Source organism: Pontibacter ummariensis (assembly GCF_900188175.1).
In the GTDB taxonomy this organism is placed as follows: Bacteria; Bacteroidota; Bacteroidia; order Cytophagales; family Hymenobacteraceae; genus Pontibacter; species Pontibacter ummariensis.
The window spans coordinates 115,344-172,586 of the sequence record NZ_FZOQ01000010.1 but is presented as its reverse complement, the minus strand read 5'-3'; the positions used below and the strand labels follow the sequence as shown (position 1 = coordinate 172,586).

Sequence of the window (57,243 nt, the reverse complement as noted above, 5' to 3'; positions counted from 1 at the left end):
GGAGTATGCGGGAGTATAGCGGCCTATAAAGCTGCTATACTTGTTCGCCTACTCATAAAAGCAGAAGCAGAAGTGCAGGTTATCCTGACTACTTCTGCTTCTGAGTTTATAACCCCTCTTACACTCGCCACCCTCTCTAAACGGCCGGTACTTAGCCAGTTTGTAAAAGACGAGACAGGTACCTGGAACAACCACGTGGACCTGGGTCTGTGGGCCGATGCCTTGGTCGTGGCGCCCGCCACCGCTAACACAGTTGCCAAATTTGCTAACGGCCTCTGCGATAACCTGCTCAGCGCTACCTACCTTTCGGCACGCTGCCCGGTTTTTGTTGCCCCGGCCATGGACCTGGACATGTACCAGCACCCGGCCGTTCAGCATAACTTCAGGAGGCTGCAGGGATTCGGGAACCGCATTATTGAAGCTGGCTACGGTGAGCTGGCAAGTGGCCTGGTAGGGCAGGGGCGTATGGCAGAGCCAGAGGAGATCGTACAGGTGCTTCAGAATTTCTTTGAAGGTGACAGAAAAATCGTTTAAAGGCAAAACAGTACTGCTGACGGCAGGGCCTACACACGAACCAATCGACCCGGTGCGCTTTATCGGGAACCACTCTACCGGTAAAATGGGTTACGCATTGGCAGAGTGTTTTGCCGCGCATGGGGCCACTGTGCAGCTGGTGTCCGGGCCGACTAACCTGAGTGCACAGCATGCCAACATTATCGTAACGCCTGTTACGTCGGCAGATGAAATGTATGCCGCTGTGTCACAAAAGGCGGATGCTGCGGATATTCTGGTGTTTGCCGCTGCTGTGGCTGATTATAAGCCTAAAGTGGTGGCCGAAAAAAAGATAAAAAAAGCAGGCGACGAGCTGACGATAGAGCTGGTAAAAAACGTTGACATTGCAGCGGCCTTGGGCAAACAAAAGAAGGCAGGGCAGTTTTCGGTGGGCTTTGCCCTGGAGACGCATGACGAGAGCGCCAATGCCCGGGAAAAGCTCCGCAAGAAAAACTTAGACATGATCGTGCTGAACTCCCTGAATGACCCGGGGGCAGGTTTCAGGCACGACACGAATAAAATTACGGTTATTGAGCAGGACGCCACCACAGCCTTTGAGCTAAAGCCAAAGACGGAGGTGGCGCAGGACATCGTCAACCTAATCTGGGAACGAATACAATGAAAAAGAGAGTACTTGTTTGGCTAATGTTGTTTGCTGTAGCCTGGGCCGCGCAGGCGCAGGAGTTGCAGTGTGAGGTAGTAGTAAACAGCCAACAGGTACAGTACACAGACCGGCAGTTGTTTGCAGACATGCAGAACCGCATTTCGGAGTTTATGAACAACCGCCGCTGGACAGACCAAGCCTACCGGCCTGAGGAGCGCGTGCAGTGCCGCCTGCTCATTAACCTGACGGAGATGCCCGAGATTGGTACGTTTAAAGCCAATGTGCAGGTCGTATCGGTACGGCCCGCTTATGGCACGGGCTACTCTTCCACGCTTTTCTCTTTCATAGACAAGGACTGGACCTTTCAGTTTAACAGTGCCCAGCAACTCGATTATTCCGATAACAACTACTCCTCCAATTTGTCCTCCATGCTGGCCTTTTACGCCTATATGATCATTGGCATGGACAATGACAGCTATGGCCGCTTAGGAGGTGCTCCGGCTTTTGACAAGGCAAGAGCCGTGTTAAATCTGGCTGCTTCGCAAGGGGCCGGCTACCCGGGCTGGAAAGCCTTTGATGGCAACCGCAACCGCTACTGGATGATTGACAACCTGCAGGACCCCCAGTTCCTGCCTTACCGGGAGGCTATATATAACATGCACCGCCAAGGCCTGGATGTAATGGCAGAAAACCCGGAAAAAGCACGGGAGACAGTGCTGGGCGTGTTGCAGAGCATTCAGGCGCTACAGCAACAAAAGCCAAGCGCAGCCATTATCCTGTCTTTCTTCGACGCTAAGTCCGTTGAACTGGTGAACATGTTCAAAACAGCTGCTCCGGCTCAAAAGCAGCAGGCCTACTCCATTCTGTCGCAGACGGACCCTACCAACAACAGCAAATATGAGGTTTTGCTAAAACGCTAAAATTTTTAGAATCTCAGAGAAAGAGTGTAACTTCACGGTGGCATAAATCGCTGTTGTGTGTATACTCTTAGCCGCATGGGAAAGCGCCAGATCCGCATTTTCAGAAAAGACCTTTTACAGCATAACCTCGAGCTGTTGCAGCGGCCAACCGTGCAGGTGGTCTTACGCAACAGAGTGGTGCTAACCGGTGTGCTTAGAGCAGTAGACCCGGCTGGCCTACAGTTGCAGGACCAGCGCTTCCATCGCCATACCATGCCCATGGAAGAGGTAGAGGAGGTGATCTACGACATAGAGGCGGCTTATTAAAGTGGGAAGGGAAGGCGTTTAGCTAAACTTTGCCGCTACATTTTCTGTAAATTTCATACTTCAAAATAGAGCTCAATTAACGAACTTTAGCATAGGCAAAAGTCTTTTCCTTATGGCTTTCGCCTTGTATTGTATATATGCTGATAGATCTTAAAATAAAGAATTATGCCCTGATCGAGAAGCTGGAGATGAATCCGTCTCCGGTACTCAATATCATCACGGGTGAGACAGGGGCCGGTAAGTCCATTATGCTGGGGGCTATTGGTTTGCTGTTAGGCAACCGCGCTGACTCTAAGCTCTTGTTTGACCAGGAGCAGAAGTGCGTGATCGAGGGGGTTTTTGATATTTCCTCTTACAACCTGAAGGAGCTTTTCGCTTCGGAGGACCTGGACTATGACAAGCAGTGCATTCTGCGCCGGGAAATTAGCCCGAGTGGGAAGTCGCGCGCCTTCGTAAATGATACGCCCGTTACCCTGGATGTGATCCGAAAGGTGGGCGAGAACCTGATGGATATTCACTCGCAGCACGACACGCTGCAGTTGGGGGACACGAGTTATCAGCTGAACATCCTGGACGTGTACGCCGGTAATACCTCGCTGGACATCTATGCCGGAAACCTGTCGTACCTGAAAGCTTATCACGACACGTACCGGAAGTATAAAAAGCTGGAGAGCGATTATAGGAAGCTGACGGACCAGTTAGCTCAGGCCCAGAAAGAACTGGACTACAATACCTTTTTGCTAAACGAGCTGGAAGAAGCGAACCTGCAGGCAGGCGAGCAGGAAGAGCAGGAAGAGGAGCTAAAGCAACTGGAGAATGCCGAGGATATCAAGCTAAAGCTCACGCAGGCGGTACAGTCCCTCACAGAATCGGAGTTCAACATTATTTCCGCCCTGAAAGATACGGCACATCTGATCGGGCAGCTGGCCTCTTTCTCCAGTAAGTACGAGGACCTGCGCAACCGCACGGAGAGCTGTATGATTGAACTGGGGGATATTGCCGGCGAACTGGAAGATGCAGAACGTAAAACAGAGGCAGACCCGCAGCGCACGCTGGAAGTACAGGAGCGCCTGAACATGATCTATACCCTGCAGCGCAAACACCAGGTACAATCGGTGGAGGAATTGCTGACACTGCAGGAAGAGCTGGAAGGAAAGGTTGGTAGTGTATTGAACCTGGATACAGCGATCGCCAACACCGAGAAAGCGATGAAAGCAGCGGAAAAAGAGGTGCTGGAGAAAGCGACAGTATTGTCGGAACGAAGGAGGAGCTCCTTTGGTAAATTCGAGTCTGAGCTTTATACCTTGTTAGCGGAGTTGGGAATGCCGAATGCGCGCATTGTGATTCAGCACAACGAAACCGCACCATCTGCCACGGGTACAGACGAGATTAACATTCTATTCAGTGCCAATAAGGGAGCACAGCCGCAAACCCTGATCAAAGCAGCCTCAGGGGGGGAATTCTCGCGCCTGATGCTCTGCGTGAAGTACATGTTGGCGGATAAGACCGCTTTGCCAACTATCGTGTTCGACGAGATTGACACAGGTATATCCGGTGAGGTGGCCGTGAAAGTGGGTAAGATGATGCAGCAGATGGCCCAGAAGCACCAGATCATCGTGATCTCACACCTGCCGCAAATGGCTGCGCAGGGCGATACGCATTACTTTGTGTATAAGGAGGATACGCCGGAACGTACCATCAGCCGCGTGCGCAAGTTAAGCGAACAGGAGCGCGTGAATGAGATTGCCCATATGATTGCAGGGGCAAACCCGAGTGCGAGTGCCTATGAAAGTGCCAAGGAGTTGCTTTCACTGTAAATTGTAATTGCTATATTGCTGCCATTTTCCGGGCTACCGGAAAAGACCTGGTATTGCAACAAACAAATAACAAATAAAGACATGTCTTACAATTTGCTAAAAGGAAAGAAAGGTATCATTTTCGGAGCGCTCGATGAGAAATCCATCGCCTGGAAAGTGGCAAAACGTGCCCACGAAGAAGGTGCTGAGTTCGTACTGACCAATGCGCCGCTTGCCATGCGTATGGGAGAGATCAAAAGGCTGGCAGAAGAGTGTAATGCAGAAATTATCCCTGCTGATGCTACCTCTGTGGAGGACCTGGAGAACCTGTTCACCAAGTCACAGGAAATCCTGGGCGGCAAAATAGACTTCGTGCTGCACTCTATTGGTATGAGCCCGAATATCCGCAAAGGCAAGTCTTACGGTGATTTGAACTACGAATGGTTCCTGAAGACTTTGGACATCTCTGCCTTGTCTTTCCATAAAGTAATGCACGTGGCCGAGAAACAGGATGCCCTGAATGAGTGGGGTTCTGTCGTGGCCCTGTCTTATATCGCCGCGCAGCGTGTGTTCCCGGACTATACGGACATGTCGCAGGCAAAAGCGGTGCTGGAGTCTATTGCCCGTAACTATGGCTATCGCTTAGGAAAGCTGAAGAAGGTGCGCGTAAACACCATCTCCCAGTCTCCAACTAAAACAACAGCCGGTACAGGCGTAGGCGGCTTCGATGCCTTCTATGACTATGCAGATAAAATGTCGCCTTTAGGCAACGCTTCTGCCGAGGCCTGTGCTGACTATACCATTTCCCTGTTCTCTGACCTGACGAAGATGGTGACGATGCAGAACCTGATGCACGATGGCGGCTTCAGCAGCATGGGTATCTCCGAGGATATTGTGGACATGATAAGCAAGTAAGAATTTGAAAATTTGGGGTGAGAAGATTTGAAAGTAAACTCTCGCATCTTCTTAGAGCATAAACAGAAAGGCCTTTGCTGTTAAGTTCAGCAAAGGCCTTTCTGTTTATTGAGGGTAATTTCCACATCTCTAAATCCTCAAATCTCCAAATTCTAATCCTCCTCCCGGTGCGCGGTGTTAATATCAAAGGCTGGGATACACACAGACCAATATTCAGTTTCTTCGTCATAAGGATTAGAGTAGCGGATACGCGCACCTGCCTTGATCAGGATTGTCTCGCCGGTGCCTACTTCCACTTCTTCCCCATCTATCTCTATGAGTTTGCGGCCACGGGTTACGATCGTGATTTCATCGAACTCCGGGTTCTGGTGCGGTTCGCTCCATTGCGGCGGGGCAATCATGTGCGCCACGCTAAAGGCACCCGTTTGCGTGGAAGCATGCCCGAAGTGCTCCTCGATCAGCTTGCCGTCGGTAGTGGGCACCCGGAAAGGCTTGGTCTGTTTAACGTATTTCTTCTCGCTCATTTTATTGCCTGTTAACTGGTTTACATCACATGCTTACTGGGCTTCGCTACAGGAGCCCAAGGTATAGGAGGTAACTCCTGCCTTCTCGGCCATGCAGGCGTTGCTATAGGTTTCCCCGTTACAACCGCACACGGGTTCATACTGCATGCTACATACTGCCTCTACATTTATTTTAGCAAAGTCGATGCAGGTAGTCTTGTTTGCGTCTTTTCGTGCACAGGAACCTGCCCCTAAAAGCAGGAGGACAAAGATGCCTAACGTAGTTTTGTTCATGGTTTTAGTTCGTGTAAATGGGCTTTATGGTACACCAGGCTGCATAAGGTGCTAGCCTTGCTAACTTAGCACATCTACAGCCGTATGTATTTTAGAAACGTAAAACTATATATATAAGGACAGAAACAGGCTACAAATTACTGTGCTGTTTTTATAAAAAGTACCTGAATACGACAATAGTAAAACTATGAAGAAAATGGACAGCTTTAAAACAGATAACTTTAACTTACAACTAGGCAGTTTTAACAAGGATAACGGCAAGATCTTGCTGGCCACACTGGCCGGTATAAGTGCCGGAGTGGTAGCAGGGATACTCATGGCACCCAGCAGCGGTAGAGCCACCCGCGATAGCCTGACGCGGAGCCTCTCCAAAGCCGGAGACGAGCTGAACGGAACAGTAAAGCGCTGGACCGAAAGCCTGAAATTGGGCGGAGGGCAGCGCAGTGATGACGAACTCGTGCTGCATGGCTCCTGGGAGGATGTGAAAAGCCAGCTCAGAAGAAACTATGACGACCTAACGGATGAGGACCTGGATTACCAGCAGGGAAAGGAGCATGAACTCTATGATCGCCTGCAGCGGCGCCTGGGTAAGACAAAGGACGAGATCGTGCGCCTGATCTCCGAGCTGTAGGTCTCGTGTAGCAGGCTGGCATTAAAAGCTTAGCTAAGACTGCTTGCTAAGCTTTTTTTGTACGTTTAACCCTGCTATAATAGAAATCCGTTGTATAGAGATAACTTAATGCACGCCTTGATCGTTACTTTAAAATCAGTAACTTGTAAGAAATCAAAACATAATAAATTTATAACCGACAAAGACTATGAAAGACAATAGCGGAAAAGTTTTGCTAGCCCTTTTGGCTGGTGCTAGTGCAGGTGTTGTGGCAGGTTTGCTAATGGCACCAGACACTGGTGAGACTACGCGCGGTAGTGTTAAGAAGTGGGCCAATAAAATGAGCAAAGACCTGGAGAAGAACCTGCAGGCTGGCTTAGAGGAAATTAAAAAAATGAGCAATAAGGGCGGTCAAGGCAACAGTGGTGGCGAAGGCTCTGGAGCAAGCGCATCACAAGGCTCAACCGGTGGCGCTGCAACCACAGGCGGCGGCTCTACGACTGCAAGTAGCGGAGCAACAGGCGGCAACAACACAGGCGGTACTACCCCTGGCGGCAACGTTTAATACCGAAAGAAGATACAATAGATGATAGACCAGGCAAGTAGCCCTTGATGCAGGGCTTTGCCTTTGTCTCTGTACCTGCAGATGCGCCTGTCCCTCACCGGATTGGCGCATTTCTGTGCTTTAGGGAGGATAGTTAACCTAAACTTTCCTCTTTCGTTAACTAATTTGTAACGCCCCCTTAGTGGCTTACTGGTATATTTTACTCAAAAAGGAAAAGAGAAACTATGAAAACACGAATGGAAAGCAGAACGCTGGGAGAAAGCAAGTCAACCTTTAGCAACATTGCTACTATCCGCCAAACAAAGCAACACGGAGAGTATTCGAAAGACCAAAAAAGCACTAGTGGAGGAGGAGCAGTAACTATGAGCTTGCTGGTTGGCGCTGGCGCTGGTATTCTGGCAGGTCTGCTTCTGGCACCCGAAAAAGGACAGGATATGCGAAAGCGAGTGACCGACTCAGCCACTAAGCTCGGGGATCAGGCGAATAAAGGCCTTGCAGCTGCTAAAGTGAAAATAAGCAGTTTAACGAAGAAGTCTGGTGGCGAGCAGTCTGATCAGTCGGATGGCAGCATGAGCGGCACAACTCCTCCTGCGCCTGCTATGGGAGAAGCGCCAGGCACTGTGCATAAAAGCCCGTACACAGACCCGAATAAGCACAGCGACAGTGAGGTAAAAAGCATGATCAACGACCCAAAAACACCCGGTGCTACAAACGGTCCAAGCATCCCTCCCAAGGTATAAGAGAGGATAAGCTTATGAACGCAAAAGCGCCTGCTATGTATAGCAGGCGCTCTCTTTTTATAGGTAAGACGACTACCTTATTTCTCCTCGTCTTTATTTTCCTGCTTCTCCGGCTTCATCTGCGGGAAGAACAACACGTCCTGTATAGAGTGTGAGTTGGTCATGATCATGCTCAGGCGGTCGATGCCGATGCCCAGGCCAGCTGTTGGCGGCATGCCGTACTCCAGGGCTCGCAGGAAGTCCTCATCCAGCACCATGGCCTCGGTATCGCCTCGCTTACCCAGCTCCAGCTGCTCTTCAAAGCGGGCGCGCTGGTCGATCGGGTCGTTTAGCTCCGAGAAGGCGTTACAGATCTCCTTGCCGTTGCAGATTGCCTCAAAACGCTCTACCAGGCCTGGCTTGCTGCGGTGCTTCTTGGCCAGCGGGCTCATCTCTACCGGATAGTCCGTAATGAAGGTCGGCTGGATCAGGTAAGGCTCACAGGTCTCACCGAAGATCTCATCAATGATCTTGCCTTTGCCTAGTGCCGGATCAATTTTAATACCAAGTTTCTCGGCTGTCTGACGCAGCTCCGGCTCTTCCATCTCAGAGATGTCGATCTTGGTGAAGTGCTCAATGGCCTCGAACATCGTAAAGCGCTTCCAAGGTCGCTGGAAGTTGATCACGTTATCGCCTACTTTCACTTCTGTGGTGCCGTGCAGGTCCATGGCTACTTTCTCCACCATTTCCTCTACCAGGTCCATCATCCAGTTGTAGTCTTTGTAGGCAACATAAAGCTCTACCTGTGTAAACTCCGGGTTGTGGAAACGGCTCATGCCCTCGTTACGGAAGTCTTTCGCAAATTCGAACACTCCGTCAAAGCCACCTACGATCAGGCGCTTCAGGTACAATTCATTGGCAATACGCAGGTACAGCGTCATGTCCAGCGTGTTGTGGTGCGTTTTAAACGGACGGGCCGCCGCACCACCGTACAGAGGCTGCAGGATAGGAGTCTCTACTTCCAGATAGCCTTGGTTTGTCAGGTACTGGCGCATAGAGTTCACCAACTGCGTACGCTTTCTGAAGGTCTCGCGTACGTGCGGGTTTACCACCAGGTCCACGTATCGCTGACGGTAACGTAACTCCGGATCGTTGAAGGCATCGTACACATGCTCTACGCCGTTCTCATCCACTTCGCGTTTTACGATAGGCAGCGGCTTCAGCGATTTAGTTAGCAGTTTCAGCTCTGTTACGTGCACCGAGATCTCGCCTACCTGCGTTACGAAAGCATAGCCTTTGATACCGATAAAGTCACCGATGTCCAGCATTTTCTTGAACACGGTGTTATACATGGTCTTGTCTTCGTCAGGGGCGATGTCGTCGCGCGACACATAAATCTGGATGCGGCCTGTGCTGTCCATCAGTTCAGCAAAGGAGGCCTTACCCATCACGCGGCGGCTCATCATACGGCCGGCCAGGCTTACTTCCTGATAGTTATTTTTTTCCTTATCGAAGTTTTCCTTTATCTCTTTGGCAGTAGCAGTAACTTCAAATAGCTCGGATGGATAAGGGTTGATCCCCATTTTCTCCAACTCTTCGCGCTCATGACGTCTGCGTAGTTCCTGTTCGCTCAGTTGCATGCGATATCTTTACTATAAGTGTATGTTATATAACAAACTGCAAAATTCGGAAATAATCAGCAGCTTTTAAAAGGTTAATTGCGATTTAACGTTGAACGGCTTCAGTGTTTGTTTGCTGACTCCGCTAGTGGCGTTATGCGCTGAGCACTATGCTTATAGGGCTCTCCATCTTAAAGTAGAAAGGCTCCTGGCGGGTATACCGCAGGAGCCTGGCATGTTATAACAGAGAAGCAAGCCTGCCTTAGGCGGCAGTACCAAGCCGGTAGTCCTCCTCTCCAAAGAGCGGTTTCACCTTCTCTTTTAAGCGGGCAGCCACAAAAGAGTTTTTCAGGTACTCCGGTAGCTCTTTCACAAAAGACTCGTACTGCTGTACGCCCATGGCCTGGGCCACGTAGCACTCATGCACGCCGTTCAGGTAACTCACGATCTGGAGCAGCGACTCATGGAACAGCTTAAAGTCGATCTCCGCCTGTACAAAGCGCTCAATCTCCCGGTGAGAGGAAGAGATGCGCAAACGGGACATCAGGTCGAAGATGGTGGTGTACCCGATCCGCCAGGTCAGTTGTTGCCAGTGCTGGGCGCTGAACTTTTGCAGTACCTCTCCGCTACGGGCACTTCGGATAGCTGTGGCGGAGTTTGCCTGTACCTGCTGGCGGATGGCTTTTGCCTTCTGCCGGCGGGTAGTGCGCAGGAACTGCCCGATCTGGGCCTGTGCCTCCAGTTCTTTGCCGGCAATCTGTAAGCCGGGTTTATAGTGCGCCAAGGGCAAACGACGAATGTTGAAGTCATCATAATGTCCGGCGGCGTAAAAACTGATCGCTTGCGGGTAAGCATTCTTTACCACCAGTCGTCCTGCCTCGCGCAGTATCCAGGCTTCGTTGTTGGTCTTTATTCCGCGGGTATGCAGAAAAGCCTGAAGTCCCGCAAAAATAGCGTAGTAAGCCTGCGGAAAGGTCCAGTGCAGGGCATTGCGCATATACGTCTCATCACCCAGTTGGGCCGTGGAGCGCAAGGCGTACTCCGTGCTCCAGCTGTTCAGTAACAGGCGCTTTACTTCTTCCACCTCCTGTTCGTTCAGCTCGGGCTTAGCTTCCTTAAAGAAAGCCAAGTTCTCAATCCCGTCTGTAGGGAAGTGCTGGATATGGTAACTGATGGCAAAGAAGTAGTTTAGAAACACCTGTCCTGCAATAGACTTTTGCCAGTCCTTGTCGTCCTGTTGCTGCTCTTCAGGGTGTATGGAAAACACGTTTTCTTCTTCTTTCTCTTTCATATATAGAGAACAATCCAGCGGCTACATCAGTTGCAAAAAGCTCGCTTATTTACAGTGTTTTAGTGTTTTTAATTATTTGATAAACAAGTAGTTGTGATTTAAATGGTAAAATAATTAGTAGTGTAATAATGATGTGCTAAAAAGTTTAGGTTTTGTTGTCTGGTGCCTTGAGAAAGGACATGTTAAAAGAAAGGAAAACATAACAGCAATCCTTTTGAAAGAGTAAAAGAGGAGCGTAAACAAGTCGCTGAAAAATGGAGCTGTCTTATATCATCAACGAACTAGGGGAGGAGCGTGAGCACTACTTTAATGCTGTGGCGCCGCCCGTTATTCAGTCAAGTAACTTTGCCCTGCGTACAGTGGCGGAGTTCAGGCGCAAGATGCAGCGCGAAACCGAGGAGTATCTTTATTCCCGTGGCAATAATCCTACTGTAACAATATTGGAAAAGAAGATGGCGGCCCTGGAGGGGGCAGAGCACGCGCTAGCCTTTAGCAGTGGCATCGCGGCCATTGCAGCCGCGGTTCTATCGCAGGTAAACGCTGGTGATCATGTCGTATCTGTCCGGCATCCCTATCATTGGGCTGACTCCCTCATGCGCAAGTTCCTGCCCCGCTTTGGAGTAGAGGTAAGCATGGTAGACGGTACCGATATCGCTAGCTATAGGGAAGCGATCAAGCCCAACACCAAACTCCTGTACCTGGAAAGCCCCAACTCCTTCACCTTTGAGCTACAGGACTTAGGGGCTGTAGCAGTACTAGCCAAAGAACATAATTGCACCACCATCATCGATAACAGCTTTGCCAGTCCCCTGCACCAGCACCCACTTAAGTTAGGCATTGACCTGGTGGTGCATTCCTGCACCAAATACATTGGTGGGCATTCAGATGTCATGGGAGGGGTGGTCTGTGGGGCACGCGAGATGATCAATAAGATCTTTATGCGGGAATATATGACCTTGGGAGCTGTGCTCTCCCCGCATGATGCCTGGCTCTTCATCCGGGGACTGCGTACCCTGCCTGTACGCATGGAGCGGGTAGCCGCCTCTGCGCGCCAGGTGATCGCTTATTTGGAGCAGCATCCAAAGGTAGAGAGGGTTCTGTTCCCCTTCCTGGCCTCGCACCCGCAGCACGATCTTGCCCTGCAGCAGATGTCGAACAACTCAGGCCAGTTCTCCATACTGTTAAAGGCAAAGAGCTTAGAGGAGGTAGAGCGCTTCTGCGATAGCCTACAGCACTTTTTGATGGCAGCTTCCTGGGGAGGACATGAGTCCCTGATCTTTCCGGTGGCAGCTACCTATGCCTCAGAGGAACACATATCCACATTGCCCTTTAACTTGGTTCGCTTTTATGTGGGCTTAGAGGATCCCGACTACCTGATCAAGGACCTGGAGCAAGCGCTTAGTAAGATCTAGAGTACCGTACTAGGTAGTACTTAACCAATTATATGTTGTATTACGTATATAATATAATGAGGTAGCTTGTTTCTTGATCTGTTCGTAACATATCCTATCCTATATATGGCTAAATTTGCGGCATGTATCAGGTGCTTACATGCCGGCAATCTGCCTTGCTCCTACCTCGGGGAGCGCCTGGTTCCTACTGCAATCAACCCAAATACTCTCTAATCCAACATTCTTTTCATGGTAAAACATTTACAAAAGCTACGTGCTCTTGTACTGGTCGGGCTGTGCCTTTTCGTCAGCAATAAGGTAAGCGGGCAGGCACAAGCGGTAACTTACCCTTACGTACAAAATTTTAATAACTGTACAGATGGCAGCAGCACTGTCGCCGGTGCCTGGACGCGGGTAAGCACAACCGGCGACGCCACCTGGAAATGCACCAGCTATGGGCTGAATAGCACAGGGGCTGTGGAAATGAACGGCTACGACAGCAATGCACGTGGAAGCGTGCCAAACGAAGACTGGCTCATATCCCCGGCATTTGACTTGACTGATTTGCCCAAGCCGCAGTTCTCCTTCTGGAGCGCCTCACGCTACCAGGGGCCGGCACTCAAACTGATGGTGTCCACGGCCTATACTGGGGATGGTATAATTGATCCTGCCAACTGGACAGAGTTAGCTGCAGATTTTCCTGCTGTTAATTCAGACGCTTGGGAGCAGACGAAGGTACTTTTAAGCGAGTACCAGGAGGAGGCAACTGTTCACCTGGCATTCGTTTATACATCCGGTAGCGGGTCGAATGCTGCCTCGCGCTGGATAGTGGACGATGTGGCTGTAACAGATGTAAGTCGGCTTCTGACAACACATAACACCGACCTTGACTTTGGAGACATTGCTGTGGGGGCTGCCTCTGCCTCTAGGGAGTTCACTTTTACAGCCGAAGGCTATGCACAGGAGGTGGTACTAACAGCACCAGAAGGATTTGAACTGTCTAAAGACAACGCGACCTTTTCCCGAACGCTTACCTACACTGCTGCGGAGGCAGCCGCTGCGAACACGGTATATGCACGCTTCGCCCCGGACACAGAGGCGGTGGCTGTAACAGGGCCGGTTACCTTTACAAGCGGTACAGTACTGAACGAGCAGCGTGGCATGCTGCGCGGGTCTTCCATCTTACGCGAGAATACCCTGGACATCGCCACGTGGAACATGGAGTGGTTCGGCTCCACGGGTAACGGCCCTTCGGACGAGGCACTGCAGTACGCTAACGCCAAAAAGGTAATTGCAGATTTAAAGGCAGACATTATCGGCGTGCAGGAGGTGTCGGACGACGCAACGCTACGTAGGCTGGCAGAGGAGTTAGGCTATGCAGTGGAACATATGCCTATGCCCTGGCAGTCGTACGATAACTACCAGCAGGTGTACTTCCTGTACAGGCCAGAGGTGGTTACGGTGAAGAAAGAGAAGGTGCTGCTTGCCAAGCTGTACGAAGACATAAAAGCGGGCAGAATTACCTTAACAGACTACCCAAACAACAACAGTGCTACTTTCTGGGCCAGTGGCAGGCTACCTTACCTGGTGCAGTTTGAGGCAAGCATCAACGGTGTGAAGCAAACACTGAACGTGGTGAACATTCACGCCAAAGCGAACAGTGGCGAGGATATAGAGCAGTACAACAGGCGCAAGTACGACCTGCAGGTGCTCAAAGACTCGCTGGATGCCTACTATGGAAACACCAACTTAGTGCTGTTAGGGGATTACAACGACGATATCGACATGTCAGTAGTGGGTACCGATAATCCATCTAGCTATGAGGCCTTTGTGTCCAGTGAGGCGTACAAGGCCCTGACGTATGAGCTTAGCGTGGCAGATGCCTTTAGCTATGCGTCTGGCTCGCTCAGAAGCTTCCTGGATCACATCATTATCACAGAGCCGCTGGTGGATAACTACCTGGAGGGCTCTGTGCAGGTAGAGGCACAGTTTGTGAACAGCATCGAGGATTACAGAAACACCACTTCAGACCACGTACCCGTTTCCGCCCGCTTCCGGTTACAGGCTAGTCCTACGGTTACTTTTGCAGAGGCAACGGCCACAAAAGGAGAAGCTGCCGGGGAATTTGACGTAATGCTGACACTTTCGGGGGCGCAGGAAGCAGCGCAGTCCATAAAGGTTGGTCTTGTGAGCGGTGCCACGGCCACAGCGGCAGATTATACAATTGCGGGTATGGAGGATGGGCACGTAACCCTCATGATTCCGGCAGGAGAAACAGAAGCAAGCTTCAGGGTAACTGTTCTGGACGATGCGGAGGTAGAGAGTTTTGAGGACGTAACGTTCCGGATCAGCAGTACAAGTGCTGCCCTGGAGGCAGGAGCGCAGCCAACTTACCGCCTGGTGATCGAGGATAATGACAATACAACAACCGGCATTGCAGATGCCACCAAGGGGCAGTTCCGGGTGTATCCTAACCCGGCAGAAAGTTACGTGCAGCTGTTATTGCCGGAACGGGTGGGCAAGCAGCAAAGCCTAAGCCTGGTGACGTACGCCACAGACGGTAAAAAGCTGCTGGAACTGGATGGCCCGCAGGAGCACGTACAGGAGGTGCTGAACAGCGAGGTTAAGCGCTTTAAAACAGGCCTTTACCTGCTTAAGGTAGTGGCAGGGAAGGAAGTCTTCCTGACACGGCTTGTGAAGCGGTAAAGAAACTGGCTTATAAACGCAAAGCGCCCCGCTATTTCTGTAGCGGGGCGCTTTGCGTTTATATAGCCTACATTTTGAGGAAAGGTAAAACCTGTAGGAGGCTCCTTTTGTAAAGGACTATAAAAAAAGAACAGAGATGAACATCGTAGACAGACCAGATATTGCCAACAATGCACACGCCAGCACATTGATTGGGGCAGGGCTTACCAGCTACTTCCTGAATGAAAGCAGACCGAAAACAGCGCTTATCCCACCTGTGGCCGGGGGAGCGCTCTTGCTGATGAGCCCCAGCCTGAAGAAAGGGGACAAAACGATTGCCCACGTGGCGGTGGGGGTAACCACCTTACTTGCCGTGATGACGGGTACTTTGCTTTCCAAAACCCTTGCAGACGCTAAGAAAGAGCAGCCTAAGTTTACGCCAGAAAAGCGCCAGCGCAGGGCTTCTGTATTTGGCCTGATGACACTGACAGGCATCGCAGCGATAAGCGTGTATGTGACAGGCTTTGTGGAAAAGCGGAAGCAGCAGGAGGGCTAGTTAAAAGCCTGCCGCTGCATCATCACCCCGCGGGTCGGCTCCAGCCTCCAACTCCCCCCCAGGAAGCACTAATATAGCGTCTACACGGCCATAAGGAGAGCGCTCCTGTAACTTATACCCTTTTTGCAACAGAGCGGCTCTAACGGCCGGAGAAAGCGCCTTAGGCTCTTGCTGTATCTCGTCTGGCAACCATTGGTGATGGAAACGCGGGGCAGCCACAGCCTCCTGCATCGTCATGTCGTGCTCCAGTACATTAAGGATTGCCTGGTACACCGAGGTGATGATCGTAGAGCCGCCGGGCGTTCCAACGACCATGAACAGTTTTCCGTCCTTTTCCAGAATGGTGGGGGTCATGGAACTGAGCATGCGTTTACCCGGTGCGATCGCATTTGCCTTGCCGCCCACCAGTCCAAACATGTTTGGTACCCCTGGCTTGGCGCTGAAATCATCCATCTCGTTGTTGAGCAGGTAGCCCGCTCCCTCTACTACTACTTTGGAACCATAGGCACCATTCAAGGTTGTGGTGACTGATACCGCGTTGCCGGCAGGGTCAACAACGCTAAAATGAGTTGTTTGGTCTGATTCGTACACGGGCAATGTACCTGCTTTAATAGCAGAGGAAGGAGTTGCCTGTGCTAAACTCATGCTGCTCATGCGCTCTCTGAGGTACTCCTCGTCCAGCAGTTCCTGTACCGGTACTGCTACAAAACCAGGATCACCCAGGTACTCGGCGCGATCGGCGTACACGCGGCGCTCTGCCTCTGTCATCACCTGCACGGTTTCAGTGCTCTGCCAGCCATTTTTGCTCAAGTTATAGGGCTCTACCATTTGTAACAATTGTAGCAAGGCGATACCGCCGCTGGAGGGGGGTGCCATCGAGATAACCTTGTAGCCTTTGTACTCGCCGGTTACAGGTTGCCGCCACACCGCTTTGTAGTTCTCCAGGTCCTGGTGCGAGATAATGCCTCCGCCACGGTTCATTTCTTCTACCAGCAGGTCGGCTGTTTCCCCGGCATAAAAGCCTGCCCGGCCCTTGTCGCGGATGCGCTCCAGGGTGCGGGCAAGGTCTGGGTGGCGTAAGGTGTCGCCGGTTTGCCACGCTTTATCGCGCACGAGGTAAGGTATATGTTTGTTGTTTTTAAGAAAGGCCGCTTGGGCTCTGTTTAGGCCATCTGCTTCTTTTTCCGTTAGCACTACACCATTTCTGGCCAGGTCGATGGCGGGTTGTAGCAGTTCCTCCCAAGGCAGAGAGCCAAGTTTATTATGCACCTGTACCATGCCGTCTACCGCACCGGGTACCCCTACAGCCAAATGCCCGTCAGTGCTCAGGCCGTCCACTACATTACCCACGCTATCCTGGTACATTGTTTCTACAGCAGCTCCAGGGGCTGTTTCTCTGAAATCAAGGGTACCTGTTTCCCCAGCGGCAGTGCGGTACACCATAAAGCCGCCTCCGCCGATGTTACCAGCTATCGGAAAGGCCACTGCCAGGGCAAATTGGGTCGCGATTGCCGCATCATACGCATTGCCCCCTTTACGCATGATCTCCATGCCGATGCGGGAGGCGTCGGGGTGCGCGGACACCACCAGGGCGCTGTCGGCTATCAAGCCCCTTTCGGAGGCGGTGACGTCGGCTTCTGTTGGCGCGGTAGTGCAACTGCTAAGCAGGGCAGGCAGTAAGGCAAACAGCAGCATACCTGCTCGTAAGGCCTGTAAAAAAGGGGCGCGGAGGGTGAACAACGGACGCTTTCGCATAGGGAGGGGGCTTTAACAAAGGGGTAATATAAAAAAGGCTGGCTATGTTTCATAGCCAGCCTTTTACTGATGCTTATTTAACTTTATTTTTTGAGGTCTTTGATAATGGAAACAGCTTCCTCTACATAGATGTCCTTTTTCAGGCTCTTTGTGAACTCTTTGCTGCGAGCTACCTTGGCTGTGTCTCCGTTCAGGGCATTTAAGTCTTGTTGGAGACGGGCTACATCCAGCACAGGCACTTCTTCCTGAGCCTCTTCAAAGCGCTTCGCTTCGGCCTCTGCCTTGCGCTCTTCGGCCAAGTATTTCTCCAGTTGCAGGGAGCGAACAGTATTGTCAGACTGCTTTTTCAGGCGCTGAGCGCTTTCCTCTACCAGCTGGAAGCTCTTATTGTTAGCGATTCTGTTCTTGCTGCTGGCCTGTACCTGTGCAATGTTCAGGTACTCTTGTGACAAAGGCTTATATTTGGCAGGAGCTATCTCATCAAAAGGAAGCGGGTATTCCTGCTCTTTTTCACCAAACTCCATATAGCTATAAGCATCCGGAAGGATGATGTCCGGGGTTACGCCTCGCAACTGGGTAGTACCCCCATTGATGCGGTAGAACTTCTGCGTTGTCAGCTTTAGAGCGCCAAAGGGCTTGTAGGTGTTGAACTGAGCCGGTAAAGCCTGATCCAGTTCGAAGAACTGCTGTACAGTACCCTTGCCGTATGTGGGGGTACCCACAATTACCGCACGGTTATAATCTTGCAGGGCAGCTGCCAGAATCTCGGAGGCAGAGGCACTGTTTGAGTTAACCAAAACCACAAGCGGGCCTTCATACTGTACCTGTGGGTCACGGTCTTCCAGCACTACTGCTTTGCCAGACGCTGTTTTTACCTGCACCACCGGGCCTTTGTCGATAAACAGACCCGCCATTTCGATCGCATCAGACAGAGAGCCACCACCGTTATTACGCAGGTCCAGCACCAGACCTTCCACACCGGCAGCTTTCAGCTTCTCTATCTCCTTTTTCACGTCAGCACCGCTGAAACGGCCATCTTTGTTCTCAAAGTCGGCATAGAAGCCTGGTAGCTTAATGTAGCCTATCTTCTGCTCATCGTTGATGATGGCTGACTGAGCATAAGTGTCTGCAAGCTCGATCACATCACGAACAATTGGAATTACTTCGCTGGTACCGTCTGGCTTCTTAACCGTCAGGCGTACCTCTGTTCCTTTCTTACCACGGATTAGCTGGATGGCATCATCTAAGCGCATGCCCTCCACTAAAACCGGCTCCTCAGTTCCCTGAGCTACTTTCTTGATCACATCGCCAGGCTTCAGGTCACCCTGCTTATAAGACGGGCTGCCTGGTACGATCTCCATTACCTTTATCTGGCCGTCCTTTTCCTGTAAAGAGGCTCCAATGCCTTCTAAGCGGCCAGTAAACTGGATGTCGAAGTTTTCCTTGTCCTTTGGAGGGAAATAGCTTGTATGCGGATCATACACATTGGTGATCGCATTGATGAAAGTGGCGCGACGGTCTTCACGGGTTGTTTCTGAAAGTCGGCGGTAAAGGTCATCGTAAGTTTTCATTAGCTTTTCGCGCGCTTCCTGTTCCATCTGCTCAAAAGACTTCTTCTCTACGTCCTCGCCGTTGGCAATCGCTTTCTCCTGCTCTTTCTGCATATCGGCCAGGCGAGACAAGGTCTGATACTTCAGCTGCTTGCGCCATGCCTCTTTCAGGGCCGCCTTGTCTTTGGCAAAGGTCAGCTTCTCCCCGTCCAGCTCAATCTCCTCATTTTTGGTGAAGTCGAAAGGCTTGGCCAAGATTTCCTTATAAAAGGCTTCGGACTCTTTAACACGCTGCTCAATCAGGTCGGCAGATACGTCAAAGAATTCCAGAGAACCTTGGCGCAGCTGGTCGTCCAGGGCTGTCTGGTATTTATTTAGCTTCGCCACGTCAGAGGCTAGCAGGAATTTCTTGTTAAAGTCAAGACGCTCCAGGTAAAGGTCATACACCTTTCTGGAAAAGGAGTCGTCTATTTTCTCTGGCTGATAATGTCCGGTACTCAGGCCTTGCATCAGGGCCTTGAGCAGGATCTGATTTTTCCCTTCTGGCGTGTCATTAACGCCATACAGGATAAAGGAACCTGTCAGCAGCACAACTGCCAGTACAGACATCAGTATTTTTATTCGGGTTGTCAATGATAGCATCTATTTAATAAGTTGAACTATGAATTAGTACGCAAAAGTAATGCCGCAGATAGGCAGCCTCCGAAAAACTTGTGCACCAAGACCGTAATGTAATATAAAAGTTTCTCAATTCATACCTTCTCTTAGCAGAGGGGCAGTCTTGTGCAGCGCCAGTGCTTTTCCCCAGCGTATAACTGCTAACATCTGTATTTATTACAACTCCAATCTGCTTCCTTTCGTTTCGGATATTAGAAACAAACGATAAAAAGCTATGCAAAACAACAATGAAAGAACAGTAGACGTGTTACAGGAACTGAACCAGTTCGTGAACGACAGGATAGAAGGGTACAAGCATGCCGCCAAGGTAACAAAGGACCCTGCGCACCAGTCATACTACAAAGACCTGGTAAACCAGAGCACCAAGTTCTCTAACGAGATTAACAGCACGATTAGTAGTTTTGGTGGCAGCCCACAGGGCAGCACCACCGCCAAAGGAAAAATCTTCCGCGGCTGGATGGATGTGAAGTCCGCCGTGACCGGAAGCGACGAAGAATCGGTGATCGAGTCTAACATTCGGGGTGAGGAGTGGGCCCAAAAAGCCTACAACGATGCCCTGGACCACAAAGCAGAGCTTCCGCAGAACGTAGTACAGATAGTGGAAAAGCAAAAGCAGGCGTCGCTGGCTACGTGCGAGCGCTTACGCCAGATGAAGGAATCTGTAGACTAAGTAGTGCTGTCTTGTACTAAAATTCAGGAAGGGTTGCCCGCAGCGGGCAACCCTTTTGCTTTGTAGTGGTACTTAAGGCAGTAGTATTTTAGCTAAGGAGCGTTAAAAGAGAAAGATGAAGCATATTCTGTTTTTCGGGAACAGTTTGACGGCGGGGTACGGTTTGCCCGCAGCGCAGGCGTATCCCAGCCTGATACAGGCAAAGTTAAAGGAGGAAGGGTTTGACTATAAGGTGTGGAACGCGGGTTTGAGTGGCGATACAACGGCAGGAGGTGTGCACCGTATCGAGCGCTGGCTGGACCAGCCCATGGATATTTTTGTGCTGGCCCTGGGAGCCAACGATGGCTTAAGGGGCATTCCTGCCCGGGAAACGAGCCAGAACCTGCAGGAAATCATTGATAAGGTGCGGTATAAGTACCCGGAGGTAAAGATTGTTTTATCCGGTATGGAGATACCTGATATTGTGCCGGGGCGGTATGCTGCAGAGTTCCGGAAGCTTTTCCGGGAGTTAGCCCTAAAGAACAATACCCTGTTTATCCCCTTTTTACTGGAGGGGGTTGTCGGGAACAGGCATTTGAACTTGCCAGATGGGGTACACCCGAATGCGGAAGGGCAAAAGCTGTTGGCCCAACACACGTGGAACGTTTTAAAAGGTATTCTCTCTTAAGCACAGGAAAGGGTTGCCCTCGATAGGGCAACCCTTTCCTGTGCTTAGGGCTTTTATGTTATTAGATACTATTCGAGATGCCAGCCTCGCCTCTGTTCTCAAGTTCCAGTTCAAAAGCTTCTGCTTGAATAAGCTGTGCATGTAGCTCTTTTAAGGTGTTGCGCGCCCACAAACTAAAGGCGGAGGCATTGGCTTCGTCCACGTCATTCAGGCTGTCTTCGTACTCGTCTATGGCGTCTTTCTGGGCGGCAATTACACTGTCCCAGTATTCGTCATCAAACTCGCTCTCCTCTATGCCCCGGATTTCCTCTATATGTTGCAACTGCGCTTGTTCCAACTCCTGCGGGAGGGCTACATCATACTGCGCTGCCAGCTCCTGTAGTTCCACTTGTTTGGAAGTGTACCAATCGATGAGCTGTTGACCAAAAACTCTGACATTTTCAGTGACGCCCCGCTCCACGGCTATTTCGCCAAGTTCGATTTGTAGCATGTTGTTGCGGGCCGCAAACACGAGCAGCTCTTGTTTTTCTGCTGGCAGGGTTTCATCCAGTCCTGCTACCGTTGCAGTGTCAATGGCATCAATGTCTTCCTGCTGTTCTTCTGTGCCTGAGTTGCAGGAGGCAAAAGTTAACATTCCTAAAAGGCATATCAAAGCTGTTGTTAAGTTCTTCATAGCGTATATGTGCGTAAGTATAAATTAGTATAAACAATGTTTACTTAACGCTTACGAAGAAACCGAACCGAATTGTTTTACAGGCTATTAAATACCCTGCATTTCCAATATGTTGAAAAGGGCGGGGAGGGAGAGGGGTTTCTTGACAAAGCCTACCACCACATCGTACTTGTTGGCCCTGCTCAGGTGCTCCTGCTCTTCAGAAGAGGTGAACATGGAGATAAAGGTTTTATGGCGCTTGTTGTAGCCCAACGAGTAGTAGCGGTCCAGGAAATCAAATCCGTCCAGGCTAGGCATGCTGATGTCTAGGAGGATAAGGTCCGGGAAGGCTGTTTCTTGACTTCCTTCCAGTGCCTGCAGAAACTCCAGCGCCTCTGACACGCTTTGGCACATCGAGACAAGGCGACTCACGCTGGCGTCTTCCAGTATGATCTGAGAGAACAGATTGTTTATCTGGTCATCATCAACAATCAAGATGTGATTCAGTTTATACATGCGTATTTGATTTCCTGTCAAGGCTTATTCCCCCAGGCTCACATAGGCCAGCACACAAATAGTGCCAGCAGTGGCAGTTTAGAGGAAGCCGGATAAACAGGGAGCGTAAAATTAGCTACAATGCCGTCTGTTAGGTGAACCAGGGCCTACAGCGCACCAATGATAGTTAAAAAAAGCGGAAAGACAATGCGGCGTTAAGGGCTTATGAGAGCTTTGGGAGTAGGCAAGCCAAGAGTGGAGAAGCCGCTTTCGTATGAAGGGAGATAAAAGGGGGTAAAAATAGGAAAGCCTGGCCTGTCTACTGACAGACCAGGCTCCTGTTAAGAAGTTACATTAGTAGTAAATGTGCTCACCTCTTACCTCCTGGAAGTGCGTCTCAAAGTAACGCGCATCCTCAGGGGTATGTGGCTTAAAGCCAATCACGATGTTGCCTTCTTTCACTCCTGTCTCGTACACTTTGGCACGCTCCTCCGGAATACCGGCACCTACCAGGGCTCCTATCAGGCCACCTGTAATACCACCGGCACCGGCACCTGCCAGACCTGCAGCCAGCGGACCTGCCACTACCAGGCCAAGGCCAGGTATTGCCACAGACGTACCAATGGCAGCCACAGCACCTACAATAGCACCCAGCGTACCACCGATTGCTGAACCAGCACCCGTACCTTCCAGCGACTTGTTGCCAAGCTCTGTTGTGTCGTCTTCAGTGTCATCTCCGAAGTGGCGCTCGCGTGCCTTATCAGACATTACCACATTTATCTCATCTTTATCGTAGCCACGTGCTCGCAGTTCATTGTATGCACGTTCTGCACTTTCTCTGTCTCTAAACATCGCGGTCATCATTCCCGCATTATCTGTTCTATCCATCATAGCTTTTTTGTTATGGTTAGGTTTAAAAGTTCATATAGGGCACAGCGGGTTTTTAGGTCTGCTGTGCCTGTATTGTTTAACGGCTACTGTCCTATATAGTTACGGGGAGCCTTTTGGGTAAAATTATCTACTGTTATTTTGGGGTGGGATAAGGACTTTGTCCACTACATGCAGCACGCCGTTTGAGGCCTGCACGTCCGGCTGAACAACCCGGGCGCCTCCCACCCTTATGTCCTGCCCGTCCCTGCTGACAATTACTTCCTCGCCCTGGGCAGTCTTGAGTGGCATGTTGTTTTGCATTTCTGCAGAGGTGATTCTGTTAGGCAGCACGTGCGCCTGTATGATCCGCGTTAGCTCCAGTTCGTTCCCCTCTTGCTTTAATGCTGCCACGGTTCCGTCAGGGAGGGCAGCAAAGGCTGCGTTGGTAGGGGCAAACACGGTATAGGGGGCGGGGCTCTCCAGCACCGTTACCATGTTAGCCGCCTGTATCAGTTCCAGAAAAGTAGAAAGGTTGGGATTTTGCTGCACAAGCGCTACGATGTTCATTGCGCGGCCAATCGGATTACTGGCCGAGACGTTGTTGTCTCCCGGGTTCTCGGAACTCATTTCTGTGTCTCTGTCCATAGGCCCCTGCGGGCTTGGCTCGCTTACTATCGTCTCTGCTTGTGTGGCACCGCTACCTGTTACGGCCACGGCGCCTGCGTCACGGTCTGAACTGGCACAACCCCAGCATAAGAGGACGGGGAGGGCTACAAACACTAAATATTTTTGCTTTCTTTTCATAACTGCGGTTGTTGTGATCGGTTTATTTAACTGGTTTGAGGAGGAAAATGTTAGCCTTGGCCCTCCTCAGGGGAGGATCCGGGAGGAATAAGAAAAGCCCTTCCGACCGGAAGGGCTTTTCTGTTAATCACATTTGATTTTATTCATCTGGTCTTATTCATCGTCCCATACCTGGGCAGATTCCGGTACAATCACATCGTCTACCACGTGAATCAACCCGTTGGAGGCTTTTACGTTAGGCCATACAATGGTGGCTCCTCCCACAGATACGATATCCAGGTCGGGGTTCACGTTCACGTCTACATACTCTCCTTCAGTTGTTTCTAGTCGCTGCGTGGTGTTAAACTGGTACTTCTCCACTTCGGAAGGCAGTATGTGCGCCTTTACGACCTTCATCAGGGCCACCCGGTTCTGAGGGTCCATCAGGTAGTCAAACTGCTCCCTGTCCATGTTCTCAAACGCCTCGTTCGTAGGGGCAAGGATAGTAGTTGGTTCTACGATGAGAAGGTCGGCCTCTACATTTGCCTGATCCAGCAACTGGGCGAAAGTAGACAGGTTCGGATTCATCTTGATCAAGGTCAGGACGTCGTACTGCTCCGTGTTCTCCATGTTATCATAGATGCTAACATAGGTTTCGGCATCATCTTTAGCCTCGAAGTCAGCTAACTCGGTCTGTGCCTCCTGTCGGACTACTACGCCTCCCATTCTTTCTGTTTCACTATATACGTTTTCATCTGTACCTGCACAGCCAAAAAGCATGGCTGCAGTCGCTATCATAGGTATTATCGTTCTCTTTCTCATTGTTTGTTCTCGGTTTTTAAAGGTTCAAATTGTAATGTGTCTATGCCTCCTTTACATAGAAACATAGAGGGCAAAACCTGTTGTCTCAGTGCTTCTGAGTAGCAGGCTTTGGCAGGTTTAGTAGCGGATGTCGTCTTCCAGGGAGTCTTCTGTTGGCTCTATTACGCCATCTACTACATGTATAAAGCCGTTCGATCCTTCAACATCAGACACGATGATAGTTGCATCTCCAAAAGTGATGTCCTGGCCGTCGTTGTCCACATTTACCGGAATGTGTCGGTCATCACCCAGTTCTATCTGGTGCATGGTGTTTACGTTAGCCGTTGAGATCTTACTAGGCAGTATGTGGGTCTGGAGTAAAAGCATCAGTTGGGCCTCGTTATCGGGCATTAGCAACCTTTCAAGCTCTGGTCGGGGCATCTGTGCAAACGCCTTGTTGGTTGGCGCAAGTACAGTGACCTCCTCCAAACGCTGTATGTCGTCTATCATATCCGCTTTCTCCAGTAGCTTTACGAAGGTGCTCAGGTTCGGACTGCTCTTTAATAAGGTCACTACGTCGTAGCGCTCTGTCTCCTCGATATCATCAAACATGTCGTCGTATGCTACCGGGTCTTCCACAACGCCGAATATCTCTTCGTATGTGTCTGATGGGTCAGCCACCACGTCGTAATCGTAGTTCGTGTCACCTGCCATGGTCTGGGTTTCACTGATTGTAGTGTCGCCAATGGCGGTGGTATCGTTTATGCCTTCATCTGTACCGGCACAGCCAAAAAGCATGGCGGCGACAGCTATCATTGGTATCATTGTTTTCTTTTTCATAGCTTTTAGTTTTTGGTTGTCGATCGGCAGCGCTTCCGGGCCTGGCTAATTTACCGGGCCGCAGGCACTGCCATGTTAGGTCCCTTTTGCCTTAAAGACAAAAGGTTATATATATAGTAACGGGTATTATGCCCAGAGGGTTAATATCCTACGTCCTCATCCCGGGTATCGTCTTCCGGTATGATCACACTGTCCACCACATGGATGTAACCGTCAGAGGCTTCAGCGCTTTTTACGATCAAAGCATTGCCAACCCGTATATTCGTGCGGTTAAAGTCTACTGATACCGGTATATACCTGTCATCAGCCATTTTAATCCGGTTGTTGTCTTCCAGCTCCAGTGCTGCTACCCCGGAAGGCAACACGTGTAGCTGTAACAGTTGCATGAGTTGGGCTTTGTTGCCGGGCATCAGCAGCATCTCCATCTTATCCTGAGGTACTTTAGCGAAGGCCTCATTCGTTGGTGCGAAAAGGGTAAACTGCTCCAAGCGCTCTAAGTCGCTCATCAGGTCTGCCTTTTCCACCAGCGTCATGAAGATGGACAGGTTGGGATTGGTTCTGGCCAAAGCCAGGACATCGTACTGCTCGGTGTTCTCGATGTCGGCGAACATCTCGTCGTACTCTATCGGATTGGTCGTGTTCGTAAAGATCTCCTGATATGCTCCGGAGGGATCTGCCGTCAGATCATTTTCGTAATTGGTATCACCGGCCATGGTTTCCGTTTCACTGATTGTAGTGTCGTCTATGGCGGTGGTATCGTTTATGCCTTCGTCAGTGCTGGCACAGCCGAAAAGCAGGACGGTGGCAACAGCCATGGGGATCATCGTTCTCTTTCTCATAGCTTTCAGGTCTTTTAGTTTATACAGGGCTCTAAATAAAGCCCTTACAACTATTATTTAACTGATTTAGAAAGAAAATGTTGAGTTATGGCGGTGCCGTCCGACTTGTGTTACAGGACGGGTAGGAGCTTACACTTAAAGGTTACGGAGCTTTGCTAAATTAATTATACACCTTCACCACAAATACGTAGTCTTTCAGCTTTTTTAACTGCTGCGGACGGTTGGTGCCAGAAAGTGTATTATTTTTTGGTAAAGACAGTGGTTGAACCCCGCTTGTTTCCGGTAGCTCGTTAATCATTTGTAGCAGGTACGCGGATTTAACCGCAAAGGCCGCCCCTTCCTGTCCGGCCTGCTTGCCGCTGATCACCCCGATCAGGTTGCCCTTGTCATCCAGTAGCGGACCGCCACTGTTGCCCGGGTTCAGTGGAATAGAAATCTGGTAAGAGGTGGTGTCGCCTTCGAAACCGGACAAAGAGCTGAGAGCGCCTTCTCCAAAAACAATATCTTCACGTGGGAATCCCAGTGTGAAAACATGCTCTCCAAGGTCTGTTTCTGTTGTTTTAAAAGTATAAGGCAGCTTACCGAACCTGTCAAAGCTAGGGTCTGTGATTTTCAGGATAGAGAGGTCGTGGATTTGGTCGCGGTACACCTCTGTTACTTTATACTTCTGCCCGGCCTCATTTTCTATAAGTACGGAGTCCGCGCCCTCCACCACATGGGAGCTGGTTACCAGGAAGCCTTCGTCGCTGATGGCAAAGCCAGTGCCACTGAAAGCGGCGGGGCGCGGTGCCTCTGGTTTAGTGGCATCCTGTATGCCGTTGATAATAGCCGTTTGGGTTTGCTTCAGGCGCTCTACTTCGCGGCGCAGCTCCACGTACCGCGCTGTCTGCTGCTGTACAGGGGCTTTTAGCTGTTGCACGCTCCAAAGCGTACCGAACACGGAGAGCAAGGACACGCTAGCGGCTACCGCAACAGTCTGCTTGTGTCGGTTCCAGAATACTTTCCACCCCGATGGCGTGGCAGGAGTATGCTGGGCCTCCATTTCGGCATGGATGCTGTTTAGTTTTTGCCGTAGCGATTGGCGCTGCCCAAATTTTTGCATTGTTTGCAGCAGCTGCTTATGCTCCTGAACCTGCCCTGCCAATCGTGCGTCTGTGCGCAGCAAGGCCTCGAAGGAGGCGGCCTCTTCGCTGGCCATCTCCCCGTTCAGATAACGTTCTATTTGCTCGTAAGTGCGGTACTCTAACATCTTTTTCTTCTCCCAGGCAATTAGTAGCCTTTATACTAGGTAAGCCCGTTATACCTCGGGCTTGTAGGTGGCAAAAAACAGCTTCTTCAGGCGCTGCAGGCACTTGTACTTCTGGTTCTTAGCTGTGTCGGTGCTGGTATAGCCAAACTTCTCTGTAATCACCTGCATGTTCTGCATTTTTATGTAAAAGTCCTCCAGCAGGGTCCGGCAGGGCTCGCCGAGCTGTGCCATTGCCTCGGCCATCACCCCGAACTGCCTTTCCTGCTCCTCGTGGTGCTGGGTGTCCTCCTCTACCGACAGGAATGATTCGGAGTCGTCTACTTTTACAGCGTAGCGGCCTTTCTCGGCCAGCCGTTTCAGCCAAAGTCTCCTGCACACCGAGTACAGGTAAGTCTTGATCTGACAGCTCAGCTCCAGGCTGTTACTCTTTATCTTCTCGTAGAACACGATGACGCCCTCCTGGTAAATGTCCTTTGCCTCGTCGTCGGTTCCGCTGTTACTCAAAATAAAATGAGAAATCATCGGGAAATAAAGTTTGTACAGATGGGCCAGCGCCCTTTCGTCGCTCTGCCGGATGCCCTCCATGATCGCCTCATCCGTCTCATACAAACTCTTCTTCATTCCAGTCAATTTTAATACGCTCGAGGGGCTAAAGTAACCCTCCGAAAAAATATTTTTTAAATTATTTAAAAAGCCGGGTTACCTCTGGCCTGTTTGGGTATGAAGGTCAAAATCGAAACCAAAACACTTAATCACTAACACAAAAATGAAAAATTTATTCCAATTCGCTATCGTAGCTCTTGCTCTTACTGCTTTCACTGCTTGCAACGAAGAAGCTGCTACTACTGAAGGAGAAGTTGTAGAGACTGAAGTTGCTGCTGAAGAGGCTCCAGTGGTGGAAGAGGCTCCAGTTGTAGAGGAAGAGGTTGTAGTTGACTCAACTGTTGTTGAGGAGGCTCCTGCTACTGAGGAAGTTGCTCAGTAAGCATCGCCAGAACTACGGCAGATAGCTTATAGTTCCAAAAGCACACAAGCGGGCCCCGTGCAATTGCGCGGGGCCCGCTTGTTTTTTGTGACTCTTTTAATTATTGCCTGGCCTGCCGTCTGCGCTCTATCTCGCTCATGATCAGGCCGTACTCGCGGCTGCTCTGCCCGGCAATGGCAGTGTTCTCATTTGCCCGGCGCAGCAGGTAGGGCATTACCGCCTCCACCGGGCCATAAGGCACATACTTGGCTACGTTATAGCCTGCGTAGGCCAGGTTGTAGGAGAGGTTATCGCTCATGCCGTACAGCTGGGCAAAGTAAATGCGCTCGTCGTTCGGGGCGATATTGTGCTCTGCCATCAGCTGCACTAACAGGTAACAGCTCTCCTCGTTGTGGGTGCCATTGCAAAAGGCAATATGGTCCAGGTGTTCGATGCAGAAGCGCAGGGATTCGTTAAACAACTCGTCTGTGGCCTCTTTTGTTGGGTTGATGGGGCTGGGGTAGCCTTCCTGTTGCGCTCTTTTGCGCTCTTTCTCCATGTAAGCGCCCCGCACAAGTTTTGCTCCCAGGTAATAGCCACGCTTCACGGCATTGGCATAGTCCCGCTGCAGCACTTCCAGCCGGTCGTGCCGGTACAGCTGGTAGGTATTGTAGATGTTGGTTTTCTCCTTGTTGTAGAGCTCCATCATCTCATATACCAGATTGTCTATCGTTTCCTGTATCCAGCTTTCCTCCGCGTCTATAAAAACACGCACGTCCGACTCGTAACAGCGCTTGCAGATAGTGTTTACGCGATCGCGCCCACGCTCATAAGCAGCTCTTTCATCCACAGAAAGCTCCTGCCGCTTTTGTATTTTCTCCAGTAAGTGGATGTCGATCAGGCCGGTAATTTTAAAGACCGCAAAAGGAACATGCTGGTTGTCGTGGGCTTTCTCTACGGTGCGCAGCAGTTCATCGCGGGTCGCATCAAAGCTTTTCTCGTCGCCTTCGCCCTCCACAGAGTAATCGAGAATCGTGCCGATGTTGAATTTGGCGAGTTCCTCAATTGCCCGGTCTGACTCTTGGACCGTTTCGCCCCCACAGAAATGGTTGAAAATAGTAGGCTTTATCAGAAACTTAACAGGCAGGTGCAGGTTAAGGGCTGTGTTTAGCAGCGTTCCGCCCACTTTCACAAAGGCATTGCTGTTCATGGCCTTAAACAGCAGATACATTTTATAGAGCTCAGCGTCAGATTTAGAGGAGAAGGCGACAGCGGTGTCGTCAAAAGATACGTTGGTAGTGGAGTTCATGTACATGGTATTAACGTAGCAAAGATAGCGCATCCGCTACTGCTGGCAATCATCTGCCGGCACAGTTGCACTGTTATTTATTTCCCGCTACCCTCTTAACTCCTCCCTGTGCTCTTGCGTTGCGTAAATTCTGCTTTTCCTTCATGCGTTTCTGCTATATAGGGAGCAAAAAGAGGCTTTTTACCCGGAGGGCGGCGAGTTTTCCCATCAAGTAGGCTCGTTGGGAATAGGACACAAATTGATATTGGGGAGGGCTTTAGAGTGCAAACAAAGACAGTATGAAAGAAGGTAAAGGTAAGCGAACAGCCGTAGCTAAGCAGGGCCACCAGGAGGAGCTAGCAGCAGGGGCGATGCAGGTGAATGTAATTTAATTTACCCCGTTTCATAAAAAGCCTTAGATTTAAGGTTTGATGGGTGGCTACAGGACTACCAGTTAAAGGCAGTTAGAAACAAACCACCGCATTTTCAAAGACGGGCCCGTGCTAAAGTGCCGGACGTAAGCCTATAGAATAAAATGACTGAGACTATCCATATAGGAAGCAACGTGCTGCAGGAACTGCCGATCCTGTTGCAAAACCGCGCTTTTAGTAAAGTGGTCGTGCTGGTGGATGAGCATACCCTCCACCACTGTTACCCCTTACTCAAACCTCACCTGCCGGAGCATGACCTTATCCAGGTAAAAAGCGGTGAAGAACATAAGACACTGCAGACCTGTGAGCACATCTGGCAGCGCATGACAGAACTGCACCTGGACCGTTGGTCGGTGCTGGTGAACCTGGGAGGCGGTGTGATTGGCGACATGGGCGGCTTCTGCGCTGCTGTCTTTAAGCGGGGCATCTTCTTTGTGCAGGTACCCACCACGCTGTTGGCGCAGGTGGATGCCAGTGTCGGGGGCAAGACAGGTGTTGACTTCCATGGCCTGAAGAACCATATCGGGACTTACGAGGAGCCACAGGCTGTTTTTATTAACCCTGCTTTTTTACAGACCCTGCCTCACCGCCAGCTTAAGTCTGGCTACGCCGAAATCATCAAGCACTGGCTTATTGCCGACGCGGAGGCCTTTAAAGAGCAGCGCCACATCGGTTTGTTTACCGAGGATTGGGAAGGTTTGATTCGCCATTCGGTGAACATCAAGGCTGAAGTAGTGGAGAAGGACCCCCTGGAAGGAGGCTACCGGAAAGTCCTGAACTTTGGCCATACCGTAGGGCATGCCGTGGAAAGTTACCTGATGGACCAGCCGGGGCGGGAACTGCTGCATGGCGAGGCCATTGCCGTGGGCATGCTCTGTGAGGCCTGGCTTTCAGTAAAACATGAGTTGCTCACGCAGGAAGAGCTGGACAGGATAGAGACTTTCATTGTGTCCATTTACGAGAAGGTGCAGCTCTCAGAACAAGACATCCAGCGCATGTCCCAGCTAGCCTTGCAAGACAAGAAAAACACCCGTTCTACTATTAACTGTACCCTGCTGCAAGGCATCGGAAAAGCGGTATATGACCAGCCCGTAACGCTGCAGGAAATACAAGCCTCTTTACGTTACTATCAATTATTATGAGCCAAAGCATTACCTTAAAGCACCCTACAGGTATTCTGGAGGGGAAGATAAAATTGCCTGCTTCTAAAAGTGAAGCCAACCGTGCCTTGATCATTGCGGCGCTTTCCGGAAAAGAATCGGAACTGCACAACCTTTCGGAGGCCAACGATACGCAGCTGCTGCAACGCTTATTAAAAAGCGATGCCGAGACAATAGATGCGGAGGATGCCGGTACCGTTATGCGCTTTCTGACGGCTTATTATGCCGTAACAGGCCAGCAAAAAGTATTAACTGGAACAGCGCGTATGTGCCAACGACCTATAAAGGTGCTGGTGGAGGCACTGCAGGAGTTAGGGGCAAACATTGAGTACCTGGGTGAGGAAGGCTATCCGCCCTTACGGATGAAGGGCTTTAGCGGCAACGGTAAGAACAGGTTAAAAGTACGAAGCGACATCAGCAGCCAGTACATCTCGGCCCTGCTGATGGTGGCACCGCTCCTACCGGAGGGGCTCACATTAGAGTTGGAAGGTAAGATCGGCTCAAGGCCTTATATCGAGATGACGCTATCATTGATGGAACACTTCGGGGTCTCAGCCAACTTTGAAGGCAACACCATTACCGTGGCACACCAGCAGTACAAAGCGGCGAGTTTCCACGTGGAGTCCGACTGGTCGGCTTCGAGCTATTGGTACAGCCTAGTTGCTTTGGCCAAAGAGGCTGATATTACCTTGTTGGGGCTGAGGGAAAAGTCTTTCCAAGGCGACAGCGCCATCGTGAACATCATGTACCGCCTGGGGGTGCACACATCCTTTACAGAAGAGGGAGTGAAACTGACCAAGAAGGAGCATGAAAAGTACCTGGCGCTGGACTTTGCCGACTGCCCTGACCTGGCACAGACAATCGTAGCCCTTTGTGCTGGTTTGGGTATAACCGTGGAGATGACCGGATTGGAGAGTCTGCGCATTAAAGAAACAGACCGCATTCAGGCCTTACAAATCGAGGTGCTGGGCATGAACTCCTCCTTGCAGGAGATCAGCCCGGGCGTGTTCCGCCTGGAGCCGGGTATCCTAACCAAAGAAGAACTGTCTTTCCGCACTTACCAGGACCACCGCATGGCGATGGCTTTTGCCCCGCTTGCCTTACTAGCTCCCGTAGAGATACAGGAGCCGAGCGTGGTGCGTAAGTCCTACCCCCGTTACTGGGAAGATCTGGAGAAGGTAGGTTTCGAGATAAAAGAGAACGAGTAAACAGTAGTAAAAATGAAATGGCCGGGGAAGTATCCCGGCCATTTCATTTTTATCAGCTTCCGTAGGCCTGTAGTTCTGCTTGAACAGTGTTTATTAGCTGCTGCAAGTAGGATGGCGCCTGCAAAAGCCTGCTGCCGTACCAACTGAACATCTCGCCGTCCACTACTTTAATCAGTGCCTGGGGGCAGAGTTGCTGGAACTCCTGGATGTGTTTCGCCTTGAAAGGGTAGGGCTCTGAGGACAAGAGGATAAGCTGCGGGTTAGCTTGTTGTAATTGTTCTGGTGTGATTTCAGGGTAGCGTGCCTGTGCGGCCCACGCATTAGAGAAGCCACTGCGTTGCAGCATGTGGTCTATGATATTGTTACTACCCACCGCCATATAGGGCTTGCGCCAGATAAAATAGGCTGTGGATATGGCTGGCTGTGCTGGTTGCAGTTGTGCAAATCCTGTGCTAATGTGCTGCGCCAGTTCTTCTGCTTTGGCTTCTGTGCCTGTTAGCTGCCCTACTTGTTTTATCATTTTCAGTGCATCGGCTAGGGTATAGATGTCACTCATCCAGACTTTATACTTCTCCTGCAGTTGCTCTATGCCTTCTTTGTAATTCTCTTCTTTGTTGCCAATGATGAGGTCCGGGTGTGCATCCTCAATTTTGTCGAAGTGGAAGTTCTTCGTGCCCCCAATGATTCTTTTCTCCTTTGTCAACTCCTTTGGGTGTATGCAAAACTTAGTTACGCCCACTATGCGGTCGCCTAAGCCCAAATCAAACAACAGCTCTGTTTGGGAAGGCACAAGCGAAACGATGCGCTGAGGCAGTTGTGTTAGTCTTACCTGGTGGCCCATTTGATCGGTAAAAGTCACTGGAGAGATAGTTAAAGTTAGACACGAAAAAAGGTGTAAACCACGCTGCAAATCCTGTTGTGCGTTCGGCGGCTACACCTCCTGAAAGAACAGACGATTGTATTCCTGCGCTCCCCATAAAGGTACAAAGGCTTTGAACGTTTCTGCCGCCGATAAGCCTACTGCTTTTCTTCTGGCATTTACCACGATACAGAGGTGAATCAGCAGCATGATAAGTGCCAGCGCCCTTACACTGGCGTCACGGTTTTGGGTTAGAAACACTGCAAGGATAAACCAGGGCAAGATGATTAAAACCCAGAATACGTATCTGTTCATGGTACAATGGTGGCCATCTGTTTAAGTCCAGGCCTTGACTTATAAAGCAAAACCCCACAGCTAACGTTCACTGTGAGGTTTTGATGTGCTGGAGCAGGTATATTGTTAGCTCAGGTAGCGGAAATCCTGCTTGTCCTGGATCTTTAACACTGTTTCGTAGATCAGGTTGATCACATTATCTACGTCATCCTTGTGCACTGTTTCCACAGTCGTATGCATGTACTTCAGCGGGAGCGAGATCAGGGCCGAAGCCACGCCTGCGTTAGAGTAGGCAAAGGCGTCCGTATCAGTACCCGTGTTGCGGGAAACTGCCGAGCGCTGGAATGGGATATCCTTTTCTTTGGCGGTGTTGATCACCAGGTCACGCACATTGTTTTGTACTGCCGGGCCATAAGCAATCACAGGGCCCTTGCCACAGTGAATATCGCCGCTGGTTTTCTTTTCGTACATCGGCGACTGCGTGTCGTGCGTGACGTCCGTGATAATGGCTACATCCGGCTTGATGCGGTGCGCTACCATCTCGGCTCCACGCAAGCCGATCTCCTCCTGCACCGCATTCACGATGTACAGTCCGAACGGCAACTGTTTGTTGTTTTCCTTCAGCTGGCGCGCCACCTCGGCAATCATGAAGCCACCAATGCGGTTGTCCAGGGCACGGCCTACATAGTAACGGTCGTTCATTACAGTGAACTCATCCTCGAACGTCACCACGCATCCTACGTGCACGCCCATTTCCTCCACTTCGTCACGGCTGTTGGCACCGCAGTCCAGGAAGATTGTTTCTATCGCAGGAGCCTTGTCGTTTTCCGTTTTTCGCACGTGGATGGCTGGCCAGCCGAACACTGCTTTTACAACACCTTTAGAGGTGTAAATATTTACCCGCTTCGATGGGGCAATCAGGGCATCAGAGCCGCCGTTGCGGCGCACATAGATGTAGCCTTCCGGTGTGATGTAGTTTACGAACCAGGAGATCTCGTCGGCATGTGCCTCGATCACCACTTTATAGTCGGCCTGTGGGTTTACAACACCTACCACGGTGCCGTATGTATCCACAAAGTAATCGTCGATGTATGGTTTTATGTAGTCGAGCCACAGTTTTTGCCCTTCTACCTCAAAACCGGTAGGGGAGGAGTTATTTAAATACTTCTGTAGGAAATCAAAAGATTCTTGTCGCATTTGTTTAAGGTGTCGGTGATTAGATTATGGTGCAAAACCCGCCTTCCAGCAAAGGTGGTGCTAGAAGGCAGGCCGTAAATACAGTGTATGTAAGATTAGAGCGGAATGTTTCCGTGTTTTTTACGTGGCAGGGTTACTGCTTTGTTCTCCAGCATCTTAAAGGCTTTTATCAGCTTAGCCCGTGTTTCGTTTGGCTTGATTACCTCATCAATAAAGCCACGGTGTGCGGCACGGTATGGGGTGGCAAACTTCTCCTTGTATTCCTGTACCTTCTCTGCCAGCTTGGCTTCCGGGTCCTCGGCGGCGGCAATCTCGCGTTTAAAGATAATTTCGGCGGCACCCTGGGCACCCATTACGGCAATCTCGGCTGTTGGCCAGGCGAAGTTCATGTCAGCGCCAATGTGCTTTGAGTTCATCACGTCGTAAGCACCGCCGTATGCCTTGCGCGTGATAACGGTGATGCGGGGAACGGTGGCCTCGCAGAAGGCATACAGCAGCTTGGCGCCGTTGGTGATGATACCGCGCCACTCCTGGTCTGTGCCTGGCAGGAAGCCCGGTACGTCCTCCAGTACCAGCAGGGGTACATTAAAGCTATCGCAGAAGCGCACGAAGCGGGCTGCTTTGGTACTGGCGTTGATGTCCAGCACACCGGCCAGTACGGCTGGCTGGTTGCCCACGATGCCGATGCTGCGGCCCCCAAGGCGGGCAAAGCCTACTACGATGTTTTCGCCGAAGTTTTTGTGGACCTCGAAGAAAGAGTCCCCGTCAATGATGCCCTCAATTACTTCACGGATGTCGTAGGGCTGGTTCGGGTTTTCGGGTACAATCGTATCCAGCACGTCGCGTATCTCACTGCCTGTCGATTCATAAGGTAGGGCAGGAGGAAGTTCCTCACAGTTCTGAGGAACATAGCTAAGCAGTTTCTTGATGTAGTTGATACACTCTACCTCATTGGCGCAGGAAAAATGCGTTACGCCGCTCTTCGTACTGTGGGTACTCGCACCGCCCAGTTCTTCGGAGGTCACTTCCTCGTGCGTTACGGTTTTTACCACGTTTGGCCCGGTCACGAACATATAGGAAGTGTCTTCCACCATCATGATAAAGTCGGTGATGGCCGGTGAGTACACGGCACCCCCAGCGCATGGGCCCATAATGGCTGAAATTTGCGGAATAACCCCGGAGGCCAGGGTGTTGCGGTAGAAGATGTCGGCATAGCCACCAAGCGATACCACGCCTTCCTGTATACGGGCACCCCCTGAGTCGTTAAGGCCAATGACCGGGGCACCGTTTTTCATGGCCAGCTCCATGATCTTAACGATTTTCTCGGCATGTGTTTCTGAGAGGGAGCCTCCCAACACCGTGAAATCCTGCGAGAAGATGTAGACCAGTCGGCCGTTGATGGTGCCGTAGCCTGTTACCACGCCATCGCCCAGGTAGTACTGCTTGTCGAGACCGAAGTCTTTTGAACGGTGCATTACAAACTTGCCGATCTCTTCAAAAGAGCCTTCATCCAGCAGCAACTCAATGCGTTCCCGGGCTGTGAGTTTGCCTTTTTTGTGTTGTGCGTCTATTCGGTCCTGTCCGCCTCCAAGCAGTGCCTCGGCATTCTTGCGCTCGAGTGTCTCTAATTGTGCTTTTCTGATTTCTTCGGCCATGAAGTGAGGTATAACTCGTTGTATAGTATGAAATGATCTTTTCCCAAATTTAAAAAATATGCAGCTAAATACGGTAAGGGCGTATAACTTTTTGTATATATAGTCATACTTATAACATTGAAAATATAACGAAAGGCGGAAGGATAAAAAATAAGGGCTGCCCAACGGACAGCCCTTATTTTTAAATTATCAAAACTTATTCTTTGTCTTTCGATTTATCTGAACCGGATGACTTGGACGGCTCTTTTTCTTCCTCACTCTCGTCAGAAGCGCCTTTGGCTTTTTTGCCATTGCTTTTCTTGGATGTGAAGGTCAGCTTCTCTTCGCCCTCCTTGTGGTCTACCAGGATTACATCGCCCTGATTTACCTCTGCTTTCAGAATCTCCTCTGCGATCGGATCCTCAATGTATTTCTGTATCGCGCGGTTCAACGGACGGGCACCGTACTTCGGATCGTAGCCTTTCTCCGCCACAAAGTCTTTTGCGGCTTTGGTCAACTCAATCGTGTAACCGAGCGTTTCCACACGTGTGAACAGCTTGCTAAGCGACAGCTCGATGATCTTGTGCATGTCCTCACGGTTAAGTGAGTTAAACACGATCACATCATCCAGGCGGTTCAGGAACTCCGGCGAGAACGTTTTCTTCAGGGCGCTTGCAATCGTGCCCTTCATGATGTCGTCCACGTTCTCCTGCTTGCTCTTCGACATGAAACCGATACCGGCACCAAAGTCTTGCAAGTCACGGGCACCGATGTTCGAGGTCATGATGATGATCGTGTTACGGAAGTCAACCTTACGGCCTAGTCCGTCTGTCAGAATACCATCATCCAGCACCTGCAGGAGCAGGTTGTACACATCCGGGTGCGCTTTCTCGATCTCATCCAGCAATACCACAGAGTATGGCTTGCGTCGGATCTTCTCGGTCAGCTGGCCGCCTTCTTCGTAGCCCACGTATCCCGGAGGCGCTCCCACCAGGCGAGACACACTGAATTTCTCCATGTACTCACTCATGTCAATTCGCACCAGCGAGTCCTCCTTATCGAACAGGTACGTAGCCAGTACTTTTGCGAGCTCTGTTTTACCTACACCAGTCGGACCCAGGAACACGAAGGAACCGATCGGCTTCTTCGGGTCCTTCAGACCCACACGCGTACGCTGGATAGCTTTCACCAACTGCTGGATTGCCTTGTCCTGTCCGATCACTTTGCCTTTCAGCTCTTCGCCCATGTTCAGGAGCTTCACACCTTCGTTCTGAGCGATACGCTTCACCGGAATACCTGTCATCATGGCAATAACTTCTGCCACATTTTCCTCTTTTACGGTGTAACGCTTCTTCTTCGTCTCTTCTTCCCAGTCGCGCTTAGCCTGCTCCAGCTGGTCGATGAGCTTCTTCTCTTTATCACGCAGTTGCGCAGCCTCTTCGTACTTCTGGCTTTTCACCACGCGGTTTTTCTCTACCTTGATGTTCTCGATCTGCTCTTCGAGCTTCAGGATATCATCCGGTACGATGATGTTATTGATGTGCACGCGCGCACCAGCCTCGTCCAAAATGTCGATCGCCTTGTCTGGCAGGAATCGGTCACTCATGTAACGATCGCTCAGCTTCACGCAGGCCTCAATGGCCTTGTCTGTGTAGTTCACGTGGTGGTGGTCCTGATACTTGTCCTTAATGTTGTTCAGGATCTCTACTGTTTCCTCTGGTGTGGTAGGGTCTACCATCACGATCTGGAAACGACGAGCCAGGGCACCATCTTTCTCAATGTACTGGCGGTATTCATCTAACGTAGTCGCACCGATGCACTGGATCTCGCCACGGGCTAGCGCAGGCTTGAACATGTTGGAGGCATCCAGGGAGCCAGAGGCACCACCAGCACCTACAATTGTGTGCAGCTCGTCAATGAACAGGATCACGTCCGGAGACTTCTCCAGCTCGTTCATCACCGCCTTCATGCGCTCCTCAAACTGGCCACGGTACTTGGTGCCGGCTACCAGCGAGGCAAGGTCGAGGGTCACCACACGCTTGTTAAACAGCACGCGGCTCACCTTTTTCTGCACAATGCGCAGGGCCAGGCCCTCTGCAATGGCGGTTTTACCTACACCCGGCTCACCAATGAGGATGGGGTTGTTTTTCTTACGGCGGCTCAGTACCTGGGCCACGCGCTCAATTTCTTTTTCGCGACCAACTATTGGGTCCAGCTTGTCTTCTTCTGCCAGCTTGGTCAGGTCACGGCCAAAGTTGTCCAGCACCGGGGTGCGTGACTTTTCGCCGGACTTCTTGCTGGCGCTGCTGCCAGAGCGAGAAGATGAGCTGCCAAATAACTTGTCAGAATCATCCGTGTCGTCTGTGTCAGACGAGGCCAACGGATTATTGCTATGATAATCCAGAGAGTCTCTTATTGCTTCGTAGTTCACGTTGAATTTCCCTAAAATTTGTGAAGAAATGTTGTCTTCATCCCGCAGGATGGATAAAAGGAGATGCTCTGTGCCAATGATATCGCTCTTGAAGATTTTTGCCTCCAGATACGTTATCTTCAGAACCTTCTCAGTCTGCTTGGTAAGGGGAATACTGCCGGTAATGTTGCTGCTTTGCGTCGCTGTATTTCGTGTAGCCTGTTCTAAAGCGTACTTTAACTCATCTATCGAAACGCCAAGCTTCTTCAGCAGAGCAATGGCTGTACCTTCTCCCTCCCGAATCATACCCAGCACCAGGTGTTCGGTGCCGATGTAATCATGGCCAAGCCGAATAGCTTCCTCACGGCTGAGTGAGATGACCTCCTTTACTCGGTTTGAGAATTTTGCTTCCATGTATACTATACTCCGTGTCTTCTTTAAAAAGTCTTATACTTATAATTGATTGCGGCTAACAGGAGGAGCCTATGTTTTTAAACCAGCTGTGCAGAATAAATGTTTCAGCTAAATGGCCGCCTTTACTGTAGGTAAGTGAGTGACGCTGGCCCCTGTGTAAACAACAAGTCAATTATACTAAGCTCTGATGCAAATTGTTTGCCAAATACTTGCGTATATGGTTTTACGTGCAAATTGTCAGGATAGATTTTAGGATGTATCTTATTCCTTAAATCCAACACGTTGGCGGGCACTTCTGTCTGGTATGCTTCTGTAAAGCCCACAGGCCTGTCTAGCTTTAGTAATTTAAAATAAAGTCCTAACAAATCCACATTCAGCTCGAACAAATATTTTGGCTGCCGCTCATACACTTCCCTGATGTAATCACTGTAAAATTCAAAATAGGGGGCCCGGCCATACGCCGCCTGTATGGTGCGCCAGTGTACCTTGTACCACTTTTGGCTATAGTCTATCTCGACTGTTGTTATAGGGGTTTTGTCCTTGCTGCCTCCCCGCAAAACAGGAATGCTGAGGACCTGTACTCCCTGTGCCGTAAGTACATGGCAGCGGTTGCGGTAACTTTGCTTCGTATAATTTTCATGCTGCTCTATCAGTACACGATCAGAGCGAAGCGCGTGCCAGAAGTAAGCTACCGGCGGGTTGTACTGTATTTCAGTAAGGAGGACCAATGCGTTAGGCGTTTTGAGTTAAAAGTTAAACGCGAAGAGGACAGGCACGGAAGAAAAAAATATAACTGTATTTCTTTCCGGGGCGCAGTCCTGCAAGCGTCACTTGTGCTAAATAAGCACGAAAACTCGGATTTCATAATCAGCAGGCAGGTTGTACCTTTGTGCCAGGTCCTTGCCAATGAATAAAGACACGAAGATCTCCCCGCTGTATTATCCGTTCTGGTTGCTGCTGAATGGCCTGGCCTCACTGCCACTGTCGGTGTTGTACCTATTGGCTGACTTTTTATACTGGCTCATGTATTATGTAGTGGACTACCGCAAAAAGGTCGTGCTGCAGAACCTGCGCATGGCCTTTCCCGAAAAAAGCGAAGAGGAGATAAAGCGTGTTGCCAAAGCCTTTTACCGCCAGTTTGCCGACGTGATGGTGGAGATACTCCGGATGGCTGGCATGAGCCGGGAAGAGATGCAGCAACGCGTTGTATTCACAAACCCGCAAGTGCTGTCAGATTACGTGGAGGCAGGTACGCCGGTGCTGATCCTGGGCTCGCATGCAGGCAACTGGGAGTGGAGCCTGTCTGCAGCGGCCGTTAGCTTTAACTTTCCGGCGGAGGGAGTGTACAAACCCTTGAGCCATCCTTTCTTCGAGGCCTTTATGTTGCATACGCGCAGCCACCTGGGGGCACACCTGATCAAGATGAAGGATACCCTCCGGGAGTTTGTGGCCAAGCGCAGGCTACCGCGTGTGGTGGCCTTGCTCTCCGATCAAACGCCCCTGAAGAGTGAGATAACTTTCTGGACAGAGTTCCTGCACCAGGAAACGCCGTTTTATACAGGAGCTGAGAAGCTCTCCCGGCGTTTTGGGTACCCTGTACTTTTCCTGGATGTAAAACGCACCAGCCGGGGGCACTATGCGCTCACCTTTGAGGACCTCAGCGGGGACAGGCCGGAGCCGACGGCCGCCGAGGCCTATCCGCTTACAGAGGCTTTTGCCCGAAAGCTGGAGGCAGCGCTCCGCCGTAACCCCGCTGATTACCTCTGGACGCATAAGCGCTGGAAACACAAGCGGCCGGAAGCCGCTGCTTAGCATAAGAAACCTGGAGATGCGAATTCTTTCATTGTTTTCATATCTCCAAATCCTCAATTTTTGAGTCTATAAGTACTGCTCAATATCTCCGGCGCCCTCACGCAGGACCTCGAAATTATTAGAGGCGTCCACAACGGTAGAGGCCACATTGTTACCGTAGCCGCCATCGATCACAGCATCCACCAGGTTCTTGTATTTTTCAAAAATCAGTTCAGGGTCTGTGCTGTATTCAATTACCTCATCTTCATCCCGGATGGAGGTAGAGAGGATGGGGTTTCCTAACTCCTTTACCAGTTGCAGGGCTATCTTATTGTCCGGTACCCGTATCCCCACGGTTTTCTTTTTAGCGCTGGCGTACTTGGGTACATTGCTCGTGGCATTCAGGACGAAGGTAAAAGGGCCCGGGAGGGCTTTCTTCATTACCTTATAAGTAGGGGTGTCGATCTTGGCGTAGTCGGAGATGTGGGTCAGGTCAGAGCAAATGAAAGAGAGGTTTACCTTATCGGGCTTCACGCCTTTTATCTGGCACACCCGCTCTATGGCACGTGCATTATGGATATCGCAGCCAATACCGTAAATGGTGTCTGTCGGGTAAATGACCACGCCTCCGTTGCGGAGTATGTCTGCGGCCTCGCGTATTTTTCGCTCCTGTGGGGTCTCGGGATGGATCTGGATGAATGCAGCGTTGCTCATAGTTTTATGGTTGGTTCTCAAACTAGTTTAAGTTATGCATACTCTTTTACAGCCGCAAGCGTTGTGCGGAAGAAACGCCCGTGTGGGGTAGGCAGCGCAGACAGGGACAGGACCTGTGCATCAGTCCTTGCCTTGTAGCGCACGGGAAAAGCACGCCTGCAGCCGGAATAAAGTCGGCCGGTAGTTAATAATTCGTTCTTATTTAAGGATGTTGTGTTATTTTTGTCGCCTGAATATCAACAGGCAAGGAACCTAAGAGTAGTTCTGAACCTTTTACCAACACTATGGTCAACGAAGAGAATAAACCAACGCTTAAAAGAAAAAGGAAGCCCCAAAGTAAGCTCGTGCCCGGCCTGATTGCGGTGTTCATGCTGCTGTTCGTGAGCTTCTCCTATTACGCCTACCAGATCGTGTACACGGGCAATGTGGATACAAAGGATGAGGAGGTTTACGTGTACATCCCAACCGGCGCCACTTTTGACCAAGCGCTGGATTCTGTCGAAGCCTCTGGCGCGATTGTGGACAGGCTGTCCATGCGCTTTATGGCCAAGCTTATGGACTACGACGAGCTGGTAAAGCCGGGCCGCTACCGGCTCGTGCATGGCTGGAGCAACCGACAGTTGATCGGGGTGCTGCGCCTGGGAGAGCAAACACCGGTAAACCTCACCTTTAAGAGCGTGCGCCTGCGCAGCCAGCTGGCAGAGAAACTCGCTGCTGACCTGGAGCCAAGCAGAGAGCAGCTGGACAGCCTGCTGAATGATCAGGAATACCTTCTAGGTCTGGGCTTTGACACGACCAGTGTCGTTAGTATGTTCATCCCGAACACGTATGAAGTGTACTGGACAACGACTGCGCCGGAGTTGATGGAGCGGATGAAGAAGGAGTATGACAAGTTCTGGACGGCAGAGCGCCGGGCTAAAGCCGACAAGTTAGGCCTCTCGCCCCAGGAGATATCCACCCTGGCCTCTATTGTGCAAGCCGAAACAGCCAAGGAAGATGAGAAGCCGCGTGTGGCAGGCGTATACCTGAATCGATTGAACAAGGGCATGCTGTTGCAGGCCGACCCTACCGTGATCTTTGGGGTGGGGGACTTTACAATCCGCCGGGTGCTTAACGTGCACCTGAACCACGACTCACCTTATAATACGTACCGCTACAAGGGCCTTCCGCCAGGACCGATCAATGTGCCTGATATTTCCAGCATCGATGCCGTGCTGAACGCGGAGGACCACCAGTATATTTATTTCTGTGCCAAGGAGGATTTCTCTGGTTACCACAACTTTGCCACCACTGTTGCAGAGCACCAGGCCAACGCGCGCCGTTTCCACCGTGCCCTGAACGAGCGCAACATTCTGAAGTAAACCCAAGCATCGACGGAGAGCCTGCCCGCGTTAAATTAGCGCAGCAGGCTCTTTTTTTATACTTTCGTGCATTCTCGAACAGTAAAATCCAAAGCAGCTTGTTTCAATCAGAAGTACAGATCAGGGTACGCTATGCCGAAACCGACCAGATGGGGTATGTGTATTACGGCAACTATGCTGCCTACTATGAGGTAACGCGTACGGAGGCATTCAGAAGGCTGGGTATCCACTACAAAGAGATGGAGGCAACCGGTACCATGATGCCTGTGATGGAGCTAAAGTGTAAGTACATTCGCCCCGCCAGGTACGACGACCTGCTCACCGTGAAGCTGTTGCTGAGGAACAAACCAAAAGGATCTCGCATACTTTTTGAGTATGAAGTATATAACGAGGAGGGGACGCTCCTTAATATCGGGGAGACCACCATGGTGTTCGTGGACATGAAGTCGGGCAGGCCAACGGCCATACCAGAGTTAATCCACGAGAAGTTGGATCCTTACTATAAGGTATGAGGCTAAACCAGCAGTATTTGAAGCGCCGCAGAGCGTATCGTAAGTTCATCGTGTTCCTGAAGCGGTGGCGGTTTAACAACGGCCAGTCTTCGGTGTATGATGTGATGGACGTGCTCATTGGAGAATTGCGCCTGGACTCTGTCACCAAGCGGGCTTCTTACATGGCCTTCAACTTTACGCTGGCTATTTTCCCAAGCATCATCTTTCTGTTCACCCTGATCCCTTACATCCCCAGCGTACTGTCACTGGACCTGAGCGAGAGTATCCTCAACTTTATTGCCGACTTTATGCCAGAGGAGATGTATGCGGCGGCCTACACGACCATTGAGGACATTGTGAACAAGCCCCGGGGGGGCTTGCTTTCCTTCGGTTTTCTGTTCGCGCTTATTCTGTCCACCAATGGGATCATGTCGCTGATGGACGCTTTTGACAAAAAGTACCATACCTTCTACAAGCGCAATTACCTGAAAAAGCGCCTGATTGCCACAGCACTGACTGTGGTGCTGTCAATGATCCTGTTTACAGCGGTAGCGGCTATCTTCTTTGGGCAGTGGATACTGGATGTGCTGGTGTTTTATGAAGTTGTGACCGAAAGTTATACTTATACCCTGCTGGTCGTGTTGAAGTACATTGCCATTGTGTTCCTGTTTCTGTTGGCTACCTCACTCATCTATTATTATGTGCCGGCCATCAAGGACAAGTGGCCTTTCTTTTCAGCCGGGGCAGTGGTGGCCACAGGGCTTATCTTCCTGGTGTCCATGATCTTTTCGCTTTACATCAGCGCCTTCGATACCTATAACAAGTTCTATGGCTCTATCGGTGCTTTGATTGGTCTGATGATCTGGCTGGATTTTGTGGCCATGATCCTGATCCTGGGTTTTGAGATAAACGTGAGCATCGACACCGTGACCAAGCGCTTGGTACGTACTCCCAAAGCTAACCAGAAATCGGTGGCTAAGGCCTGATCTTCATATAGCTGCTAGCTGATATTCCTCTTAAGTTCTTAACTTACTTGCAGCAGACGCAGTCGCGCTGCTGCTGTTTTGCTTTCCAGGCTATAGGAACAAGAGATGAGGCTTTTTAAGAACATATCACTGCAGCAACTATGGACAGGTGCTGCGGATACTTTCCGTAATTACCCCTTCGTGTTACTTTCTGCCTTTCTGGGCACTGCTGCGGCGATCTATAGGATAGAGCTTCCTTTTGAGGAGCAGGATCAGTATCCGCAATTAGAGAAGCTCATGCTGGTTAGCGCCCTGGGGCTGATCCTGTCCTTTGACCTGGAACTGCTTGTGCGAAGGTACAAGATGCGCCTGGGGAAGCGGGTTGCGCTCTGGCTGGTGGGGCTGGTCTTGCTAATCCTTTACTACTGGCTGCTGGAAAGCCCTGTGGAGGAGAAGCAGTTCCTGCGCTTCCTGATGCTGCTGTTGGCCTTGCACCTGGCCGCCTCCTACGTCATGTTTCTGAACAGGCGCGAAGAGAATGCTTTCTGGCAGTTCAACAAGGTACTGTTTCTACGCATCCTGACGGCTGCACTCTATTCTGCCGTGCTCTTTGTTGGTATAGCGGTGGCCGTGGTAGCCCTCGACCAGCTCTTCTCCGTGGAAGTGCCCGATGACATTTATCCAGAATTATGGGTGTTTATGGTGGGCGTGTTCAATACCTGGTTCTTTCTGGCCGGCGTGCCTACCCATGTGCAGGAACTGGAACAGACCCACCTTTATCCCAAAGGCCTGAAGGTGTTTACGCAATTCGTGCTGCTGCCCCTGGTATCGCTGTATCTGCTAATCCTGTACGCCTACTTCGGAAAGATCTTGGTGCAGTGGGAATGGCCGGAAGGATGGGTGTCCGTACTGGTCCTTTGTTTCGCCATAGCAGGTATTCTGTCTCTGCTGCTCATACATCCCATCCGCTTCGAACAGGGCAATAACTGGATACGCATCTATGCCCGCTGGTTTTACCGGGCCTTGTTTCCACTGCTCATCTTACTGGTGCTGGCTATCTGGCGCAGGATATCAGAGTATGGTATTACCGAGCAGCGCTACGTGGTGCTGGCCCTGGCGTTTTGGCTGCTGTGTACAGCCCTGTACTTTTTGTTGAGCCGAAGCAAGAACATTAAGTTTATTCCCGTCACCCTGAGTCTGGTGGCTGTGCTGGCGGCCTTTGGCCCCTTTAACGCCTTTCTGGTGTCGGAGAGGAGCCAGGTAAACCGACTCGATGAACTGTTGCAGCAGAGCGAAGTGCTGGTAGGTGGGCAGGTCCAGCCGCAACATCCGCAGGTAAATGAACAAATAGAGCAGGAGGTGAGCTCCATTGTCGATTACCTGGCCCGTTATCACGACTTTGAGGAGTTAGAGCCCTGGTTCCAGCAGGACCTGGACTCGGCGCTGGCAGTTGCTACCGATTCACTCGATAACCGCTGGGCAAAGCGCTTTGAGCAGCGGAACGTGGTGATGAACTTGCTGCACATGGAGTACCGGACTGCTTATGTAAGCGGTGGTGAGCAATACCTGTATTTTACCTCCATGGAAGGAGCCGGCGCGCGCATCCCTCTTGATATACGGGGCTATGATTATGCCTTTCTATATTTTGATGAGGGCGGCCCCGAAGGGGAGAGGGAGGTGAGCAAGACAAGCTTTGAACTGGATGGAAAGGCTTTCGAGGTTTCCCTGGACAAGGAGAGGGGCAAGTTGATCTTCCGGACAGAAAGCGAAACACTGCAACTGGACCTGTTAGCCGTAGTTAAAGAACTGGAGAAGAAACAGCAGCAGTACCAACAAGAACAGGCGGACATGACCTTTGTAGTGACAGGCGCCGACGCTCAAGTAAAAGTAGTATTGCACGAGCTCCAGGCTATAAAAAAGGAGGGATATCGGTTATCTAACGTAAGGGGGCATTTGTTTGTGAGGTTGGGGGAGCAAAATAATTGACTTCACAGTCAGAAGCTTACCTTTACTGCATCCTTAACTGAAGAAAAATTTTGGCGTATAGTTTTGAAAGTTCGGTGCAAGCCCCTACTTTTGTACACGAATTAAGACAGAGAGTTGGCGGAGTGGTCGAACGCGGCGGTCTTGAAAACCGTTGACTGTAACAGGTCCGGGGGTTCGAATCCCTCACTCTCTGCTGGTAGCGATACCAAGTTTAGCTAAAAGCCTGCAAACGAAGTTTTGCAGGCTTTTTTGCTTTTGGAGCTATGTCTGCTCATGTAGCTTTTCTAATAAAAAGCGAGTAATCCGGGTTATTCTTTGAGGATTTAACTTACGAGCCCTATATTACATACCTTGTAACAGAAGCGGGTAAAGTCAGAGAGATTTGTAAATCCTACCGCATTTTCCCGCACGTGTAGCAGGAACGCTCATAGGCGCTGGTCTTAGCTAGCCGGATGAGGTGGCTGAGTTGGGCAGCGTGGTAGGGTTGGATGAAAACGGCAGGTGCGCGTTTTACGTCAGTGGATGGTGCAGAGTTCTTGGCGCCAGCCAAAGAACAGTCTCTGTTTCCTGGCATAAAATGTAAGGAGAGCCGCAAATAAAAGCGAAACAGAATGAAGGATTTAACTGAACCTGGCTTAAGAACGGCTGCCAGCCGCTTAAACGAGCTATTATAAGATAACATAGATGAACAACTCACAGCAATACGCCATAGGGGTAGACATTGGGGGAACCAATACCAAGTATGGCATCGTGAACCACCGGGGTGACATCACCCACAATGGCAGAATGTCCACCAGCCAGTACCTAACAGCAGAATCGTTTGTAGAGGCGCTGTTTACTGCTTTGCGCCCAGCTATTGAAGAAGTGGGCGTAGAACATATTAAAGGCATTGGTATCGGTGCTCCTAACGCCAACTACTTTACCGGCTCAATTGAACACGCTCCTAATCTTAACTGGAAAGGTATCGTTCCTTTCGCCGGGCTAATAAGCGAAAAGTTTGGTTTGCCTTGTACCATTACCAATGATGCCAATGCCGCTGCTTTAGGCGAAATGATGTATGGTGCGGCAAAGGGCATGAAAGACTTTATTGTAATGACCTTGGGTACCGGCGTTGGTAGTGGCATTGTGACCGGGGGGCAACTGATCTATGGCCATGACGGCTTTGCAGGAGAACTAGGGCATACCATCATACGCCCTGGGGGAAGACAACACTGGTCTACTGGATTATACGGTTCTTTAGAGGCTTATGCTTCTGCTACGGGCATCGTGTTGACGGCAAAGGAAATGCTTGCGGAAACAGATCAGGACAGCTTGTTGCGCCGGTATCCGGCAGAGGCTTTGGACTCCAAAGCGATTTATGAATGTGCCATGGAAGGCGATGAAATCGCGAAGGAGGTCTATCGCTTTACTGGTCAAATCCTGGGTGAGTCACTGGCCAACTTCGTGATGTTCTCATCGCCGGAGGCCATTGTCCTTTTTGGTGGTGTTACCAAGGCTGGTGACTTGATCATGAACCCGGTGAGGGAGCACATGGAAAAGAACCTATTAGCTGTCTTTAGAAACAAGGTAACGTTAACCTTTAGTGAGCTAAAAGAAGCAGATGCTGCTATTCTGGGTGCCAGCGCCCTGGTATGGTCCATCAGAAAGCAAGGCAATCTTTAAGGAGGGAACACTACCTGCCTCTTTTCAGGTGATACCTCACAGAAGGCCTGTAAGCGTATAGCTTGCAGGCCTTCTGCTTTTGTAGCTCCTAAAACTATGTGTGTTATCGCTTGGTTATACTAAAAATGGCCTTATTAAAGCCTCTACTTAATTATGTCAGCATCCTTGCTTTACTTTTTAAAGGCTTTGCTTGTACTCGTGTTTTTTGTAGACAAGCCCGTGCAGGAGGCAGAGTGGAAACTAGTTCGGGAGGCGAATAACATCAAAGTCTTTACAGTTGATGCCGACAACACCGCCCTCCAAAAAGTAAAAGTAGAGGCTCTGGTGGAGGGGAAATGGGAGAAGATACTTCCCGTGTTTCAGGATGTTGCCAACTACGACAAGTGGGTATTTGCAACGGAGCGTTCCAGTCTCATTCAGATAGTAAGCGACCGGGAGATACTGTATTACATAGAAACAGACCTACCCTGGCCAGCCAAGAATCGTGATGCGGTCCTGCGCATGAAAATCAGGGAAAGTACTGCAGGGGAAATTATTATTGATACGATAGGAGAACCAAATGCCGGGCCTGTTACAGAGGGGAATGTGCGTGTACCGCGTTTTACAGATAAATGGGTCTTCACGAAAGCGGGAAACAGTAAGTTAAGAATCACCTATTATCTTGCAGTTGACCCAGGGGGTAGTCTGCCTCCCTGGCTTATCAACATGTTTAAAGCCAAGGCCCCCCTCGAGACCATCTCCAATCTCAGTGACAAGTTACGAAGGTAAACGCGCGTAAGAGGTAGACTCTGGAACAAGCCCTGTACGGGCATGTTAAATAAAAAGTACCTGATCAAGTTTAAGTTCTCCTGCTGTAGCGATCCTAAATGCTATACAATTAAAAAAGTGAGCAGTTACTGCAGGACTTGGTTCTGTCATAGTTTTATCGTTATATTAGGTTGATTCTTTGGCATAAAGGGCTGCTATAATAGCACAGTTAGCTTCAGAAACTTCCAAAAGATACCTTAACCTATGGCTGCAGACACAACCAAGCGCACTCTTATCCGGTCGGGCAACATTTGGCCCTTTTTGCTCATCACAAGCCTTTTCTTTCTGTGGGGGCTGGCCAACAACATGACGGACACGCTGCTGGCGGCCTTCAAGCGCATCATGAGCATGTCTGACTTCCAGACCTCCTGGATTCAGATGGCCTTCTATGGGGCTTACTTTTGCCTGGCCCTGCCCGCAGCGATCCTGATAAAGAAGTACACCTACAAAACCGGGATTCTTGTAGGGCTGGGCCTGTTCATTCTGGGCTCGCTGCTCTTTTACCCAGCTAGCATGACCATGGCCTATGGGCACTTCCTGATGGCGCTGTACGTGCTCGCCGGAGGCCTGTCTATACTGGAAACCGCCGCTAACCCCTACATCATAGCCATGGGGCCGGAGGAAACAGGGACAAGGCGCCTTAACCTGGCACAGTCATTTAACCCGATCGGCTCTATCACCGGGGTGTTGTTGAGCAAGCTGTTTATCCTCTCCCAACTGAATCTGTCCTCTGCCGAAGAGCGGGCAGCGATGAGTCAGGAGCAGTTGGCGGCTATCCAATCCGACGAGCTGACCGCTGTCATGGGACCCTACGTGGGAGTAGCCTTGTTCCTGGTGCTTATCTGGCTTGCCGTGAAGTTTACCGACATGCCCAAGGCCTCGGACGGCAACGAAAACCTGGATTTATTGCCTACCTTCAAGAGATTGGTCAGAACACCGCACTACGTGTGGGCGGTGATAGCGCAGTTCTTTTATGTGGGTGCCCAGATTTGCGTGTGGTCCTATACCATTCGCTATGTGATGCAGGAAATCCGGCTGAACGAGGAGGATGCCTCCAGTTACTATATGGCCGCACTGATGCTGTTCATGGTTTCCCGCTTTATCTTTACCGCCCTCATGAAGTACGTGAGCCCCAGGAAGCTCCTGCTGATAAGTGCTGTGGCCGCCTCGGCCTGTACCCTCGTGGTGATATACGGCAGCGGTTATGTGGGGGCTTATGCCCTGATCGCCATCTCGGGCTGCATGTCTTTGATGTTCCCGACTATCTATGGCATGGGCATCAGGGGCCTCGGGGATGACACGAAGATTGGGGGCTCGGGGCTGATTATGGCGATACTGGGTGGTGCTGTGATCACCTCTGTGCAAGGGTATGTATCGGACCTGACGCAGGACATCAGCCTGGCTTTCTACGTGCCCCTTGTTTGCTTTGTCGTGGTGGCCCTGTATGCCGTCCTTTCCGGAAGGCTGGAGCGACGCAACCCCCATGAGCTGGGAGACCAGGCCGAAGCCTTGCCGAGCGGCGCCCTCCAGGGGGCTGGCTAGGAGGTGTTTTTCCTTTAAGCCAGAAGAAGGCAGATTTATAGTTGACCTGAGGGGAAAGGCTCCTTATCTTCACCAAAAGCGCAAAAAGCATGAACAGGTATTGCCTGGCGTTGGATCTGAAAGACGATGCCGCACTGATAGCCGAGTACGAGGAGTGGCACCGGAATGTATGGCCGGAAGTCAGGCAGAGTATTCTGGACGCGGGAATTATCGGGATGGATATTTACCGGTTCGGCAACAGGCTGTTTATGATCATGGAGACCGGCAACACCTTCAGCTTTGATAAAAAGGCCGAAATGGACCGGGAAAATCCTAAAGTGCAGGAGTGGGAGCAGCTCATGTGGAAATACCAGCAGGGTATACCAGGAGCAGGGCGAGGAGAGAAGTGGGTGCTGATGCAGCGGATATTTTCCCTTCAGGATAAGATTTGACCACACTTATTACACCACTTTTATGTTCCAACTGAATAACAAGACAGCGCTCGTGACGGGTGGCGGCAGCGGTATTGGGAAGGCCGTGGCCCTGACCTTTGGCCAGCAAGGCGCCACAGTGCACGTGCTGGATGTTAACCAAGACAAAGCCGGCCAAACGGTAGAGGAGATCACCAACGCAGGAGGCAAGGCCTTTGTCAGTACCTGCGATGTTACAAAGCAGGAGGAGGTCGTGCAGGAGTTCCGCCGCATTGGTAAACTGGACATCCTCGTGAACAGTGCCGGCGTTTCTCATATCGGCAAAGCCGACAGCACCAGCGAGCAAGACTTCGACCGCATATACCAGGTGAATGTGAAAGGAGTGTACAACTGCCTTTTCGCGGCCATACCGCTGATGAAGGAGAACGGGGGCGGAGCTATCCTGAACCTGGGCTCCATTGCGGCCAACCTCGGCCTGTCCGACCGCTTTGCCTACTCCATGAGCAAGGGCGCCGTACAGTCTATGACCCTGTCAGTGGCCAAAGACTACCTGCACGACAACATCCGCTGCAACAGTATTTCACCCGCACGGGTACACACGCCTTTTGTAGACGGCTTCCTGGCCAAGAACTATCCCGGGCAGGAGGCGGATATGTTCCAGAAGCTGTCGAAAACGCAGCCAATCGGAAGAATGGCCAAGCCCGACGAGATAGCCAAGCTTGTGCTTTACCTCTGCTCCGACGAGGCTTCCTTTATCACCGGAAATGACTACCCGATTGACGGGGGCTTTGTAAAGCTGAACGGCTAGGCCTGTTTACGAGATTTTCGGGAATGCTATAGATTAAAACCATTTAAAAGATAGAAGCTGTCCGGTAGGGAGAGCCTCACAAAAGCACTATGAAACTAATACGCTACGGAGAACCGAACAAAGAGAAAACGGGTGTTATCATGAATGATGTACTGTACGATACATCCGCCTTCGGGGAAGACTACAACGAACAGTTCTTTGAGACAGACGGCCTTGCCCGCTTACAGCAGTTCTTGGCTGAAAGGGAAGGAAAGCTGGAAAAGGTACCGGAGAACACCCGCCTTGGAAGCCCTGTTGCCCGTCCTTCTAAGATTGTCTGCATTGGACTGAATTATGCGGACCACGCAAAAGAGACAGGGGCAGCCTTGCCACCTGAGCCGGTGATTTTTATGAAATCCACCTCTTCCCTGGTAGGGCCTAACGATGAGATCATGCTCCCCAAAGGCTCTGTTAAAACGGATTGGGAAGTAGAGCTGGCCTTTGTGATGGGCAAAAGAGCAAGTTATGTGGAGGAAGCGGAGGCGATGGACTATGTAGCCGGCTACTGCCTGCACAACGACGTGTCGGAGCGGGAGTTCCAGTTGGAGCGCAACGGCACCTGGGACAAAGGCAAGGGCTGCGATACCTTCGCGCCCCTGGGGCCATTCCTGGCCACGACAGACGAAGTTGAGGATGTGGACAACCTGCGCCTGTGGCTGAAAGTGAATGGCGAAACCATGCAGGACGGCACCACCGCCAACTTCATTTTCAAGATCCCCTACCTGGTATCTTATGTAAGCCAGTTTATGACGCTGCTACCTGGTGACGTGATTTCTACCGGAACGCCGGCCGGGGTAGGCTTAGGCATGAAGCCGCCGTTATACCTTAAAACAGGCGACGTAGTGGAATTGGGCATCGACGGATTAGGCACTTCACGGCAGCAGGTAAAGGCATATGCTAAAAGTTGATGCACACCAACACTTCTGGAAGTTCGATCCGGTACGGGACAGCTGGATAACGGAGGACATGGCTACCATCCGGCGCGATTTCGGGCCGGAGGACCTGCAGCCTTTGCTACAACAGCATGGCTTTGACGGATGCGTCCTGGTGCAGTCTGCAGAGCCGGAGCACGAGAATAAGTTTCTGTTAGAGCAGGCTGAAAAGTACGATTTTATAAAAGGCGTGGTAGGCTGGGTAGACTTCTTTGCAGCGTCCATGGAAGAGCGGTTGGCACGTTACGGCCAGGTCAAAAAGATGAAAGGCTTTCGCTACGTGCTGCAAGGTGCAGAGGACAGGGCGCTGATGCTCCGGCCAGCATTCATGCAAGGTCTCAGCAAGCTGCAGCAGTACGGTTTTACCTACGATTTGCTCATTTTCCCGGATCAGCTAAAGTATGCAGCGGAGTTGATTGCTGCTTTCCCGGAACAGCCTTTCGTGATTGACCACCTGGCCAAGCCCTATATCAGGGACGGGAAGATAGACGAGTGGAAGCGGGACATCAAAGCAGTGGCACAGCATGAGAATGTTTGCTGTAAGGTCTCTGGCATGGTGACGGAGGCGGATTGGAGAAACTGGCGGAAAGAAGACTTCAGGCCCTATCTGGATGTAGTGGTAGAAGCCTTTGGCACCGACAGGTTGCTTTATGGCTCTGATTGGCCGGTGTGCCTCCTGGCCGCCACTTACGCAGAGGTGCTGGCAATTGTGCAGGAGTACTTCTCCGCTTTTAGCAGGGCAGAGCAGGACGCTGTTTTCGGTGGAAACGCGTTGCAGTTTTACAACCTTTCTTAACACAAAACATCAGACATGGACTTAGGACTGAAAGATAAAGTATTCATTGTTTCGGGTGGGGCGAAAGGCATTGGCAGAGGCATTGTAGAGGTGTTAGCCGCAGAGGGAGCCATTCCCGTGATCATCGGGCGGGACGAGCAGGACAACACCCAGGCGGTGAGGGAGATTGAGGAAGGGGGCGGCCGGGCATTCCAGGTGACGGCAGAACTGTCACAACCGGAGGCGTGCCGGAAAGCCGTGGAGGCAGTGGTACACCAGTTTGGCAGGGTGGAAGGGCTGGTCAATAACGCAGGCTTCAACGATGGTGTTGGGCTGGAGAACGGCAACTATGAAAAGTTTATGGCCTCGCTCCATAATAACTTAACTCACTACTACCTGCTTGCTCACTATGCTTTGCCTTATTTGAAAGCTACCCAGGGAGCTATCGTAAACATCAGTTCCAAAACAGCGGAAACAGGCCAGGGGGGCACTTCGGCTTATGCGGCGGCTAATGGAGGTCGTAATGCCCTGACCAGGGAGTGGGCCGTAGAACTCGCCAAGTACAACATCCGGGTGAATGCGATCATTGTGGCTGAAAGCTGGACTTCGGCTTACGAGAAATGGATCAGCACTTTGCCGAACCCGCAGGAGAAGCTGAAGGAGATAACCGCGAAGATACCACTGGGAAACAGGATGACAACCCCTGATGAAATCGGGAACACGGTGGCCTTTTTACTCTCGGGTCGCTCCAGCCACACCACCGGGCAGCTTGTGCACGTGGATGGCGGCTATGTGCATTTAGACAGGGCCATGGCAAACGCTTAGGCTAGTCGGGGTTACTGTGCCTGGAGTAAGCTTCAGCACAGAGTAAGCCAAACCATAACCAGATAAGGCCTTTCTGTTTACACTCAGTTGGTAGCTGTAGCCGCTGGAGGGTTTTGCGTTTCCTGCTCCTTTTGTTTGTTTTGGAAAAGCTTCATTCTTTGCCATACTTCCAGCCAGACAAAAGTATCCTGCAGCTTCGGGTTGCTCGTGTCTATAGTAGCTGTTGCGTTAAGAATAACATTCCTGCGTTTGCTCCCACCCGTTAGTTTTGCAAACAGGGCCCGGAAAGCCTCTCCAATGCCGAGGTGTAATGGTACGCTTACTATGTTGTTTCCTTTAGGAATATGATAGGCCCGGTTAATGGTGCCGCAGGCGTCCAAAAGGTTCTCTACACAAGCATCATAAGTAATATCGCTTACCACCAGTTGTTTCATGTTAAGATTGTTTACCTCTACCAGTGCCGCCATCAATATCCCTTTCGTAAAGCTAAAGCCCCGGGGCTTTACTTTCTTGAGCGCGACAACGGCTTTATCAGACATAGGAAGCCTAAACATATTGTAAAAGGTGGTCCGTTGCTGCGGAAGATCCTCTAAGCGATACACAAGTGAGACCGTTTCCATTAACCTTAAGCTATCCTGGCTCCCATACTGCTGCAGGTACTGCTGCCAGAGGTCATAATTTACGCCTAGCGTAATCCAGGCCGAAGTTGTATCTTCTGCAGGAAGCACTTTGTCGATGCTTTCTCGGCTAATAGCAACAGTGTCATTGGCATAGCTCAGGGTTAACAGTAGACTATCCACCCTGAAGGCCACCGGTAATGGATTCCTGACGTTGATATGGAGCTTGACCCAGGCCGTATCGTAATGAATGAAGACTTTTAGGGTATCAATGCTCGTTATCTGTGGTACGAATTCCTTGCCACCGGCTCCCTTGTCCCAATCCAGCTCCCCTTCCGACTCAAAGCTTAGCCTGGTGGGCCCCAGGATGTCGTTACTGCTCCTTAGTTGGGCTGATGCCTGTAGTTTGTAGTTCCAGTTAATGGTACCCTTCAGGGCCTTTTCGAGTAGCTGGTTCACGTTCTCCGTCGTGAGATGAAGCGGCACTTCTACGATGGAATCTGTTTCGCTTACCTGTGTTGGCTCTTGCGTGTGGCCTGTTATCACCAGGTCTTCCCCCAGTTGAAGGGTATAGTCCAGATCATGGATACTCAAGTCAGGCAGGTTGCTGCGTTGCACCTTTAACTTAAGGGTAAGGTAAGCCCCTTTTTGTGGGCTGAGTTCACGCACTGCCAGGCCAGCTACTTTTATGCCTCCCTGTCCGGCTACCGGTACCTGTAATTGCCGCTCCAGGTGGATGCGCTGCCTTTCTGCATCGGGTAAGTTATACAACAGGTTAAGCGCTATATCCAGACTGACCTTCTCCTGCCCCTGTACGTTTTGCATCAACTGTTGGTAGGCGCTCTCGTCTAACAGCAGCCGGAGGTTCAGGGGCTGCTTGCCGGACTTCGGCAGCACTTGCTCAAAATCTTTTTTGCCACTGGCAATCACTTTGCCGTTATGCCGGACATAATAAGTGGCACTGTCGATGTACAGCGGGATCGGGGCGGGGTTATGCACGACCACGTTGGCCTGCAGAAACGTTTGTTCCTCGTCAGAGTCAACTTCTATCCGCCTTACCTGGCTAATGGAGGGGAGATAGTCTGCACGGGAGCCCATCTGATCCATGTTCAGAGTACCTTCTTTTTCTACCGTCAGCCTGAATTCGTCGAGCAGCCGGTGAGAGCTTTGGATTTGTGCTCCTACCTGAGCCGAATAGTTCCACTTGTCGTCTTCTGACAGGACCTTCTTTATCAAGGCAATCGCGTCCGATGTTTCTAACTGTATGGGTATATCCAGCAGTTTTCCCCCTCGCTGCAAGTGGAAGGTTGTGTCTACCGTGCCGGCAACCCGTAAGGTGTCTCCTATCTGTATCTCATAATCGAAGTCCTGGATGGTCAGGTTTGGTAGGTCTCGGTTAGTGGCGTTGACTTTGAGCAGAAAGGAGTACCCTGCATCAGGACTGAAACTGCGCACGACCACATCCTGTAGCTGTATTCGGGGGCCTTTGGGTACAGGCACGGTGATATGCCTTGTGAGGCTTATGGACTTGGAACTGATAAGGGGTAAGTCGAAGAAGATGTCGGATTTAACTGCCAATTTGAGGCTGTCCTTCTCTTGCTGCTCTTTTAAGTGCTGGCGGTACTTCTCAAAGTCGAGCAGCATCCGGAAGTCCAACACCTTATCCCCTAAAGCGGGCAGGGTATGCGATGTTGTCATTTGGCCCCTGCCTAAGGTAATACTGTCTTCTACTATCGTATAATGTACACTGTCGATGGCAATAGAAAGCGGTAGCCTGTTTTGCACCTGAACTCCTGCTTTCACCTGTGCCGTGTCGTTTGCAATATCCAGTTTTAGGTAAGCTATGTCTTCTACCTTAGGGTAATACTTCTTTTTTAGAATGAAGTATAGCGCACCTCCAAGCAATGCCAGCAGTACAAGGATAATTATCGTCCATTTCGCTTTGTCGTTCATAAAACAGATTTTACTCTGCTATGACTTAACGTAAACGCTGGGGTAGCTGTTAACTACTGACTAAATTGCATTTCAGCCTATTTGGGTAAGGAAGAAAAGACAGCAGGGGGGTGATGACGACCACTGTTCTTCCAAAAAAATGAGACCATAGCAGATACAGAGCCGGCCTTAGATTAAACCACATCGAGGGGCATAAAAAGATGCGGACCAAACTTTCTACCTACCCGGCAGCGTTGACTACTAAGCCGGCAGTATAAGTAGATTACATTACGGTACTGCCATTCCTTCATCAGATTGCTTATTGACCTATGAAAAAGTTATATGTACTTGCTGCGTGCAGCACGCTACTGTATAGTTGTAGTTCAAATCAAACGACAGTAGAGGATACAGCAGCAGTGGCGGCTACGACTACGGCAGCCGAATTCCAGGAGCAGCACCGTCCGCAGTTCCACTTCACGCCTCCCTCCGGCTGGATGAACGACCCGAATGGCATGGTCTACCACAACGGCGAATACCACCTGTTCTACCAGC

Annotated in this window: 53 protein-coding genes, 1 tRNA gene and 1 pseudogene (2 of these 55 running past the window's edge); 31 read left to right on the top strand and 24 right to left on the bottom strand. The window is 50.8% G+C overall.

What is annotated here, in order from left to right:
* The 5 genes and pseudogenes from coaBC to CHB92_RS12350 all read left to right on the top strand — a co-directional run.
* Positions 1 to 1,174: pseudogene (gene coaBC, locus CHB92_RS26455) on the top strand (bifunctional phosphopantothenoylcysteine decarboxylase/phosphopantothenate--cysteine ligase CoaBC); it begins 27 nt to the left of the window's first position.
* Positions 1,171 to 2,076, top strand: a complete 906-nt coding sequence (gene porD, locus CHB92_RS12365) for a type IX secretion system protein PorD (RefSeq protein ID WP_089319521.1) — start codon at positions 1,171 to 1,173, stop codon at positions 2,074 to 2,076. The pseudogene coaBC and the gene porD overlap by 4 nt, the downstream one beginning before the upstream one ends.
* Before the next feature lie 75 nt (positions 2,077 to 2,151).
* A complete protein-coding gene (locus CHB92_RS12360; protein WP_089319520.1) occupies positions 2,152 to 2,382 on the top strand; it encodes a hypothetical protein in 231 nt (76 codons plus the stop codon).
* A gap of 137 nt (positions 2,383 to 2,519) precedes the next feature.
* A complete protein-coding gene (gene recN, locus CHB92_RS12355) occupies positions 2,520 to 4,199 on the top strand; it encodes a DNA repair protein RecN (protein WP_089319519.1) in 1,680 nt (559 codons plus the stop codon).
* An 81-nt stretch (positions 4,200 to 4,280) separates the two neighbouring features.
* Positions 4,281 to 5,093 carry an enoyl-ACP reductase FabI gene (locus CHB92_RS12350; protein WP_089319518.1) on the top strand — a complete coding sequence of 271 codons (813 nt, stop codon included), beginning with the start codon at positions 4,281 to 4,283 and terminating at the stop codon, positions 5,091 to 5,093.
* Positions 5,094 to 5,245: 152 nt separating this feature from the next.
* On the opposite strand, the gene CHB92_RS12345 is transcribed toward CHB92_RS12350, so the two are convergent.
* Together CHB92_RS12345 and CHB92_RS12340 are read right to left on the bottom strand one after the other, a co-directional pair.
* A complete protein-coding gene (locus CHB92_RS12345; protein ID WP_089319517.1) occupies positions 5,246 to 5,617 on the bottom strand; it encodes a cupin domain-containing protein in 372 nt (123 codons plus the stop codon).
* A gap of 33 nt (positions 5,618 to 5,650) precedes the next feature.
* Positions 5,651 to 5,890, bottom strand: coding sequence for a Kazal-type serine protease inhibitor family protein (locus CHB92_RS12340; protein ID WP_089319516.1), 240 nt, complete (start codon positions 5,888 to 5,890; stop codon positions 5,651 to 5,653).
* A 187-nt stretch (positions 5,891 to 6,077) separates the two neighbouring features.
* On the opposite strand from CHB92_RS12340, the gene CHB92_RS12335 reads away from it, so the two are divergent.
* The 3 genes from CHB92_RS12335 to CHB92_RS12325 all read left to right on the top strand — a co-directional run bounded on the left by CHB92_RS12335 (position 6,078) and on the right by CHB92_RS12325 (position 7,805).
* Complete coding sequence (locus tag CHB92_RS12335) at positions 6,078 to 6,521, top strand: YtxH domain-containing protein (protein ID WP_245842527.1); 444 nt, start codon at positions 6,078 to 6,080, stop codon at positions 6,519 to 6,521.
* Between the two features lie 187 nt (positions 6,522 to 6,708).
* Positions 6,709 to 7,065 (top strand): YtxH domain-containing protein, encoded by a 357-nt coding sequence (locus tag CHB92_RS12330; protein WP_089319515.1) that lies wholly within the window; start codon positions 6,709 to 6,711, stop codon positions 7,063 to 7,065.
* A gap of 224 nt (positions 7,066 to 7,289) precedes the next feature.
* The gene (locus CHB92_RS12325) at positions 7,290 to 7,805 is read left to right on the top strand and encodes a YtxH domain-containing protein (protein WP_089319514.1); all 516 of its coding nucleotides are present in this window, start codon (positions 7,290 to 7,292) and stop codon (positions 7,803 to 7,805) included.
* A gap of 77 nt (positions 7,806 to 7,882) precedes the next feature.
* On the opposite strand, the gene lysS is transcribed toward CHB92_RS12325, so the two are convergent.
* Together lysS and CHB92_RS12315 are read right to left on the bottom strand one after the other, a co-directional pair.
* Positions 7,883 to 9,424: a lysine--tRNA ligase gene (gene lysS, locus CHB92_RS12320; RefSeq protein ID WP_089319513.1), complete on the bottom strand. Its 1,542-nt coding sequence runs from the start codon at positions 9,422 to 9,424 to the stop codon at positions 7,883 to 7,885.
* A 241-nt stretch (positions 9,425 to 9,665) separates the two neighbouring features.
* Entirely contained in the window at positions 9,666 to 10,694 is a 1,029-nt protein-coding gene (locus tag CHB92_RS12315) for a hypothetical protein (protein ID WP_089319512.1), read from the bottom strand.
* 254 nt (positions 10,695 to 10,948) lie between these two features.
* On the opposite strand from CHB92_RS12315, the gene CHB92_RS12310 reads away from it, so the two are divergent.
* From CHB92_RS12310 to CHB92_RS12300, 3 genes are all read left to right on the top strand, one after another.
* A complete protein-coding gene (locus CHB92_RS12310; RefSeq protein WP_089319511.1) occupies positions 10,949 to 12,106 on the top strand; it encodes a trans-sulfuration enzyme family protein in 1,158 nt (385 codons plus the stop codon).
* 228 nt (positions 12,107 to 12,334) lie between these two features.
* Positions 12,335 to 14,791 carry a T9SS-dependent choice-of-anchor J family protein gene (locus CHB92_RS12305; protein ID WP_089319510.1) on the top strand — a complete coding sequence of 819 codons (2,457 nt, stop codon included), beginning with the start codon at positions 12,335 to 12,337 and terminating at the stop codon, positions 14,789 to 14,791.
* A gap of 136 nt (positions 14,792 to 14,927) precedes the next feature.
* A complete protein-coding gene (locus CHB92_RS12300) occupies positions 14,928 to 15,326 on the top strand; it encodes a hypothetical protein (RefSeq protein WP_245842512.1) in 399 nt (132 codons plus the stop codon).
* On the opposite strand, the gene ggt is transcribed toward CHB92_RS12300, so the two are convergent.
* Both ggt and CHB92_RS12290 read right to left on the bottom strand, forming a co-directional pair.
* Complete coding sequence (gene ggt, locus CHB92_RS12295) at positions 15,327 to 17,081, bottom strand: gamma-glutamyltransferase (RefSeq protein ID WP_245842511.1); 1,755 nt, start codon at positions 17,079 to 17,081, stop codon at positions 15,327 to 15,329.
* Positions 17,082 to 17,164: 83 nt separating this feature from the next.
* The gene (locus CHB92_RS12290; RefSeq protein WP_089319509.1) at positions 17,165 to 19,273 is read right to left on the bottom strand and encodes a carboxy terminal-processing peptidase; all 2,109 of its coding nucleotides are present in this window, start codon (positions 19,271 to 19,273) and stop codon (positions 17,165 to 17,167) included.
* Positions 19,274 to 19,523: 250 nt separating this feature from the next.
* Here CHB92_RS12290 and CHB92_RS12285 point away from each other — a divergent pair, with 250 nt between their 5' ends.
* The gene (locus CHB92_RS12285) at positions 19,524 to 19,979 is read left to right on the top strand and encodes a ferritin-like domain-containing protein (RefSeq protein ID WP_089319508.1); all 456 of its coding nucleotides are present in this window, start codon (positions 19,524 to 19,526) and stop codon (positions 19,977 to 19,979) included.
* 115 nt (positions 19,980 to 20,094) lie between these two features.
* Positions 20,095 to 20,646, top strand: a complete 552-nt coding sequence (locus CHB92_RS12280; protein WP_089319507.1) for an arylesterase — start codon at positions 20,095 to 20,097, stop codon at positions 20,644 to 20,646.
* 61 nt (positions 20,647 to 20,707) lie between these two features.
* On the opposite strand, the gene CHB92_RS12275 is transcribed toward CHB92_RS12280, so the two are convergent.
* From CHB92_RS12275 to CHB92_RS12235, 9 genes are all read right to left on the bottom strand, one after another.
* Positions 20,708 to 21,280: a DUF4142 domain-containing protein gene (locus CHB92_RS12275; RefSeq protein WP_179223029.1), complete on the bottom strand. Its 573-nt coding sequence runs from the start codon at positions 21,278 to 21,280 to the stop codon at positions 20,708 to 20,710.
* Between the two features lie 126 nt (positions 21,281 to 21,406).
* Entirely contained in the window at positions 21,407 to 21,814 is a 408-nt protein-coding gene (locus tag CHB92_RS12270; protein ID WP_089319505.1) for a response regulator, read from the bottom strand.
* Positions 21,815 to 22,147: 333 nt separating this feature from the next.
* The gene (locus CHB92_RS12265) at positions 22,148 to 22,681 is read right to left on the bottom strand and encodes a hypothetical protein (protein WP_089319562.1); all 534 of its coding nucleotides are present in this window, start codon (positions 22,679 to 22,681) and stop codon (positions 22,148 to 22,150) included.
* Between the two features lie 126 nt (positions 22,682 to 22,807).
* A complete protein-coding gene (locus CHB92_RS12260) occupies positions 22,808 to 23,467 on the bottom strand; it encodes a fasciclin domain-containing protein (RefSeq protein ID WP_089319504.1) in 660 nt (219 codons plus the stop codon).
* A gap of 153 nt (positions 23,468 to 23,620) precedes the next feature.
* Complete coding sequence (locus CHB92_RS12255; protein ID WP_179223028.1) at positions 23,621 to 24,244, bottom strand: fasciclin domain-containing protein; 624 nt, start codon at positions 24,242 to 24,244, stop codon at positions 23,621 to 23,623.
* A gap of 141 nt (positions 24,245 to 24,385) precedes the next feature.
* Complete coding sequence (locus CHB92_RS12250) at positions 24,386 to 25,087, bottom strand: fasciclin domain-containing protein (RefSeq protein ID WP_089319502.1); 702 nt, start codon at positions 25,085 to 25,087, stop codon at positions 24,386 to 24,388.
* Positions 25,088 to 25,227: 140 nt separating this feature from the next.
* On the bottom strand, positions 25,228 to 25,926 hold the full coding sequence (locus CHB92_RS12245; RefSeq protein ID WP_089319501.1) for a fasciclin domain-containing protein: 699 nt from the start codon (positions 25,924 to 25,926) through the stop codon (positions 25,228 to 25,230).
* Between the two features lie 160 nt (positions 25,927 to 26,086).
* Positions 26,087 to 27,175: a S1 family peptidase gene (locus tag CHB92_RS12240; RefSeq protein ID WP_089319500.1), complete on the bottom strand. Its 1,089-nt coding sequence runs from the start codon at positions 27,173 to 27,175 to the stop codon at positions 26,087 to 26,089.
* A 48-nt stretch (positions 27,176 to 27,223) separates the two neighbouring features.
* Positions 27,224 to 27,796 (bottom strand): RNA polymerase sigma factor, encoded by a 573-nt coding sequence (locus CHB92_RS12235; RefSeq protein WP_089319499.1) that lies wholly within the window; start codon positions 27,794 to 27,796, stop codon positions 27,224 to 27,226.
* Between the two features lie 145 nt (positions 27,797 to 27,941).
* Here CHB92_RS12235 and CHB92_RS12230 point away from each other — a divergent pair, with 145 nt between their 5' ends.
* The gene (locus tag CHB92_RS12230; protein ID WP_089319498.1) at positions 27,942 to 28,160 is read left to right on the top strand and encodes a hypothetical protein; all 219 of its coding nucleotides are present in this window, start codon (positions 27,942 to 27,944) and stop codon (positions 28,158 to 28,160) included.
* Positions 28,161 to 28,260: 100 nt separating this feature from the next.
* Here the strand turns inward: CHB92_RS12230 and CHB92_RS12225 are convergent, their stop codons facing one another.
* On the bottom strand, positions 28,261 to 29,448 hold the full coding sequence (locus CHB92_RS12225) for a proline dehydrogenase family protein (protein ID WP_089319561.1): 1,188 nt from the start codon (positions 29,446 to 29,448) through the stop codon (positions 28,261 to 28,263).
* Positions 29,449 to 29,962: 514 nt separating this feature from the next.
* Here CHB92_RS12225 and aroB point away from each other — a divergent pair.
* Both aroB and CHB92_RS12215 read left to right on the top strand, forming a co-directional pair.
* The gene (aroB, locus tag CHB92_RS12220) at positions 29,963 to 31,000 is read left to right on the top strand and encodes a 3-dehydroquinate synthase (protein WP_089319497.1); all 1,038 of its coding nucleotides are present in this window, start codon (positions 29,963 to 29,965) and stop codon (positions 30,998 to 31,000) included.
* Entirely contained in the window at positions 30,997 to 32,226 is a 1,230-nt protein-coding gene (locus CHB92_RS12215) for a 3-phosphoshikimate 1-carboxyvinyltransferase (RefSeq protein ID WP_089319496.1), read from the top strand. Before aroB ends, CHB92_RS12215 begins: the two co-directional genes overlap by 4 nt.
* A gap of 52 nt (positions 32,227 to 32,278) precedes the next feature.
* Here the strand turns inward: CHB92_RS12215 and CHB92_RS12210 are convergent, their stop codons facing one another.
* The 6 genes from CHB92_RS12210 to CHB92_RS12185 form a co-directional block, all read right to left on the bottom strand.
* Entirely contained in the window at positions 32,279 to 33,067 is a 789-nt protein-coding gene (locus tag CHB92_RS12210; RefSeq protein WP_089319495.1) for an ABC transporter substrate-binding protein, read from the bottom strand.
* Positions 33,068 to 33,157: 90 nt separating this feature from the next.
* A complete protein-coding gene (locus CHB92_RS12205; RefSeq protein WP_089319494.1) occupies positions 33,158 to 33,400 on the bottom strand; it encodes a hypothetical protein in 243 nt (80 codons plus the stop codon).
* A gap of 105 nt (positions 33,401 to 33,505) precedes the next feature.
* Positions 33,506 to 34,576 (bottom strand): M42 family metallopeptidase, encoded by a 1,071-nt coding sequence (locus CHB92_RS12200; protein WP_089319493.1) that lies wholly within the window; start codon positions 34,574 to 34,576, stop codon positions 33,506 to 33,508.
* Between the two features lie 95 nt (positions 34,577 to 34,671).
* A complete protein-coding gene (locus tag CHB92_RS12195; RefSeq protein WP_089319492.1) occupies positions 34,672 to 36,231 on the bottom strand; it encodes an acyl-CoA carboxylase subunit beta in 1,560 nt (519 codons plus the stop codon).
* A gap of 196 nt (positions 36,232 to 36,427) precedes the next feature.
* Complete coding sequence (locus CHB92_RS12190; RefSeq protein ID WP_089319491.1) at positions 36,428 to 39,034, bottom strand: ATP-dependent Clp protease ATP-binding subunit; 2,607 nt, start codon at positions 39,032 to 39,034, stop codon at positions 36,428 to 36,430.
* A 122-nt stretch (positions 39,035 to 39,156) separates the two neighbouring features.
* Entirely contained in the window at positions 39,157 to 39,762 is a 606-nt protein-coding gene (locus tag CHB92_RS12185) for a WbqC family protein (RefSeq protein ID WP_245842510.1), read from the bottom strand.
* A gap of 178 nt (positions 39,763 to 39,940) precedes the next feature.
* On the opposite strand from CHB92_RS12185, the gene CHB92_RS12180 reads away from it, so the two are divergent.
* Entirely contained in the window at positions 39,941 to 40,846 is a 906-nt protein-coding gene (locus CHB92_RS12180) for a lysophospholipid acyltransferase family protein (RefSeq protein WP_089319490.1), read from the top strand.
* 66 nt (positions 40,847 to 40,912) lie between these two features.
* Here CHB92_RS12180 and CHB92_RS12175 read toward each other — a convergent pair whose 3' ends face one another.
* Positions 40,913 to 41,539: an L-threonylcarbamoyladenylate synthase gene (locus tag CHB92_RS12175; protein WP_089319489.1), complete on the bottom strand. Its 627-nt coding sequence runs from the start codon at positions 41,537 to 41,539 to the stop codon at positions 40,913 to 40,915.
* Between the two features lie 284 nt (positions 41,540 to 41,823).
* Between CHB92_RS12175 and mltG the strand changes: the two genes are divergently transcribed.
* The 13 genes from mltG to CHB92_RS12110 all read left to right on the top strand — a co-directional run bounded on the left by mltG (position 41,824) and on the right by CHB92_RS12110 (position 54,142).
* Entirely contained in the window at positions 41,824 to 42,900 is a 1,077-nt protein-coding gene (mltG, locus tag CHB92_RS12170) for an endolytic transglycosylase MltG (protein ID WP_089319488.1), read from the top strand.
* 98 nt (positions 42,901 to 42,998) lie between these two features.
* A complete protein-coding gene (locus tag CHB92_RS12165) occupies positions 42,999 to 43,412 on the top strand; it encodes an acyl-CoA thioesterase (protein ID WP_089319487.1) in 414 nt (137 codons plus the stop codon).
* Positions 43,409 to 44,377, top strand: a complete 969-nt coding sequence (locus CHB92_RS12160) for a YihY/virulence factor BrkB family protein (protein WP_089319486.1) — start codon at positions 43,409 to 43,411, stop codon at positions 44,375 to 44,377. The genes CHB92_RS12165 and CHB92_RS12160 overlap by 4 nt, the downstream gene beginning before the upstream one ends.
* Before the next feature lie 105 nt (positions 44,378 to 44,482).
* On the top strand, positions 44,483 to 46,342 hold the full coding sequence (locus tag CHB92_RS12155) for a DUF4153 domain-containing protein (RefSeq protein WP_089319485.1): 1,860 nt from the start codon (positions 44,483 to 44,485) through the stop codon (positions 46,340 to 46,342).
* Positions 46,343 to 46,450: 108 nt separating this feature from the next.
* A tRNA-Ser gene (locus CHB92_RS12150) sits at positions 46,451 to 46,535 on the top strand.
* 491 nt (positions 46,536 to 47,026) lie between these two features.
* Complete coding sequence (locus CHB92_RS12145; protein ID WP_089319484.1) at positions 47,027 to 48,004, top strand: ROK family protein; 978 nt, start codon at positions 47,027 to 47,029, stop codon at positions 48,002 to 48,004.
* Between the two features lie 153 nt (positions 48,005 to 48,157).
* Positions 48,158 to 48,772 (top strand): START domain-containing protein, encoded by a 615-nt coding sequence (locus CHB92_RS12140; protein ID WP_089319483.1) that lies wholly within the window; start codon positions 48,158 to 48,160, stop codon positions 48,770 to 48,772.
* Between the two features lie 243 nt (positions 48,773 to 49,015).
* Positions 49,016 to 50,353 (top strand): L-fucose:H+ symporter permease, encoded by a 1,338-nt coding sequence (gene fucP, locus CHB92_RS12135; protein WP_089319482.1) that lies wholly within the window; start codon positions 49,016 to 49,018, stop codon positions 50,351 to 50,353.
* An 89-nt stretch (positions 50,354 to 50,442) separates the two neighbouring features.
* Positions 50,443 to 50,784, top strand: a complete 342-nt coding sequence (locus tag CHB92_RS12130; RefSeq protein ID WP_089319481.1) for an L-rhamnose mutarotase — start codon at positions 50,443 to 50,445, stop codon at positions 50,782 to 50,784.
* A 22-nt stretch (positions 50,785 to 50,806) separates the two neighbouring features.
* Complete coding sequence (locus tag CHB92_RS12125) at positions 50,807 to 51,571, top strand: SDR family NAD(P)-dependent oxidoreductase (RefSeq protein WP_089319480.1); 765 nt, start codon at positions 50,807 to 50,809, stop codon at positions 51,569 to 51,571.
* A gap of 89 nt (positions 51,572 to 51,660) precedes the next feature.
* The gene (locus CHB92_RS12120; RefSeq protein WP_089319479.1) at positions 51,661 to 52,518 is read left to right on the top strand and encodes a fumarylacetoacetate hydrolase family protein; all 858 of its coding nucleotides are present in this window, start codon (positions 51,661 to 51,663) and stop codon (positions 52,516 to 52,518) included.
* Positions 52,505 to 53,338, top strand: coding sequence for an amidohydrolase family protein (locus CHB92_RS12115; protein WP_089319478.1), 834 nt, complete (start codon positions 52,505 to 52,507; stop codon positions 53,336 to 53,338). The genes CHB92_RS12120 and CHB92_RS12115 overlap by 14 nt, the downstream gene beginning before the upstream one ends.
* A 15-nt stretch (positions 53,339 to 53,353) precedes the next feature.
* Positions 53,354 to 54,142, top strand: coding sequence for an L-fucose dehydrogenase (locus CHB92_RS12110; RefSeq protein ID WP_089319477.1), 789 nt, complete (start codon positions 53,354 to 53,356; stop codon positions 54,140 to 54,142).
* Positions 54,143 to 54,225: 83 nt separating this feature from the next.
* On the opposite strand, the gene CHB92_RS12105 is transcribed toward CHB92_RS12110, so the two are convergent.
* On the bottom strand, positions 54,226 to 56,712 hold the full coding sequence (locus tag CHB92_RS12105; RefSeq protein ID WP_089319476.1) for an NDR1/HIN1-like protein: 2,487 nt from the start codon (positions 56,710 to 56,712) through the stop codon (positions 54,226 to 54,228).
* Positions 56,713 to 57,020: 308 nt separating this feature from the next.
* Here CHB92_RS12105 and CHB92_RS12100 point away from each other — a divergent pair, with 308 nt between their 5' ends.
* On the top strand, positions 57,021 to 57,243 hold the start of the coding sequence (locus CHB92_RS12100; protein ID WP_089319475.1) for a glycoside hydrolase family 32 protein. It continues 1,427 nt past the right edge of the window; the window shows 223 of its 1,650 coding nt (coding positions 1-223); the start codon lies at positions 57,021 to 57,023; its stop codon lies off the right edge, out of view.

Coding starts and splice junctions, on each gene's coding strand:
- porD (WP_089319521.1), top strand. CDS start 1,171: ATGAAAAAGAGAGTACTTGTTTGGCTAATGTTGTTTGCTGTAGCCTGG.
- CHB92_RS12360 (WP_089319520.1), top strand. CDS start 2,152: ATGGGAAAGCGCCAGATCCGCATTTTCAGAAAAGACCTTTTACAGCAT.
- recN (WP_089319519.1), top strand. CDS start 2,520: ATGCTGATAGATCTTAAAATAAAGAATTATGCCCTGATCGAGAAGCTG.
- CHB92_RS12350 (WP_089319518.1), top strand. CDS start 4,281: ATGTCTTACAATTTGCTAAAAGGAAAGAAAGGTATCATTTTCGGAGCG.
- CHB92_RS12345 (WP_089319517.1), bottom strand. CDS start 5,617: ATGAGCGAGAAGAAATACGTTAAACAGACCAAGCCTTTCCGGGTGCCC.
- CHB92_RS12340 (WP_089319516.1), bottom strand. CDS start 5,890: ATGAACAAAACTACGTTAGGCATCTTTGTCCTCCTGCTTTTAGGGGCA.
- CHB92_RS12335 (WP_245842527.1), top strand. CDS start 6,078: ATGAAGAAAATGGACAGCTTTAAAACAGATAACTTTAACTTACAACTA.
- CHB92_RS12330 (WP_089319515.1), top strand. CDS start 6,709: ATGAAAGACAATAGCGGAAAAGTTTTGCTAGCCCTTTTGGCTGGTGCT.
- CHB92_RS12325 (WP_089319514.1), top strand. CDS start 7,290: ATGAAAACACGAATGGAAAGCAGAACGCTGGGAGAAAGCAAGTCAACC.
- lysS (WP_089319513.1), bottom strand. CDS start 9,424: ATGCAACTGAGCGAACAGGAACTACGCAGACGTCATGAGCGCGAAGAG.
- CHB92_RS12315 (WP_089319512.1), bottom strand. CDS start 10,694: ATGAAAGAGAAAGAAGAAGAAAACGTGTTTTCCATACACCCTGAAGAG.
- CHB92_RS12310 (WP_089319511.1), top strand. CDS start 10,949: ATGGAGCTGTCTTATATCATCAACGAACTAGGGGAGGAGCGTGAGCAC.
- CHB92_RS12305 (WP_089319510.1), top strand. CDS start 12,335: ATGGTAAAACATTTACAAAAGCTACGTGCTCTTGTACTGGTCGGGCTG.
- CHB92_RS12300 (WP_245842512.1), top strand. CDS start 14,928: ATGAACATCGTAGACAGACCAGATATTGCCAACAATGCACACGCCAGC.
- ggt (WP_245842511.1), bottom strand. CDS start 17,081: ATGCGAAAGCGTCCGTTGTTCACCCTCCGCGCCCCTTTTTTACAGGCC.
- CHB92_RS12290 (WP_089319509.1), bottom strand. CDS start 19,273: ATGCTATCATTGACAACCCGAATAAAAATACTGATGTCTGTACTGGCA.
- CHB92_RS12285 (WP_089319508.1), top strand. CDS start 19,524: ATGCAAAACAACAATGAAAGAACAGTAGACGTGTTACAGGAACTGAAC.
- CHB92_RS12280 (WP_089319507.1), top strand. CDS start 20,095: ATGAAGCATATTCTGTTTTTCGGGAACAGTTTGACGGCGGGGTACGGT.
- CHB92_RS12275 (WP_179223029.1), bottom strand. CDS start 21,280: ATGTTAACTTTTGCCTCCTGCAACTCAGGCACAGAAGAACAGCAGGAA.
- CHB92_RS12270 (WP_089319505.1), bottom strand. CDS start 21,814: ATGTATAAACTGAATCACATCTTGATTGTTGATGATGACCAGATAAAC.
- CHB92_RS12265 (WP_089319562.1), bottom strand. CDS start 22,681: ATGGATAGAACAGATAATGCGGGAATGATGACCGCGATGTTTAGAGAC.
- CHB92_RS12260 (WP_089319504.1), bottom strand. CDS start 23,467: ATGAAAAGAAAGCAAAAATATTTAGTGTTTGTAGCCCTCCCCGTCCTC.
- CHB92_RS12255 (WP_179223028.1), bottom strand. CDS start 24,244: ATGATAGCGACTGCAGCCATGCTTTTTGGCTGTGCAGGTACAGATGAA.
- CHB92_RS12250 (WP_089319502.1), bottom strand. CDS start 25,087: ATGAAAAAGAAAACAATGATACCAATGATAGCTGTCGCCGCCATGCTT.
- CHB92_RS12245 (WP_089319501.1), bottom strand. CDS start 25,926: ATGAGAAAGAGAACGATGATCCCCATGGCTGTTGCCACCGTCCTGCTT.
- CHB92_RS12240 (WP_089319500.1), bottom strand. CDS start 27,175: ATGTTAGAGTACCGCACTTACGAGCAAATAGAACGTTATCTGAACGGG.
- CHB92_RS12235 (WP_089319499.1), bottom strand. CDS start 27,796: ATGAAGAAGAGTTTGTATGAGACGGATGAGGCGATCATGGAGGGCATC.
- CHB92_RS12230 (WP_089319498.1), top strand. CDS start 27,942: ATGAAAAATTTATTCCAATTCGCTATCGTAGCTCTTGCTCTTACTGCT.
- CHB92_RS12225 (WP_089319561.1), bottom strand. CDS start 29,448: ATGAACTCCACTACCAACGTATCTTTTGACGACACCGCTGTCGCCTTC.
- aroB (WP_089319497.1), top strand. CDS start 29,963: ATGACTGAGACTATCCATATAGGAAGCAACGTGCTGCAGGAACTGCCG.
- CHB92_RS12215 (WP_089319496.1), top strand. CDS start 30,997: ATGAGCCAAAGCATTACCTTAAAGCACCCTACAGGTATTCTGGAGGGG.
- CHB92_RS12210 (WP_089319495.1), bottom strand. CDS start 33,067: ATGGGCCACCAGGTAAGACTAACACAACTGCCTCAGCGCATCGTTTCG.
- CHB92_RS12205 (WP_089319494.1), bottom strand. CDS start 33,400: ATGAACAGATACGTATTCTGGGTTTTAATCATCTTGCCCTGGTTTATC.
- CHB92_RS12200 (WP_089319493.1), bottom strand. CDS start 34,576: ATGCGACAAGAATCTTTTGATTTCCTACAGAAGTATTTAAATAACTCC.
- CHB92_RS12195 (WP_089319492.1), bottom strand. CDS start 36,231: ATGGCCGAAGAAATCAGAAAAGCACAATTAGAGACACTCGAGCGCAAG.
- CHB92_RS12190 (WP_089319491.1), bottom strand. CDS start 39,034: ATGGAAGCAAAATTCTCAAACCGAGTAAAGGAGGTCATCTCACTCAGC.
- CHB92_RS12180 (WP_089319490.1), top strand. CDS start 39,941: ATGAATAAAGACACGAAGATCTCCCCGCTGTATTATCCGTTCTGGTTG.
- CHB92_RS12175 (WP_089319489.1), bottom strand. CDS start 41,539: ATGAGCAACGCTGCATTCATCCAGATCCATCCCGAGACCCCACAGGAG.
- mltG (WP_089319488.1), top strand. CDS start 41,824: ATGGTCAACGAAGAGAATAAACCAACGCTTAAAAGAAAAAGGAAGCCC.
- CHB92_RS12160 (WP_089319486.1), top strand. CDS start 43,409: ATGAGGCTAAACCAGCAGTATTTGAAGCGCCGCAGAGCGTATCGTAAG.
- CHB92_RS12155 (WP_089319485.1), top strand. CDS start 44,483: ATGAGGCTTTTTAAGAACATATCACTGCAGCAACTATGGACAGGTGCT.
- CHB92_RS12145 (WP_089319484.1), top strand. CDS start 47,027: ATGAACAACTCACAGCAATACGCCATAGGGGTAGACATTGGGGGAACC.
- CHB92_RS12140 (WP_089319483.1), top strand. CDS start 48,158: ATGTCAGCATCCTTGCTTTACTTTTTAAAGGCTTTGCTTGTACTCGTG.
- fucP (WP_089319482.1), top strand. CDS start 49,016: ATGGCTGCAGACACAACCAAGCGCACTCTTATCCGGTCGGGCAACATT.
- CHB92_RS12130 (WP_089319481.1), top strand. CDS start 50,443: ATGAACAGGTATTGCCTGGCGTTGGATCTGAAAGACGATGCCGCACTG.
- CHB92_RS12125 (WP_089319480.1), top strand. CDS start 50,807: ATGTTCCAACTGAATAACAAGACAGCGCTCGTGACGGGTGGCGGCAGC.
- CHB92_RS12120 (WP_089319479.1), top strand. CDS start 51,661: ATGAAACTAATACGCTACGGAGAACCGAACAAAGAGAAAACGGGTGTT.
- CHB92_RS12115 (WP_089319478.1), top strand. CDS start 52,505: ATGCTAAAAGTTGATGCACACCAACACTTCTGGAAGTTCGATCCGGTA.
- CHB92_RS12110 (WP_089319477.1), top strand. CDS start 53,354: ATGGACTTAGGACTGAAAGATAAAGTATTCATTGTTTCGGGTGGGGCG.
- CHB92_RS12105 (WP_089319476.1), bottom strand. CDS start 56,712: ATGAACGACAAAGCGAAATGGACGATAATTATCCTTGTACTGCTGGCA.